The sequence below is a fragment of the Deltaproteobacteria bacterium HGW-Deltaproteobacteria-4 genome (genome assembly GCA_002841765.1).
Lineage (GTDB): Bacteria > Desulfobacterota > Desulfuromonadia > Desulfuromonadales > UBA2197 > UBA2197.
In genome coordinates, this window is sequence record PHAV01000023.1 from 1 (window position 1) to 45,781 (window position 45,781).

The window sequence follows — 45,781 nt, forward strand, 5'->3', positions numbered from 1 at the left end:
CCGGGCCGATAGAGGACTTTCACCACCAAGTCGCGATTCAGCCACCATAGCTGAATCGATGGCGCTTACACGCCACGCGCCCTGCCGGGCGCACCAAAAGAAAAGGGCCTAGCCATTTACGGCTAAGCCCTTGTTTTAACTGGAGGAGAGGGAGGGATTCGAACCCTCGGTACATTGCTGTACAACAGATTTCGAGTCTGTCACCTTCGACCACTCGGACACCTCTCCTCAAGAGGTTTTTAACAAACGGAGTCGTCGTTAGGGCGCATCCGTTCTAATCTTTTTGCGGCACGGAGTTTTTGAAAAAACTGACTCAAAAGGGTGCTGCATTCCCCGCCGAGAATTCCTTCAGTCGTTTCGACACGATGATTAAAACGTTCATCACCAGCAAAGTTATAAATCGAGCCAGCTGCCCCGACGCGCGGATCACGACAGCCGTAAACAAGACGCGGAATTCTCGCCAGAATAATTGCCCCCATACACATCACACACGGTTCAAGGGTGACATAAAGGGTGCAATCCAATAGCCGCCAAGAGCCCAGACTTATGGCAGCCTGGCGAATAGCGACCATCTCGGCGTGAGTCGTAGGATCCTGACTGATCTCCCGCAGATTGTAGCCCTGCCCGATAATCTGGCCGGCATGAACAAGAACCGCACCGATCGGCACCTCACCGAGTGACTGTGCCAACTGCGCCAGCCTGAGAGCTTCGCGCATAAACAAGTTGTCAACGGTCTCGACCACGGTCGTCATGGAGGTCTTCTTGTGCGATCCATCCGCTGAAGTCAGTGCGACAATCAAGACATGCATCAGATGGTCAGAGAAAAAGATTTTTAGCATGACCGTTTCGACAAAGACAAGATTTTTTTTATAAAAATCTTGCCTTGACGTTCATTAAACGCTCAGATACTGTAACTGTAAAACATGATTTGAAGGGTGTAAAATGGCTAAAAAAACAATCTTAATTATTGATGACTCAGCTTCCATGCGCGCCATTCTTGAAGATATGCTCACGGATGCCGGCTATAATGTCGTGGAAGCGGTCGATGGTTATGCAGGGCTTGAGCTGGTTAAAAAAACAAAGTTTGATTTAATTATTACTGATCTTTCCATGCCCGTCCTTGACGGCACGGCCTTTGTGCGTGAAGCGAAAAAGATGACCAGCTGCAAATTTGTACCGATTGTCGTTTTGACGGCAGAAGGAGACGCCGCCAAACTCGAAGAAGCAAAGAAGGCCGGAGCTTCGACTTGGCTGACCAAGCCCTTCAAAGAGAAGCAACTGCGGGCAGTACTCCAGATGGTTATCGGTTGATCCCTTGGAGCATTCGATGCCGCTAAAAACAACGGTGCAGATCTCACTGCGAGTGGCGGTCTTTGGTGACATAAATACTTTTATTCCGGTTATTGCCCCCCCCCTCATTACCCAAAAATGCCAAATCATCCCGGTCGACAACTCCCTTTCTCCTTTAGCTTTGCAGGAACTGCGTGCCGACTTTTGCATAATTGACCTTACGGAGCCGGCCCTAGCGGCCCATACCTTTATGCGCCGCCTCCCCACGGAGCTGCCGATCATTGCCGTGGTGGACGGTACGGGCCGGGAATTTGAGTTTGCGGAAATTTTCGACATACTCACACTCCCCATCGACGCCGTCCGTCTGGGGGAGGATATCGACTATCTGCGCTCCGCCGCCCGTTCGCATGCCCCGGCGTCCCTCCCCCCGACCGATTCAGAAATTGAGGAATTCTCCAATTTTTTTTCCGAAAAGTGCGGACTCCATTTCGACCGGCGCAATCGCAAGACCCTTGAACGCGGCATCCAGAGACGCATGCGTGTTGTTGCTGCGCCGTCAGTAGCCGCTTACTTCTCCTCCCTGCAGAATTTTCTCGATAGTCGGCAGGAATTTAAAAAACTGGTTGCCCTCCTGACTATTGGCGAGACTTCCTTCTTTCGCTTTGACCCCCATTTTACAGCACTTATTAAGCAAGTTATCCCCGAACTGATCAAACGCAACCAGACGTCGCGCCGCTTGCGTATCTGGTCGGCGGGCTGTTCGACAGGAGAGGAGGTTTACTCTCTGGCCATCACTCTTCTCGATCATTTTCCACAACTTGCAGACTGGGACATCAGCGTGCTCGGCACCGATATCAGCCATCAGTCTCTGGCGGTCGCACGACAAGGAAATTTCCAGGAACGCACCCTGCGCAATGTGCCCCCTGGACTTTTGGCGAAGTGGTTTAGCAAAGACACAAAGGGTTGGACTGTGGCTGAACGCCTCCGTTTACTGACTCGCTTTGGTTTCCTGAATCTGCAGAGTGAGACCTACCCGGATCCGAAGAATGGGACCACTGAATGCGATCTGATCTTCTGCCGCAACGTCATGATTTACTTTCGCCCGGAAACGGTTCGGGCGGTGGTAGGTCGCCTGCGCCGCGCCTTACGCCCCGGCGGCTACCTCTTTTTAGGACATGCGGAAACCCTGGGAACAGGGTTTCTTGACTTTGTACGCTACCAACACCACGGCGGCACCTATTACCGTGCCGGTGGCGAAGAAGAAATAGACCGTGCGGAGCAGGACAATGCTGCTCAGGATGAAAATGAAAATAAACCACAGTTTATTTTATTCGAAAAAACAGATAATTATAGACAGATATTCCCTTCTATTGCCCATAAAGTGAAAGAAACAAGTGGCATAATTACCACCGATAAAGTAAACAGTAAAACACTGTCACTAAAAAGTTCGGCCAGCATCACCCCGCCAATGGGCACCGTCAACCAGTTGCTTGATCAGGGATTCTCCCTTGCCGACCAAGGTCGTCTTGATGAAGCCTTCTCCCTGTGCCAGCAGATTTTGCATTCGGATGATCTTTCTTCCCGTGCTTACTTTCTGCGGGGACTGATTCACGACCAACAGGGACGAAGCCTGGCGGCGATCGAAGATTTTCAACGCGTTATCCTGCTCGACCTTAAAGCGGTCATGGCCCACTACCATCTTGCTCACGTCTATCGCCGGACCGGACGCAAGACCGAGGCGTTGCGATCTCTGCAGACGACCGTGCGCCTCCTGACAAAGATGGGGGGGAAAGAGACCATCGCTGACGCCAAGGACTGGACGGTTACCGGACTCCTTGAGCGCTGCGGCGCAGAACTTAAACAGCTGGAGAAGTGACACTGCGGGCAAAGGACAACCTCATGAAACCAACAACAGAAAGATACGATATCCGCGGAATTCTCGAAGAGATGCGCGATGACTACCGACGGGCAGTTGAGATCGGCGAAGAAGAATTTGTCACCATAACGCGTGACTACGTAATTTTTGCCCTTGGCAATGAGCTTTACGGCATCGAAAGCCGTTTTTCCCGGGAAGTGCTGCGTTTGCCGCGCTTTGTGCCGGTGCCTCGACTGCCCGCACACTTTCTCGGCCTCTTTAATCTGCGCGGGGAAATTCACGCCATCACCGACCTACGTCCTCTCCTTGGTCTCCCCCGGCAAGCTGTTGCACCCCGTTCTCAGGTCATTGTCGTCGAAGCGGTCGGCCTGACAACCGCCCTGTGTACCGATGGCGTCAAAGGAATTGCAGCGATTCCCCTGGACAGCATTGAACCGCTCCAGATAAATCTCCCCGGTCTCGGGAGTGAAGTCCTGAGCGGTCGAGCCCCTTACGGGAGTGGGACACTCCTCCTCCTTGACCTGGAGCGCCTCCTCGATCGACCGGAACTCGTCGTTGAAATCGTTTCCGAAGTGCTCTGACCCGCCCCCCCCATTTCGTTACACATTGATTCGCCAGCAAAGGATCGAAAAATGAATTTAAAAAACAGTATTTCGATGAAGATCGTTGCCTCATTAACCGCTGTCCTCGTTGTCGTTTGCGGCATCTTTGCGACCGTGTTGATCCGCCAGCGGACGGCAGTCCTCGAAGCCGACATGCTCCTGCGTGGTCGGACAATGGCAATCTTTGGAGCAGCAACCATGCGCCAGGTGTTGGAGCAGGCGATCAATAGCGGGCGCCTGACCGAAGCCCAGGTCTTTGACACCAACTATCGCAAGATCGTTGAGGGCCCTCTGGCCGGAGCCGCCATTCCGAAATACCATACTGAATATGACAGCTATCTCGATCAAGCGATCCTGCGGACGCAGGATACTCTGGTCGAAGAAGATGATGCCGTGGTCTTTGCCGTGCTTGTCGACAAAAACGGTTATCTGCCGGTTCACAACAGTAAGTATTCCCTCTCCTTGAGCGGCGATGACGCAAAAGACCAGGTTGGCAACCGCACCAAGCGGATCTTTGATGATCCGGTTGGACTGGCCGCAGGCAAATACACCGGCGCCGACAACAACAAGATCCTCCGTCAAATTTACAAACGCGATACCGGTGAGACGATGTGGGACATCAGCGCCCCGGTCTATGTCAACGGCAAGCATTGGGGCGGCTTCCGCATCGGCTATTCAATGACACGGATCGATGCTGCCGTCACCTCCTTGCGCAATGATATCCTCATTGGCATGGGAATGATTCTGCTCTTTTCGACCGTGACCATTGCTTTTGTCGTCACCCGCCTGGTCCGCCCCCTTAAGGAACTGACCGTCGTCGCCGACCGCATTGCCGCCGGCCACCTCAATGAAACCATCGACATCAAGAGCGACGATGAAATCGGCAAGTTGGCGAGTGCTTTCAACAAGATGACGCAGGTCATTGTCCGCAACCTGCGCAGCGAAGTCGAAAAGAGTGAACGGCTCATCGAAAGTGTCAAGGAGGCGATCCAGCAGCTTTCTTCCAGTGCCAGCGAAATAATGGCGATCTCGGCGCAGCAGGCAGCCGGGGCGAGTGGCCAGGCTTCAGCCGTACAGCAGGCAACGACCACTTCGGAAGAGATTGCCGTCACCGCCCGTCAGGTTGCCGAGAATGCCATCCTCGTCGAATCGCAGGCGCAGCAGGCGAATGCCGCCGGGCAGGTCGGGCGGAACGAAGCTGACAACGCCATGACCGGCATGGGCGAACTCAAGACCAGGATCGAATCGGTGGCGCAGGCAATGCTGCAACTCGGCGAAGATTCACAGAAGATCGGCGGCATCGTCGATATCATCGATGAAATTTCTGACCAGACCAATCTCCTTGCCCTCAATGCCGCGATCGAGGCGGCCGGTGCCGGCGAAGCAGGAAAACGTTTCTCGATCGTCGCCAATGAAGTTAAAAGGCTGGCGGAGCGAACCGCCGATGCTACCGGTCAGATCAAAAATCTCGTCAATGCCATCCAGAAAGCGACCAATGGCACGATTATGCTCACCGAAGAGGGGAGCAAGGGAGTCGACCGCGCCAGCGAACTGGTGGCGCGCGTCGCCGCTGCGCTGCAAGAGATCAGTCGCATGGTCCATGAAACGTCCGCAGCGGCGCGCGAGATCAAGTTCTCCACGCAACAACAGACGACGGCCAGCGAGCAGATGGCTGAGACGATTGCCGAAGTGCGGGATGTCGCCGCCCAGGTGGCGGTGAGCAGCAAAGAGACGACCCAGGCGATTGCCGAATTGACAGCATTGGCTGAGCGTCTTCAATCTCTGGTCGCAGAAGAGGTCTAGGTGAAGACGCGGAAATACATCGATCTCTTTGTCAAAGAGGCAAAAGAACATTTGGCAGCGCTGCGCAACGGCCTGCTGATCCTCAAGGATGAAGGATTTTCCGCCGCGCGCATTCATGATCTGTTACGCAGTGCCCACACCATCAAGGGCTCGGCGATGATGCTCGAACTTGATGATATCGGACGTATCTCCCATGTTATGGAAGATCTCTTCGGCGAAATCGAGCAAGGGAAGCGGCCCTTGACGCCAACGCTCATCGATCTTTTGGCTTATGCCACGGAAGCTCTGGACACACTGACCAAATATGCGCTCTCCGGAGAGAGCGTTGACCTTTCCCTCGATGCCCTGGTCGCCGCACTGCGCTCCGGCGCGGCACTGACCACCGCCGATATCACGCCGCTGGTTAGTGCCGCCCCCCCGGTCGAAGCCCTTCCTCTGGCAATGCTTACGGTGCGCGCCGACGTTGAGCAACTCGACCAGATCATCAACCATCTCGGTGAAGTCGCCATCACCCGCCATGCCTTTGAAGAACGGGGCAGAGAACTTCGCGGCCTCACCCGCGAACTCGAACAGTTTGTGCGCCAACTGAAGCGCGCAGAAAACGTCCGCTCTTTACGGGATATCCAGGGGCGCCTGGCCACCCTGACAACGGCCCTCGATGGCGATCTCGGCAATCTCTCTTATCTGACGCAAGAACTGCACCACAGTGCTATGGAGTTGCGCATGCTGCCCCTTTCGACAATTACCGACGATCTCGGTCACATGGCGCGGGGCCTGGCCCGCGAACAGGGCAAAGAGTTAAACCTGTCCATCAGTGGCGCCCAGGTCGAACTCGACCGGATGATGCTGGAAATCCTCAAACCGGTCCTGCTGCACATGCTGCGAAACGCCGTCGATCACGGTCTTGAATCGGCTGATGAACGCCTTCTGGCTGGCAAGAACCCGACCGGAAAAGTCGATCTTGTCGCACGCTATGAATCCGGTTACGTCTGCCTGACGCTCAGTGATGACGGGCGGGGGATCGACCCTGTGCAGGTGCGCAGCAAGGCGGTCGAACGCGGTCTCCTTAGCGCAGAACAGGCGGCCCAGACCAGTGACGAAGAAGCCGCCTACCTGATCCTGCGGCCCGGCTTCACGACGCGGGACTACATCACCGACATCTCCGGACGCGGCGTGGGGATGGATGTCGTCAAGAACAGTCTCGACAAGGTCAAGGGGGATATCATCATCAGTTCAGTGCATGGACGCGGCACCCAGATGCGCCTGCAATTACCCTTGACCATGGCGATGATCAGCGGTCTTCTCTTTGACTGCGCCGGCACCACCCTGGCCGTCCCCCTCCATTATGTCAGCGAAATCCTGCGCATCGATGCCGCCGACGTCATCAGCGAAGGGGGACGTGAGATGGTGCGGGTGCATGGCCGCAGTATCCCGATCATTTCTCTGGCCGAGGTCCTTGGCCTTGCGGACGACAAACCTGACAGCGGGGAGAAGCAGACCGTTCTGGTCATTTCCAGTCGCGAACGGCAGCTCGCCTGCCTGGTCAGTCATTCGTACGGCGTCAAGGAGATGATCGTCAAGGGGATGGGAAAGCAACTCAAGCGGGTGGAATTCTTCTCCGGGGTGACGATCATGGGGGATGGCTCTCCGGTCCTGATCCTCGCCGCCCCGGACCTCTTCAATTCCGGCCGCAGCCAGGGGAGCACAACCTTGCGGCAGGCGCACGAAGAAGGGCGCCGCCGGGCAGCGAAAGGGCGGATACTGGTCGTCGATGACTCGATCACCACGCGCACCATGGAAAAGAATATCCTGGAAGCGCACGGTTATCGCGTCACGGTCGCCTGCTCCGGGCCGGACGCTCTGCAACGCCTCACCGAAGGGGACTACGATCTTATCGTTTCGGATGTCGAGATGCCGGGGATGACCGGCTTTGAATTAACCGCAGCGGTGCGGCGCAACGATCGGACCAAGGGGACACCGGTGATTATCGTCTCATCCCTGGCGACAGACGAAGACAAACGTTTGGGGTTGAAAGCCGGAGCGCAGGCGTATATTGTCAAAGGAAATTTCGATCAGGGCTCCCTGCTTGAAACTGTTGAAACCTTGATTGGATAATCCTTTATTATGATTCGTGTTCTCCTTGCCGACGACTCCTTCCTGACTTTGAGTATCCTCAAAGATCTGCTTGCTCAAGACCCGCAAATCAGCGTGGTCGGTGAAGCTTATGACGGGCGACAGGCCGTAGAAAAAACCACCCAACTCCGACCGGACCTCCTCATCATGGACGTGATGATGCCGGTCATGGACGGACTGACCGCGGTCCAGGAGATCATGAAGGTCTCTGCCCTGCCGATTCTCATCCTTTCGTCCGACAGTGCGGCGGGCGAGCAAAGCAATGCCTTCAACGCTATTCGCCTCGGCGCCCTCGATGTCATGCGCAAACCCGAGGGACTCTCCGGCGCTGCCTGGGACACTTTTGCCAGCACTCTCCTCGCACAGATTCACACTCTCAGCCGGGTCCGGGTCATCCACCACTTCCGCTCGCCGCAAAGAAAAACCGTGACCGCCCCCTTGCCCCCGGTTTTAACCACCTGCCGCTCCATTATCGCCATCGGCGCCTCGACCGGCGGGCCGAAAGTGGTGATGAAGATTCTCAAGGAGCTCCCGGTGGACCGGGAAGCCAGCATCGTCATTGTCCAGCATATCGCCAGCGGCTTTGCCGCCGGTTTTGCCGAATGGCTGAATGCCGAGAGCGCCTATCATGTCCGCATTGCCAAAGAGGGGGACACGCTCGACCGCGGCGTCGCTCTGGTGGCACCGTGCGATCAACATATGGAGGTACACAAAGGCCGCATCGTCCTGACCAATGCACCGCAGGTCAATGGCTGCCGGCCGTCAATCGACAATCTTTTTTCCTCTTTGGCCAGAGAGAATCCAGCTTCGGTAGTTGCGGCACTATTGACCGGAATGGGAAAAGATGGTGCGGAAGGGTTATTGGCCCTCAAAAAGGGGGGGGCGTATACGATCGCTCAGGATGAAGCGACCTGCGCCGTTTACGGCATGCCCAAAATCGCGTTGGAACTGGGAGGGGTGCGGGAAGTCCAGCCCGCTGTCCAAATCGCCGCAGCGATCATACGACAGCTCTGCTAATTACGCTTGCGGCTGTCGAGGATAAAGGTGACCGGGCCATGGTTGACGAGATGGACGTCCATGTCGGCACGAAAGATGCCGGTGGCCACATTCAGGCGGCATTGGCGCAGCAGCTCGCAAAAAAAGAGATAGAGGCGATCCGCTTCTTCCGGCGACGCTGCAGCGGAAAAGCCGGGACGGCGTCCTTGGCGACAATCACCGAGCAGAGTAAATTGACTGACGACCAATATCTCCCCGCCTGTTTCCTGTACCGAAAGGTTCATCTTCCCCGACTCATCTTCAAAAATCCGTAGCCCGGCAATCTTCCCGGCCAGGTAACGGGCATCCTCCTCTGTATCTTCCTTCTCGACCCCGAGGAGAACCATCAGTCCCTGACGGATCTCGGCGACCGTACTTTCGGCCACCACCACCCGCGCCGAAGTGACTCGCTGCACCACTGACCGCATCGTTTAACCCTCTGCCGTCAAACGGCGGAGGATCGCAAGGTTCGCGACATCGCCGCTGATTTCGTCCTCCCCCTTCGGCGTTTCGAGAATCTTCGGGATATCGGCAAAACGGGGATCGGTCATGACTGCCCGGAAAGCCTCGAGACCGAGGGCACCGCTACCGATCCCTTCGTGCCGGTCAACGTGGCTGGCCAGCCCTTTACGACTGTCGTTGAGATGGAAAAGGTGTAGCTGTTCGCAGCCGAGAATCCGTTCAAAATCGCTCATCACCGCAGCGTAACCCTTGGCGTCGGCAATATCGTAGCCGGCGGCAAAAGCATGACAGGTGTCGAAGCAAATCCCAAAACGACCGGTCGGTGTCCGTTCGACAATCTCCGCCAACTCCTCAAAGCGACTGCCGAGATAGGTCCCCTGGCCGGCGGTATTTTCGAGAAGAACCGTCACCCCCTCCGGCGCCGATTGAAAAATTTCCGTAAAGGCGGCGCTGATCCGTTCAAGACCGACCTCGACGCCGGCGCCGAGATGGGCGCCGGGGTGCATAACCAGATAAGGGACACCAAGGGTGGCGCAGCGCTGCATTTCATCAGCGAATGCGGCCAGAGACTTGTCACGATTCTCACCCGGTGGGGCGGCCAGGTTAATCAGATAACTATCGTGGGCGATGACGGTCTGTATAGGGCTGCGGGCAAGGGCGGCCTTGAAGGCCTCTGCTTCTGCCGCCGTGATCGCCTTGCTCCGCCACTGACTGGCATTCTTGGTAAAGATCTGAATGGCCGTGCAGCCGAGGGCATTGCCGCGTTCGACAGCTTTATCAAAACCGCCGGCAATGGAGACATGAACGCCGAGTAGCATAGTTTACTCCTGAAGGAGCTGCAGGGCAGCACTGATTTCATGGATGGTGTCGATGCGCAGATCGACATAGGGAGGGAGTTCATCGCTGCCGCCGACCAGAATCGTTGCCATGCCCAGAGTCTTCGCCGGCGCCAGGTTCTTGGCGACATCCTCGATCATCACACAGGACTGTGGCGATGTCCCGAGTTGGGTGACGATCTCCTCATAGGGGGCAAAAAACGGTTTCGGCAGATAATTGGCAATGCGGATATCAAAAATTGCTTCAAATTCCTGACGAATTCCCAGCGCGGCGAGGACCCGTTCAGCGTGGGCGGAAGAGCCGTTGGTAAAGACCACTTTGCGCTGCGGCAGAGCGGCAAGGATAGTCGCCAGCCCGGGATCGGCCACCAGCCGGGAGGTGACATCGACATCGTGGACATAATGGAGGTACGCTTCAGGGTCAACGTCAAAATGACGGATCAACCCCTGCAAGGTGACACCATATTCCTGCCAGTAATAACGGCGCAGCGGATCGACATCATCGGCGGCGATGCCGACGACCTCCTCCATGAAACGATTGATGCGGCAGTCGATGAGGGAGAAGAGATCGTACTCCGGCGCGTAGAGAGTGTTGTCAAGATCGAAAAGGATGATCTGCGGTGCTGCCGGGACCAGGGTCATTGATTCACACAAAGCGCGGCACGAATCAGCGCAATCCGCGCGGTATATTCTTGCGGAGCCAGAAACTTTTCAATGTGCGCTTCACTCCAGATCGGTTTCGGCCAGAGGGGATCGTCACTAAAACGAGGAACGATGTGCCAATGCATGTGCGGCACCATATTGCCGAGAAGCTCGTAATTGATTTTAGTCGGGGAGAAGGCCCGATGCAAAGCAACGGCAACGCGGTTGACCTCCTCGATGATCCCCTGCCGGCTCTCGACATCAAGGTGGAAGAGTTCGGAGACATGCGCCTTGGTCAAGACGAAGCAGTAGCCGGCAAAGAACTGGTCACGGTTGAGGACGACATAACAGTAATCGAGTTCAACGATGCGAAGATCAACATCCTCCTGCCATTTCCGGCACATGAGGCAATTGTCCACCGGCCCATGGTAATACGCCGGCGCTTCGCTGCGGATGACATCATTGGCGCCACTCATTGCGGGTGGTACTCCCCGCTGAAGACTTCCACCGCCGGACCGGTCATATAAACCTCGCCAGCTTCACTCCACTCCATCTCCAGTTCGCCGCCGGAAAGAATGTTCTTGATAACGCGCCCGGTGCGGCCGGTAAGAACACCGGCAACGACGACCGCTGAAGCGCCTGTACCGCAAGCGAGGGTCTCCCCCGCTCCCCGCTCCCAGGTGCGCTGGCGGACTTCGCGGCGGGAGCGCACTTCGACAAACTCGACGTTGGTGCGCTTCGGGAAGAGGGGATGCTGTTCGATCAACGATCCGTACTTTTCGACCGGAAAATTTGCGACATCGTCGACAAAGATGACGCAGTGCGGATTCCCCATGGAGACACAGGTGATGGCAAAGGCCTGATCGAGAATGGTCAAGGGGACGTTGACCACCGGCGTAGCCGGATCGCCAGTGAGGGGGATTTCCCCCCGGGTCAGACGCGGCCGGCCCATGTTTACCCGCACCTTGTCGACCCGCCCCGCGGCGTTGGGATAAAGCTGCAAGGTCAGAACTCCGGCACCGGTCTCGACGCTGATGACCTCTTTCGACACCAGGCCATGATCATAAGCATACTTGGCAACACAGCGCACGCCGTTGCCACACATCTCCGCTTCACTGCCGTCACTGTTGAACATGCGCATCTTCACATCGGCCAGCGTCGACGGGAGGATGAGAATCAGCCCGTCCGACCCGATAGCGAAGTTGCGGTTACTAACCTCAATGGCCAGGGCCGCCGGATCGTTGATCGACTCCTGGAAACCATCGATATAGACATAATCGTTGCCGGCGCCGTGCATCTTGACGAATTTCATACTCTAAAATCCTTCCCGGTTTTGCTCGTTGAGCTGGTCGATTATACGGCAAGAAGGAATCTGTCACAAGAACAACCCGCGACAATTTCAGCGCCACGCTCTGGACAGTGACGTCTTGATGCTGTTAGGATACGAATCCTTTCAACCTTTCATGTCCCGCTACGGAGTACTCGTGATCAAAAAAATACTGCCGCGAAATGTCCTTCATTCCCTGCGCCGCCTGCGCCTGCGGGAACGGTTGACAGCACACCTTTCCGCCTTGAAACGACCGGCCCTGCGCCGCCGCCAGACACTGCACAGCTCCGCCCCCTTGAGCCGCATTCTGTCCCGCAAAGTCATCTGGGGCGCCCTCACGGTCATCGTCCTGATTGTTGCTATCCTTGCCGCCTTGCCGCTGGTAAAACCACCGCCGGTGGTGGTGGAATCCCCGACGATCACCATTCTGCCCCCATCCCGCGAACGGACCCTCACCGGTGTCGTCCGTTCCGGTGAAACCCTGTCAACGATCCTGGCGCCCTACCTCTCTTCCCAGGAGATTCACGGTTTGGCGGTCACCACCCTCACCGCCGGGCATGAGTGGAAGCTCACCCTCTTCGACGGCCAGTTGCAGCGCTTTGTCCACGACATTAACAGTGACTATCAACTGGTAGTCAGCCGTCCTCCTGCCGGCACAGCGATATCGGCGCGGGTGGAAATCCCTTACACCTATACGGAGCATACGGTCGGAGGCACCATCACTGACAGCCTCTTTGCGGCGATGACCGCCATCGGTGAAGAAGAAGGCCTCGCCATCATCCTTGCCGATATCTTTGCCAGCGACATCGATTTTATCCGCGATATTCGCCAAGGGGACACCTTCCGCGTCGTCGTCGAACGACGACTGCGTGACGGCCAACCGAACGGTTACGGCAAGATCCTCGCCGCCGAGTTCAGCAACGACGGTAAGACCTATCACGCCTTCCGCTTTCAGGACGGCAAGAAAAAACCGGCTTTCTACGACAGCAACGGCAAGAGTCTGCGCAAAGCGCTGCTGCGCGCCCCCCTCCCCTTCAGTCGGGTCAGTTCCGGCTTCACCATGCGCCGCTTCCACCCCATTGCCAAAACCTGGCGCGCCCATCCGGCCATCGATTATGCTGCACCGACCGGGACGCCGATCATGGCGGTCGGCGATGCTACCATTATCCAGATTGGCCGCAGTGCCGGCAACGGCAACTATATCAAGTTGCAGCATGCCGGCGGTCTGGCAACCATGTATCTGCACATGAGCCGCTTTGCCAAGGGGATGCGCCAGGGGAAACGGGTCAAGCAGGGGGAGGTTATCGGCTACGTCGGCAGCACCGGCCTTGCCACCGGACCGCACCTTTGCTATCGCATGACCCGCAACGGCGCCCCGGTTAATCCCGCCAAAATTCCGACAACCCCCGGGGAACCGATCAGCCGGGCAGCGATGGCATCGTTTCGTGCCCTGCAGCCCCCCCTCCTTGCCAAACTGGCGACGATCCCGACGAATATGACCAGCATTTCCGCGGAGCCGCCCCGGCCGGGGGGAGGATGACCGACAACCACCGCCTTCTTGAAATCGATCTCACAGCCGGGAGTGCCGTTGTCCTCCCCCTGTCGCCAGCGCAACAAATCGGGGCGCTTGGCGGTCGCGCCCTTGCGGTGTACCTCCTCGGCACCACCGCTGCCAGCGATAATGCCTTTGTCATTGCCCCCGGCGCCCTTTGCGGCAGCGGCGCTCCGGCTGCAAATCGCGGCTGTATGGTCTTTACCTCCCCCCTGACCGGAACGATCTCCAGCGTCAACGAGGGGGGCCCCCTCTTCCTTTCCCTGCAACGCGCCGGTTTTGCCGCAGTCGTCATTAAAGGAGAAAGTTCGACGCCGGTCCTGCTGTATATCGATGCGCAGGGTGGACGACTCGTCGAGGGTCGTTCCTGGTGGGGGAAAGACGCCGATGCCACGGCGCACGCCCTCGGGCGGGAGGGGAGTGGCGTACTGACCATCGGCCCCGCCGGAGAAAACGGTGTCCGCTTTGCCGGACTCCATGCCGGTGATGGCAATCTCTTTGGCCGCGGCGGCCCCGGTGCCGTTCTCGGGAGGAAGCGACTCAAAGCGATCATTGTCACCGGGGACGGTCCCTTTGAAGTGGCCGAACCGCAGGCGTTTACGACGGCCTGCGCCGATCTGCAACGCCTGTTGCGCGCCTCCCCCCTCCTTGCCGGTCCGGTCGGCTTCGTCCCTTTCGGCGAAGCGGCACTGATCGATCTGGCCGCACGCCGCGGCCTGCTCCCGACCCAAAATTTTTCCGCCACCTTCCCGACAGAAGCGACGGCCTTCAATGCCGCCGCCCTGACTGCCGCCGGTCCCAGCCGCGGCTTCGGCTGCGCAGGCTGCCCCATCGCCTGCAAGCGCCGGGATAAAACCGGAGCGGCCCTCCCTGACTTCTTCACCCTCGCCGCTTTCGGGGCACTCCTCCATCTCCCGGATCTCGCCGCCATCCGCACCGTGAACTCTGCGTGCAATCGTCTCGGCCTCGATCCCGTCTCCCTGGCGGGTGTACTCGCGGCCCGCAGCGAAATTCGCCAGAGTCCGCTGCAGGTCGACGAGCTTGAAGGGTTGCTGCGAGCCATCGCCAGCCGCGACGGCGAAGGGGAGCTCCTGGCTGACGGTGCCGCCCGCTATGCAGCGCAATCTGACCGCCCCGAAGTGGCAATGACGGTCCGCAACCTCGAACTCGCCCCCCTTGACCCGCGAGGTTTGTGCGGACTCGCTCTTTCTCATGCGGTCGATGTCTCCGGACAGGGGGAGAATGCTCTGACGCTCATTGCCGAACTGCTACGCAAGCCGGTGCCGGTCGACCCTCTTTCCTGGGGCGGCAAGGCGCGCCTCGTCCACACTAATGCCCAAACGGTGGCCGCCTTCGACAGCCTCGGCCTCTGCCGCCACCTCCTTTACGCCGCCGGCCTTGAAGAAGCCGCCGCGCTTTATGCCGCCTGCAGTGGCCAGCGCTGTAGCGCTGCCGACCTCGGGGCACTAGGGGCACAAACCCTCGCAAAGGAAGCATCCCGGCCGCCCCGTACCCCCTTCCCTGTCGGCATGGCGGCCCTGCCGGTGCGCCTCTTTACTCCTGTCCAGAGAGAAGGCCATCCCTCCCCTCCTCCACCGCTCGATCATGGAGAGGGGGAAGTCGAGTTACAGCGCTATCTGCGCTTGCAGAGCCCGGCGAGCCCTTTACTGCTTACGCCCCGCAATAATGACAGTGCAGCCCTTCTTCCTTCCCTGCACCATTACGCCGCCAAACTCGTCGCCGAAGGGATCGGACGCCGCGACCGCATCGCCCTCTTCGCGCAGGACGATTCTCCCTGCGCCGTCGGTGCCACCGATCTGGTCGACAAGGGGCGGTCCATCCTTCAGCACAGCAACGCCAGCGCCCTCTGCCTGCTCGAACCACCCTGGCCCTTTGCCGATTTCCTGCTGCGTCGAACCCCGCAGGCAACGGCCATCGTGCCGCGCGACAGCGAAACCCGCACCTTCCTCCATGAAATCCCCCTTTTGCGCGGCCCCTTCGATCCGGCCACCGTCACCGCCGCCCTCGGGAGTCGCAAAGGGGTGATTCTCGACGGCGGCATTATTTGCGCGGCCGGGGCCCTGACCATTGAGCAGGCTTATGTCAATGCCTCCTCCCTTTGGCATGCGCTCTTCATCAAATATCTCCTCGACGTACTGACGAACGGCTTTCTCCTCCCGGAAGAAGCCGGAGTCTTCGCCGCCTTTCGCGCTGCCAGCTGCACCGAACCGCACGCCGACGGCCTCGTCTTTCACCCCGGCCCTCTGCTTGATGCGACAACCATCGAAGAAGAGATGATCCGCGTCGGCCGCTACACCGTCGAACGCCACCTCGTCGACTCCTTCTTCGGCAACATCTCCTGCCGCCTTGGTAACGACGTCTTTATTTCGGCGACCGCTTCCAGCCTCGATGCCCTGCGCGGCGCTATCGACCCGGTCCCCTTCGACAACAGCACCACTCTTGGACTGGTGGCGTCGAGTGAACTCGCCGCGCATCAGGGGATTTACACTGCCACCGCCGCTAAGACGATATTGCATGGCCACCCCCGCTTTGCCGTTGCCCTGAGCATGCTCTGCGCCGGGGAGAAGGATTGCCCGATCAGCGATTGCTGGCGCGATTGTCCGCAGGTCCGCTGGCTCAACGGTGTGCCGATCGTCGCTGGCGAAATCGGCGCCGGCGGCCTGGCACGGCGGGTGCCGCCGGTCATCAACGCCAGTGGCCAGGCGATAGTCTACGGCCATGGCGTCTTCACCATCGGCCGCAGCAACTTTGCCGAAGCGTTCAACGCTTTGGTCAGTATTGAGCACTGGTGCCGGCAGGAATATTTCCGCCGCTTTGATTGTGGTGATATTTTCGGATAAACTGCAGTACTAACAGATCATCAGCAGAATGGAGAGCGACAAGATGGCGACACGTTTGGGCGACCTGCTACTGCAGAAAGGCTTGGTGAACACGGCGCAGCTCGATGAAGCCCTGAAATATCAGGTGATCTTCGGGGGCAAACTCGGCACCAACCTCATTGAAATGGGGATCTTGGAAGAAGACGAGATCGCTCGGGTCTTAAGTCAGCAATTCCACGTGCCGACGCCTACTGTCGAAGAGGTGATGAACGTCGAGCCACAAGTCCTCGCCCTCCTCCCCCGCGAACTGGTCGAACAGCACAGCGTCATTCCGCTCAAACTGGAAGGGCGGCGCCTGACCCTGCTCATGCCCGATCCGTCCAACTTTAATCTTATCGACGACCTTGCCTTCCGGACCGGACTGATCATCAAGCCGGTCGTTGCCGCCGAGGTCCGCCTTATTATTGCCCTTGAAAAGCATTACAACATCGGCCGCGACCGGCGCTACATACACGTCACCAAAAAGCTGGCAACAAAGCGTCCGGCCCCCCCCGCCGTCCCAGTAGAGGCAGTAACACCGCCGACCTTGACGCCGGCGGTCACTGCTGCTCCGCAAGTGATATCGCCAAAAGATGATGATCTCGACCTCGCGCTGCCGGATGTCGACTCCAGTGAAGACCTTGTTGAGATAGCACCCCTCGAAGAGATTCTCGACAGCGAAACGCTGTCTCTTTATCTTGCCGATGCCCGCGATCGCGACGATGTGCTCGACAGCATCGCATCTTATCTTTCCCATGAATATGCCCGGGTCGCCCTCTTCCTGGTGCGCGGCAATGCCGCGCACGGCTGGAAAGCGAGTGTCGACGGGCAGGACCTCCCCGAATTCAAGCTGGCACAATTCCCCCTCGATGAACCCTCCATCCTCAAGACCGTCACCGAGACCAGCTCCTTTCTCCTCGGTCCGATCCCCCGTACCCCCTTCAACTCGATGTTCCTCCAGGAGATTGGCGGCCGCGTTCCGCAAACCGCCCTTCTCGTCCCCCTGCTGATGATGGGGCGGGTGGTCGGCATTATCTATGTTGACGGCAAGGGGGAGGAGTTGGCAGAGAAACTCTTCGAACTGCAGAAGATCACCCTCAAGGCGGCCATGGCCTTTGAAATCCTGGTGTTGAAGAACAAGATCGTTAGTATGTAGGGAGATTGACGGAGCATCAAGAATGAGGCGGCCATTTCCGGCCGCCTCGGATCAAGCGAATCTCTAAAAACGTCTATCTATTTCAGGATTTTACTAAGAATCCCCTTGACTGAGTCGCCCCCCTTTGACTGAACGAAGGAGAGCACGACAGGGATGAACTTGCTGATCATGCCGGAGTCCATGTTGAGACCCTTAAATCCAGCGGCAATCGCGGCGAGATTGCCGAGATGACTGCCGCCGGCTAACGATGAAGCCAAACCGCTTAAGGCTCCGGCGATGCCGCCCGGCTTCGGTGCCGCAGCAATAAGACCCTCAATTCCGGGGACAGCGCCAGCGACCTGACTGAACTCTCCTGCATCCAGTTTTTCCTTGGCTAATGTGAAGATCAATCCCGCCCCTCCCTTGGCTTGGTCTTCTGAAACTCCGAGTTGCTGTGTCAACATCTGAAGTAGTTCCATTTGGTTTCCTCCTCGTCTTTGTGCTGCGCCCGGTTAAGACCAAAATCTAACCCGTGACATCTTCGACCTTCGCGTCAGGAGCATTCTTTTTTACCGACTCAATGCCATTTTCCAGAGCAGCTTTTGACGAGTAGTTCTCGCTTCGCCCGATTTCCTGGCCATTTGTCGCCTTCAAGATAAAAAAAGGTTCACCCTTGACGTTCGTCTTGGTCTCAAAAGCACCTTCCCTGAGCACATTTTTCCGGACCGAATCGATGCCGTTCTCGGCGCTCGCTTTCTGCATGTAAATTTCACTTGTCAAGATGATCAATCCGTTCGCCGCCTTGAGGTTAAACAGAAAGTGCCCGTCTTTTGACTTCTTTAACTCGAATTTTCCGGACATGGCAGAACCCCTTTCGATGGAAAAAATAAAAGTCGATAAAAATAAGATAGGTCAAAATTCTCATAAGTCAATCGGTCGCGACACCGAAGACGACAGCAACACCTCTCATTGTCCGTACAATGTGCAAGTTTAAAGCTACTTCTGGCTGGCGTACAACGCCTGGTCGATATCGGCGATGATGTCGCCGGCATCCTCGATGCCGACCGAGAGGCGGATGAGGTCAGGGGTGATGCCGCTCGATTTGAGCTGTTCTTCCGAGAGCTGACGATGCGTGGTACTGGCCGGGTGGAGGACGCAGCTGCGGGCGTCGCCGACGTGAACGACGAGCGCGATCAGGCGTGTCGCTTCCATGAATTTGCGGCCAGCTTCCGCCCCGCCCTTGATGCCGAAGGTGAGGACGCCGCTGCACCCCTTGGGGAGGTACTTGAGCGCCCTGTCGTGGGTGGGATGACTGGCAAGGCCGGGATAACGGGTCCAGCTCACCAGCGGATGATTTTCCAGAAATGTGGCGACGGCCAGAGCGTTATCGCTGTGACGCTGCATGCGCAGATGCAGGGTTTCGAGTCCAAGATTAAAGAGAAAAGCATTGAGGGGTGCAGGCGTCGCCCCGATATCGCGCATCAGCTGAACGCGGGCCTTGATGATGTAGGCCATCGGCCCGAAGGTCTTGACATACTCGATGCCGTGGTAACTTTCGTCCGGAACGATCATCTCCGGAAAGCGGCCGCATCCCCAGTCGAAGGTACCGCCATCGACAATGACACCACCGACGCTGGTGGCGTGACCGTCGATATACTTGGTGGCAGAGTGGATGACGATGTGGGCGCCATGCTCGAAGGGACGGCAAAGGAAGGGGGTGCCGAAAGTGTTGTCGATAATCAGCGGCGCCTGCATCTCGTTGGCGACGCTGGCGAACTTGGCAAAATCGAGGACGTTGAGGACCGGGTTGCCGATGGTCTCGGCGAAGAGGCAACGCGTCGTCGGGCGGAAGGCCTTTTTGATCTCATCCGCTGAAGCCTCAGGATCGACAAAGGTGACCTCGATCCCCATCTTCGGCAGGGTGACGGCAAAGAGGTTGTAGGTGCCACCATAAAGGGTACTCGCCGCCACCACGTGCTGACCGGATTGGCAGATATTGAGAATTGCCAGCGTGGTTGCCGCCTGGCCGGAGGAGGTGGCCATGGCGCCGACACCCCCTTCCATCTGGGCAATCTTGCGTTCGAAGGCATCGCTGGTCGGGTTGGCGAGACGAGTATAGAAGAAACCGGCCTCTTCGAGATCAAAGAGCTTGGTGACATGCTCGGCGCTGTCATATTTGAATGTGGTGCTCTGAATGATCGGCAGGATGCGCGGCTCCCCCGATTTCGGCTCGTAGCCGCCCTGCACGGCAATGGTGTCAATTTTCCAGTTCGGATTCATGTGTTCTCTCCTTTTGTTATATGGGAAGGTCAATCGATGTTCTTGACAGTTTCGCCCAGGTTCTTTCAGAAACAGCGGGGGCATATTAAAACCAATCCGGCTTCCTGTCTACTGCTTAGCAGAGCCCCCATTAGAAACCGTAACTGATGAAGAGACCCCCCATCACTTGATTTTCCGCCCCGCGCACCCGGATCAGCGGCGAATCGGCCACCGGCGGTGCGAGACGATCGAATCCGATCAGCAGCGACGCGGAAAGAGACCCGGTGAGCGGCAAGCGTGCAAAGCCGTTGAGACCGTAGGCGATCAGCCCGGCATCGGCGGAGTAAGTCTCCAGGCCACTGCGCATTGACTGCTCGGGAGTAATGCCCCAATAAGCATTGAGATAGCGTTGATCGCCGAACTTGATGTGCGGGCCGAAAGCATAGATCAGCGGCGGGCCGTTATAAGTCAGGGCCCCGCCATAGCTGACCTTCAACTCGCCGACCACCCCCTGATGACCGGTGATCCCCTGCTGCAGGTGCAGCCGCAGCTTGTAAGGCGACAAGGAATATTCGACAAATCCGCCCAGAGAGACCGTTCCGTCGACGTCACCCAGCCCCTGTAACGCATCGTTATGGCTCCCGGCAACCTGAAAAATCGACCCTCCCTCCTCTTCCTCCCGTGCAAAGGCATAAGTCACGACCGGGCCGGCGCGCCAGCCCCCATTATGGAGAAGAGCATAGCCGATGCCATCCCTGACATTGGCAAAGAAGAGCTCCTTGTAGGTCACCCGCAGATCCGGCACCAGTAACAGACTGTAATCGCGGGCGCCGGTAAAGGCCGGGGCCACCAGCAATCCACTGCCGATTGAGACCCGCCAATCCTTCGACGTTCTTTCATGAGCAGCAGTCGCGCCGGCCGCGGGCGGGATCTTCACCAATAAGAACAGAAGCAGAGACAAGGTCAACAAGCGAAACAGATTCAAATTCCACTTTCCTTCCTCAAAGACGGCCGCAACCGCGCCGCCGAAAAGACCATGCCGATACCGCAGAGAGCGCAAAAGATCCAGAGCGCCAGCTGCATACTGCGCAGAAATTGCGGCAGGGTCGCTTCCGTCACCGCGGCATCGGCCATAAAGATCGAAAAGATCACGGTAATAATCATCATGCTCGTCATCATCCCCAGGGTACGCATGCTCGCTCCGAGACTGGAAGCAACGCCAAGATAGCGGGGCTCGACACTCCCCATGATAACGCTGGTATTGGGAGAAGAGAAGAGGGCAAAACCTGTCCCGAGCAGAGCCAGCGTCGCCATGATTAAGGAGAGCGGTGTAGCGGCGTCGACGCTGGCGGCCAAGCCAAGGCCAAGGGCGCAGAGGGCCATGCCGATGGTGGCGACCTTTGATGCCGGATAACGATCCGCCAGCCGCCCGCACAACGGAGAGAGGAGCGTCTGCAGCAGCGGCTGGACAATGAGAATCAAGCCGGCCTCACGGGCGTTCATCCCCTTGACGTATTGCAGATAAAGGCTGAAAAAGAAAGTGACACCGAAGGTGGCAGCATAATTGAGGAGCGCCGCCAAGTTGGAGAGGGCAAAGACGCGATTGTCGCGCAGCAGGACCATATTGAGGAGAGGATACGTGGTGCACGACTCGATATAAAGAAAGAGGACAATGCCGAGCATCCCGGAAAGCATCAGCGCAAAAGCCCCGAGCCCATGGTTGAGGTTGGAGGCACCGGCGATCAAGAGCAAAATGGCGCCGGCGTAGACCAGTCCCCCCTTCCAGTCAAAGGGTTCGCCGCGGGCGTCGGCCCATTCGCCGCGCAACTTGATGCTGGTGATCAGCAGAGTGAGGAGGCCCAAAGGGACGCTGAGATAAAAGATCGAACGCCAGCCCCAGGTGGTGACGAGGATACCGCCAAGGAATGGGCCGCAGGAGATACCGGCATAAACGCTGGCTACGGCGATACCAAGCGCCTTGCCGCGTTCTTCCGGCGGGAAGACCGCCACAACAATGGCCATGGTCGTCGCCATGATCATCGAACCGCCGATCCCCTGCAGGAAACGGAAGACAATGAGGGATTCGATCGACCAGGACTGCGACAGCAGGCCGCAGCCGACGGTGAAGACAACAATCCCGTAAACGAAGATACGGCGCCGGCCGTGGATATCGCCCAGCCGCCCCATGGCAAGGAGGAAGATTGAAGAAGAGAGGACGTAGGTGGTCTCGACCAATCCGAGCTGCAACGCCGTCGCCGCGAAGTCGCGACCGATGGCGGGCAGGGCCACCCCCACCGCCGACATCATGAAAGGCATGAGGAAGTGGGCGACGCAGACGACGAGGAGAGTGGCGGAGCGGGAGACAGGGGGCAGCATGGTTGGCCTTTGCCGGTTGAGGCTGGGGAAGCAGGTGCGACAGCTTAGCCGATTTTGGCGATGGGGGGAAGGAGAAGCAGACCGTCGCGTCACAGACAAAAAGCCTGCACTCGCAGGCTTTTTGTCTTCTTCATATCAAAATCACAAATAAGCTCCAGACTGCTACGGCTTGACACCGTTCTTTGCGCGGATGAATCGATGCAGCTCTTCAATGGTCTCAGCCTGGTCGAGGATCTGCTGCAGTTCTTTGGCCGGGATCACAGCGAGCTTCATGGCCAAAGCGGCCTCTTCACTGCCGCCGACATGAATCGTGTTATTGACTTTCTCAGGTGGTTTTTCACCCCGGTCTCCCACCAGATGGATGAAGCAGATATAGGGGTTGAAGATTAAAGCCTCCCGGATGGTTATGCGCGCAATTTCCAGGGGAACGTTCTTGCCGAGCCAGATCACCCGGTTGATCTGGGCATTCTCTATCCGACTATTTTTCGGGAAAATTACGGCGCTGATCCCCTTTTCTTTTAAGGTCTTCACCAGATCACCGCTCTTGTCAATATCTGCAACCTCGACGACAAAGATGGCTGGCGGTTGCCCGGCGCTTGCAGGCAAATAACCGATGACAGAGATAACGCAGATGAGGGTGAGGATAAGGGGGGACAGTGTGAGCCAGCGCATGCGATGTACTCCTTTAAGGGGGGTAACGTGATTCATTAATTGGCGAACGTAATAATAGCAAAAAAGTGTTCATGCCCTGTATAAATTTTTCCCTCACTAGATGTGCCTTGGCAAGGCATTAAAAAAGGGGCGACCTTATCAGCCGCCCCCTGATGAACATTATAAAAACTTACAAGATTAGTTTGGTGTCATCTTCAGGCCGCGTTCCGGTCTGGAGAAGTTGTGGCACAAGGAACAGTCGTAGCCTTTTGCGATATGCGAATGAATTCTGGTGTAGTTGCCAGGAGTTTTTGCCCTGTGGCATTGTGCGCAAACCACTGACGTGGCGCCTTTCAACGTATATCCCATGGCCGGTAGATTCATCCGGGTGGTGTTTTCATGGCAGTCAGCGCAGGCCAGCACATTTCCGGCGTAGGTCGGAATCTGGTGGTTCAGCAGCTGCAGCTCATCAGTAACAATGGTGGTATAGGGGGTCGAGCTCGACAGACCCATATAGACAAGACCATCGCGGACGGCATCATCATAGAGACCGGTGGCGAAGAACTTGGCGGTGGAGAGGGGAACGATTTTGCCGTTAGCCAATGCCTGGGTGGCGGTCTTGTACTTGAACGGATACAGTTTGGTGCCGACCGGATCAGCGATGGAGCCGTTCGGGCGGGAGACCTTGTACGCGCCGGTCGCAGGATCAAGAACCGCATTGTCAAAGCTGTTGTTGCCCCAGGTGGTGCCATTCCAGAAGGCATATTTGGGGATCAGATCGTTAGCCTTGGTCGGCATCGGCTCGAAACGGTTGAGGGAGGCGTTCCATTCAGCGTGCTGCCAGGTACGATCGATTTCCGTAGCCTCGGTAGCGGCGGTGTCGCCGGCGTTTTTGGCATATTTCGGAAGATGGCAGGTCTGGCAGGCCACACGACCGACATGGTGGTTGGTGTCATAGCTTGTATGACCGCTGGTGATGCTGTCTTTGCCCGGGTGACAGGCGGTCGTGGAACAGCTCATCTGGACGGTGCTGTCCTGGGGACGGATATCGCTGCCGCGGCCGGCAACCCGGTGAGCAGTAAAGGTATGGCAGCCCTGACACTGAATATTACCACCGTTACCCATAGCCATATGGGTGTCATAAAGGACGTCGCTGGTAGTGCCATTGGCCAGGGCTATATCGCCGCGCTTGACGGCATCGCCGCCGCCGGCTTTGGCGTGGCAACCGAGACAGTTCTTGCGAATCGGTTTGATGTTGGCTTTCTGGGCGACGAGGTTCATGTTGAGGCCGGCAGCCGGCTCAAAGAGGCCGGTAGTGGCGTTACGAACGCGGCTGTAAGGGGCGTTGACCGTGTCATTGTGACAGATAAGGCAGTCGATGCTGGCCAGTTGAGCGGAAGAGGGGTTGCCAGTAGCGACCGGTTTGGCGCCGGTACCGGCGTGGCAGGCGCCACAAGGACCCCAGTTACCCTGAATATTGATACAGTAAGAGTTCAGTGCGCTGGAGCCATCGGTGGCGTCCATCTTGCCCTGGGTTGCGGGGCCGGTGGTGACTTCAGCAGCAGAGCCTTTCCACTGATAGTGAACGCTTTGATACATGGCCTGGGCCTGGGCACTGTGACAAGTAATACAGAGGCCATAGCCGGTCCAGGTAAGTCCGGCGTGGCCGGATGGGGGTACACTGCCAATAGTGTAGAGACCGGTTTTAACGGTTTCAGTGTTGCCGGCCGTATCCCTGGAGAAGTACTTCAAGGTGGTGGTAACGGCAATGTTGATTGGTGCGCTGTACACCGTGGAAGACGTGGTCGGAGTGGTGCCGTTGGTGGTGTAGTAGGTGGTACCAGCTTCGTTACGAGTCAGCGTTACGTTCTGGGCGGTGGTGTAGGTGCCGGCAACGGGTGATGCCGTGGTGATTGGTGCAGTCTTGTCGGCAACAGGTTTACCTGCAAACGAGACGCTGCTCAAGGTCATAGCGACCAAACAGATACTGCAAAATACGGCGAAAACCTTCCTCATCTTTTGATCCTCCATTAGATTGAAAATACCAACCCGGGTGTGGTGTGGTCAAAAACTACTGTTACAGATTCAGCTGCTTGCCTCATCCATAACTGCCATAACTCCTTGCACTTCCTGCATTCCTCCTTCCTTCAAAGTATGATACGGCTATTACGCCGCGAAGCGTTTCTAGAATTCCGAAGACTAACTGCAACTGTTGTTCCCAAATAATGCGTAAAATAAAACATCTTGACATCAGGAATAATGCATACACTGTCTCCGGGCCCATTAGTTCGCTCAAGATTATTCAAAATAATGCTTAGTAAAGTGATACAGCCACAGGGATAGAAACAATGCCGTGACAAAAACTCAAAAATGGGCGAATCCCCCCACTCAAAAATGGGCCAATCCCCCCATTTATTTTCCAGGACTGGGGGAAATGACCCTTTATCTGACTCTGTAAAATTTAGAGTTCAAGATCACCTTGGGATTCTAGAGAGCAGAATTAGCCGGAAATACAGGTGACACCTGTCAGCAGCCAATCCAGAACGTTACCGAACTCCTCCAACCCTTGAAATTTCCCTGACATGCGCTAGCATAGAATGACTGTTCGATTCAACCGGTTGTCTTTCTACAGGGAGTTCACAATGAGCCGACGGATGATGATTTTAGGATTGGCGATCGGAGTCTTGCTGGGGATGGCAGGCTGTACCAGCACAACCATTGGCGGATCTTGGAAAGACCCCGAGTATCAGGGCGGCACACTGGACAAGGTTTTGGTCATCGGGATTGCCAAACAGGAAACGATGAAACGCCTGTATGAAGACACCTTTGTTGCCTCGCTGCACCAGCATAATATTACCGCTTCTCCCGGCCATAAAATCCTGTCACCCGATGAAAGCAACGACAAGGACCTGATTGTCCAGCGCGTCAAGGAGCTGGGGTTCAAAAATGTCCTGATCTCGCGGGTGGCCGCAAAGAAAAGCGTCGAATTTTTTCACCCCTCCACCACCACGATCATGGGGGATGCCAGTCTCCGTTACCTCTACTATCGGGACTACCCCTACTACAGCCACTACAACGACTACTATGACCGCAGCTACGCGACAATCATCCAATCCACGCCGGCCTACACCACGACGACCGACCTGGTCATTCTCGAAACCAATATCTATGAAACCACCAACGGAGAAATTATCTATTCTGTTCAGACCCGCTCGCTGATCGATTACGGCAATGAGAAAACGATCAAAGAAGTCGTCAAGATCATCATCGACAATCTCAAGACCAACAAATTGATCCAGTAGGCTGGTCGGAGTTCGTCGGATCAGACAAATTGCGGCGGGAAGCGGGGACGCTGACTGACAGGAGGGAGGGTTCAAGTAAAAGCAAGAAGCTGCATTGGGAGAACGCCGGAGTTTCGCGTCTCAACTGGCGGCTTGTCTCCCTTATTCTTTCAGGGGATCAAACTCAACCAGTCCCCCATATCTCAGGGGCTCAAGCAGCTTCTTGACTTTAGGAGTTGCCGTGGAGAACGCCAGTCTTTAGGCCGCGTCTCAGCTGGTCCAAAATCAGCAACCAGTCCCCCATATCTCAGGGGCTCAAGCAATCTTCCTGTTTCAAAGACTACCCCTTAAACAGAGGCTGTCAAGGATACAAAGCTAAAAAAGTGGTGGCCCCTCAGAAGAAACGAATCAGCAGAAAAAGCCCGATCATGGCGATACCGATGGCAAGCTTGCCGGCCACGCCGATGGCCAATCCCAGGACCGTCCCAAAACCGGCCCGACCGGCCTGATCCAGACTGCGCTGCAAGGAGAGTTCGCCCGCCACTGCCCCGAGAAACGGGCCAAGAAGAATACCCGGTATGCCGAAAAATAGTCCGACTATCCCACCGATCACAGCCCCCATCATGGCACGATTCGATCCGCCGTACTTTTTAACTCCCAGGACCGAGGCGACGACTTCCACGACATAAGTCAGTGCTGCCAGGCCGGCCAGTAACAGTAAAGTCCAGATCCCGACATAATGAAAGTCCTCCGCCCAGGCAGCAAAGAACAAGCCGAGAAACAAAAGCGGTGCTCCCGGCAGGACCGGCAACAGCAGACCGGCCAAGCCACTGATCGCCAGAATGATGCCGATGATCCAGAGGATTAGCGATGCATCCGTCATTCTCCGTCCCTATTGTTTTCGCTAGGAGTGATAAGGCCAGAGGGGATTTGCCCCTCGCAGGGGATCCTGACCTGACACAAGCCACAGGGGGTTGCGCCGGTGCCGTAGGTCGCCGTGGCATAAGGGGCGGTCACCTCGCGAATATATTGGTGACAAGCCAGCTTGTCGTGACCGCCTGCCGTACTGATGGCGCCGGCCGGACAGCGCGGGGCGCAGGCGCCACAGGTGCCTTTGGCATACCAAAGGCACCAGGCGTGATGGTCATCACCATAGGGTCGGGGCGTCACCGGCAGATCGATGCGGACCACCACCGAACCGAAGCGGACCGCCTTGCCCCAACGGGTAATCAGGCCGTCGGAAAGGCCGAAGGTTCCCAGTCCGGCAACAAAGGCCGTATGGCGCTCCGACCAATTAGAAGCAAGCCCGTACAGCCGGGACCGGCGGTAGTCGAAGCCGGGGAGACGCTCCGGAGCAACGGCGGGAAATCCGGCGGCAGTCAGAGTCGCAGCCAGATGCTGCCGCAGTTCACAATTGAACTGCTCGCCATAAAAACGGGAGCGTGCCCAGCGTTCGGCCGGCAAGCTCTTTTCCTGCCGCTGGTCGATACGGGTGGACAGCGTTTGCGGCAAGACGTAGCTGATCACCCGCAACGCTGAAGGGGGTGTCTCCAAGGTGGGAAAGGCCAAGGAAAAGGCTTCTGCCGGTGTCCAGAGAAAGGGGCCGATCATCTCTTTGAGACGGGGAAAAAACGGATCATCTCCCCCGGCGATGGCAAGATGAGGTTTGTCCCAGGCCTTTTCACTGCTGTCGGGAGTGAGTCTGTTGCCGGGGGCGCTTTCCCAAAAATCGCGGATAATCGTCTCCACCCAAGCAAGGGGGACGGTTATAAGAGCTTTCATTTTTGACCTCGCAGCCTTGAGGGAGAAGTTTACGAAACAGGCAACACATTACCAGCAGATTGACTTTAACTTATTATCTGGTTGAATAACAGCAATCGGAAACAAGCACGACTCCCGCATACCCGAGTCTGTCTCCACACCTAAGGGAAGACAGACTCATTGCATTTAGGGGAGAAGGGATGGGTTCGCTGTGCTCCAGATCATCTTGCTGCTGACTTTGCTTACCGCTCTCCCGGCTTTTGGCGCCGGGCAAAACACAAACGGCGTTGTCAGTCTCGTTGCCGAGAATGATCACTTCAACAACACCGATCGGCACTATACCAACGGCATAAATCTGGGCTGGGCCCCCCCGACCGGAACCGCTCCGGAATGGACTTTGGCGATTGCGCACTGGATCCCCTTTTTCCCGGAAGGCGGTGTTGTCCGCCATGGTTACTCCTTTGGCCAAAGCACGTTTACACCGAGCGACCTCTCTCTGGATGATCCTCCGAGCGATGATCGTCCCTATGCCGGCTGGCTCTACGGCTCAATCGGCATGGAGGCGAGAACGAACCGACAGTTCGACCAACTGATATTGACGCTGGGCATGGTCGGTCCGACAGCGCTGGCGGAGTTTAGCCAGAAAACATTACACAAAGTGCGGGCGGTGAGCAAACCGCGAGGGTGGGACAGTCAACTTGGCAACGAACCCGGCATCGTTATCAGCTATCAGCGCAGTTGGCGGACCCTTGCCGCCACAACCTTTACAGGAAGCTTTGATCTGACACCCCATGCCGGCGGAACAATCGGCAATATCTTTACTTACGCCAATAGCGGCTTGACGCTGCGTTTTGGCAGGAATCTTCCTCCGGATTACGGCCCGCCGCGAATCCAGCCGGCCTTGCCCGCTTCAATGACTTTCGCAGTCACAGATGGTTTCAACTGGCACCTCTTCGCCGGGGTCGAAGGCCGCGCCGTCGCCCGCAACATCTTTCTAGACGGCAACACCTTTGCTCACAGCCGCAGTGTTGACAGGGAGATATTTGTTGGCGATCTGCAGTTTGGTGCGGTTCTGACCTGGCGAGACATTCGCCTGAGCTACACGCATGTACTGCGAACAGACGAGTTCAAAAGTCAGCTAGAACGTCATGATTTCGGAGCTGTCAGTTTAGCAGTATTGTATTAGCGCGGAAAGGGCGGGAGTTTTATGAATTTGCCGATCCGGAAAGACAGAACAAAGAAACCCAGCTTAGTTCGTCCGCCCCGCATCGGCCTGGCACTGGGCAGCGGCTCAGCGCGGGGACTGGCACACCTCGGTGTTATCCGGGCCCTGGATGAGGCCGGAATCAAGGTTGATTATATCGCCGGGACCAGTATCGGGGCCCTGATCGGAGCGGTCTATGCGTCCGGCAGCATAGATTCCGTGGAAAGTACCTTTCAGAAGTTCGACTGGAAGAAAATGATCTCTTTCTTCGACGTCGTCTTTCCCAAGTCCGGGTTGATTGACGGCGCCAAGGTAAGTGATCTGGTCCGCACCCTCGTCCCTACCGCAGTGATCGAGTCTCTCCCGATTCCCTTTTGTGCCGTGGCAACAGACATCCAGAGCGGCGAGGAGGTCGCGATTCGCCAAGGGGATCTCATCGAAGCGGTGCGCGCCAGCCTCGCTGTCCCGGGGATCTTTACCCCGGTGCGGAGCAACGGTCTGCTGCTGATGGATGGTGGTCTGGTGAACCCGGTACCGGTCAGTGTCGCCCGTGCCATGGGCGCAGATATCGTGATTGCGGTCGATCTGAACCATCAAATCGTCGCAGGAAAAAATTTGAAGCCGTTGACGGCACACACAATGCCGCCCGACACTCCTGACAACCATAGCCAGATGTCGCGCTGGATGGATGATCTTCTGCTCTCGCTGCGCAAGCTGCGAAAAAAACTGCTCAGCGAGGATGCCCCGACCGCGAAACAATTCCATAAGTGGCTTTCGACAGAGCCGCTTCCCAATATCTTTGAGCTGTTGTTAGCCTCGGTCAATATCATGGAGGCCAGCATCACGGAGTCGCGCCTGGGGATCGACAAACCGGACCTGATCATCCGCCCCCCGCTGGGAGAGTTCCGATTCCTGGAGTTCAACCGGGCAAAGGAGATCATCTCCATCGGCTACGAAAGTGCGAAAGAAAAAATACCTTTATTGAAAGATGTATCAAGCACAGCGAAGTAATCGGGTACAATTAAAAAATCAGGCCGGGCCAGGCGGCATATTTGGCCAACAAAAAAAGGAGGAACAAACATGTGCAAGATATTGATCGTTCAGTACAGCATGTACGGGCACATCAACAAAATGGCTGAAGCGGTGGCAGAAGGGGTGCGGGAAGTCGCAGGGTGCGAGGTTGTCATCAAGCGGGTCCCCGAGACCCTGACCGATGAAGTCCTGGGAATGATGGGGGCGTTGGATGCCCAAAAAAGGATGGCCCATATTCCGGTGGCAACAGTCGATGATCTGGCGGATGCCGATGCCATCATCTTCGGCACCCCCACCCGTTTCGGCAATATGTGCGGCCAGATGCGCCAGTTTCTCGATGCAACCGGCGGCCTCTGGATGAAAGGTGCACTGGTCGGCAAAGTCGGCAGCGTCTTCACCAGCACAGCCACCCAGCATGGCGGCCAGGAATCGACCATCCTCAGCTTTCACACAACACTATTGCACCAGGGCATGGTGGTCGTCGGCCTTCCCTACGCCTTTGCCGGACAAATGACGATCTCCGAGATCACCGGCGGCTCGCCTTACGGAGCGTCGACCATCGCCGGCGGTAAAGGGGAGCGGATGCCGAGCGAAAACGAACTGGCGGGTGCCCGTTACCAAGGGGCGCATGTCGCACGAATCGCCCTCAAGCTGGTCGGGTAGAGCTCATTTCATAACAACAGGGCAAAAAACAAAGGCTTAGCTCTTTACATGGCTAAGCCTTTGTTTTTTCATAAGTTCTTCGGTTATTTCCCTTGAAGGATACTTTTGATCGTTTCATCCACCGATTCGGGCGACGCCTGCCGGTCGGGGCGCGCGTTGATATCGCCGCGGTCGCGCGCCAGGTATGCGAGGAGGTCCTGTCTTGCCTCAAGAAAGATGCCCCGGATCACCTCGTTCATCCGTGCCTGTCCCCGGTCGAACTGGCACTGGCGGTCGAACGTGCCACACCCCGCGTACAGGTCGGGCGTGTTCACGTAACAGCGGGACACGGTCTTCTCCCAGACCGGCAACCGATCCTCACCCCGTAGCGCCCGGAAATGGAGGACGAAATCGTTGGGCTGGTTCCAGGCGCCGGAGACAGTCGCGTTCTCTACCGTCCCTTCGATACGGTAATCCTCGTCCACCAGTTCCGTCGGGGTGGAGAGGAACCGGACTGAACGGAACCGGCCGGAAGCCGCGAGCTCCTCGGCGAAGGACTTCGCGAAAAAAGCCGGCGTCAGCGCGTTGATATGGCCGTCGATGCCGCTCTTCGCCAGGTTGAACCGCAGCGTTTCCGGCTCTAACACCTTTCCCCGCCGGATAAAATCTTCGGTTCCGTCCGTAAAGGGGAGGACCGCCAGCTTCAGGGGCACCCTCGCCACGCCTGCCTCGGGCGGGCCCGGCTTGTAGATGAACGTCGGAGTGGCCGAGCAGCCGGCGGCCAGCAGAAGGAGTAGCGCAACGCCGAGGAGCCGTTTCATCGTTTCACTCATACCTTTTGAATTTTGCATCAATTCCCCTTGAGAATTCTTTCAATTTCCCTATCCACCGATTCTCCGGCCGGGAGCGTTTCAATCGACGCAACAGGCCGTGGGGCATACTGTCCGTTGCGGTCTCCCGTGGACGCCAGCGTCCTGACCAGGTCCGTCCTCGCCTCCGCAAAGAAGCTTTGCATCACCCCGTTAATATCCGCATGGATCCGGTCTACCATGCACTGGGGGCTCATTCCACATCCTTGCGGATGGGTAGACTTAAATTCTCTTATGAATTTCTTTTCCCAAATCAACACAGTATCCACCCTCCGCAACGCTCGCAGAGAAAGGGAAAATTCGTTCGGTCGGGCCCAAACACCAGAGTAGTTGGCCTTTTCCACCACTCCTTCGATGATAAAATCCTCGTCCTTCACCTCCGCCGGACTGTATAGAAAGGTGACCGCCTGGAAATCCCCCGAGGACGCCATATCGTCGGCAAGAGCCTTCGCCCAAAGCTCCGGCGTCAGAGCGGTGATCACGCTGCCTGCGCCAGCTTTCGCCAGGTTGTACATCAGGCGTTCCTGGTCGAGCAACTCGTTACCGCGCTTGGTGAAATCTTCGGTCCCGTCCTTGAAGGGAAGGACCGCCACCTTTACCGGAAGACTTTGTGCGCCGATCGTTGGCGCCGACGGTTTGTACAGGAATGTCGTGTTCCCCGCGCAACCCGCCAACAAAAATAGTGCCGACGCTGCCAGCAAAATTCGCTTCATCAACATTTACCTCCCTATCACTTCTTGGTCATTGACCCTTGAGAATGAATTCGATCGTCTCGTCCACCGATTCCGGAGTTTGCGCAGAAGACTCCTTGCCCCGGCTTCCCGAACGGGACGACAGCGTCTCCGAAAGATCCACTCGCGCTTCGAGGAACATTTCCCGCAACAAATTATTGTGGTGCGCATGCCGCTGGTCGATCGCGCACTGCCGATCTAAACCGCAGCCAAGTGCATAGCCGACCCCCAAGGAATTCTCTCTCGATACGACCTTGTTCCAGAAGGGCGGTTTATCTCTGCCGATTCTTGCGTTCAGGATGACGGCAAACCGGACAGGGTCGGATCCGCCAGGGATCGGCACATCCGCTTTCGTGACCGTCCCCGCGACAATAATCTCGTCGTCGTCCCCTTCCGAAATATCGGAAACAAACCGGACCGCCTGGAATTTGGCCGAGGCCGCCAATTCATCGGCGAAAGCCTTCCCCCAGCGGTTCGGAGGAAAAACAGCGACCCCGTAGTCGATGCCGGTTTTCGCGAGGTTGACGTACCCCCTCAGCGATGAATCTTGCCTTGTATTTTCCGCGGTGCCGTCTCTGAAGGGGAGGACCGCGATCTTGACCGGAAACGTCTTCGTAAACTCTTCGGACGGGTTTGGCCTGTAACTGAATGTCGAGTTGACCCCGCAGCCAGTCAAAACGAGGAACAATCCAGCCAACAGGAGACGTTTCATCTTAACTCCTTTCCTCACCTTCAATTCCCCCTGAGAATTTTTTCGATCTCCGTATCAACCGATTCAGAATCTATTTGTGGAGGTGAAACGGTGGAAGTGGCACCATCTTCATCGGCCCGGTGCCAGGATTGGGCCGACAGCGTCTGCACTAGATCCGCTCTGGCCTCTGCGAACATGTCCTGAATGACCTGATCGATTTGCTCTTGACTATCAACGCCACCATGAAATTTCCAAGCCCTCATGACTTCTTTTTCCCAGACCAGTCGATCATTGGCTCTTTGCCGGGCGTGGAAAGAGAGGGTAAATTCACTAATACGATCTACCACATGAGTGAAATTGGCTTTCACCACTGTACCCTCAATGAGAAAATCTTCGTCCGTCAGTTCCAACGAACTATAGAAAAACCGAACCGATTGAAAATTACCAGAAACTGACAGGTCATCGACAAAAGCTTTCGCCCAAAAATTTGGTGGCATAGCGTCAACAGCAGCATAACGGCTTTCAGTCTTTGCGAGATTGTATATTTTGGTATAATTATAAACATTTCCGCGCGTCGTGAAATCCTCTGTACCATCTTTAAAGGGCAGAACCGCTAATTTGACCGGGAGCTTAAGTCCGCCAGCATCAGGGGCGATCGGTTTGTAAACGACCTTCGTATTCACGCAACCGGCCATTAAGGCAATGGTAAATGCAAAAAACAGATATTTCCACCCACGCGAATAAACACTCATCGAATATCCTCCCACCATTTATTCAGCCGATCCAGCTCGGCAGGCATCGGGCTTGCCAGCCGCTCACCCTGCTGTGCTTCAAGCGTCTCGCCAGCTGCCACGATCACAACAGCCCCTTCCGGTGTCACCCCCTTTACCCGACCCTCCAGAACGACAATGGCGATCTTGTCGGCGGCGGAGAACAACACAAACCGCGCCGCCCCGAAGCGCAAGCTGATGGGCACAGTGGTGATCACGTTCTCTTGGGCAATTGGCACCGTCATCCCCGCGATGGGCGGTTTGTACGGTTCGAAATACAACCGCCCCTGAGCGAAGGTCAGTCGGCACTCTTGCCCCGAAGGGCAATCGTCGACGACCAGCTTCGAGTCCGGTCCGATCCGGATCCCGCTGCCATTCCAAAAGGTTAGCCCGACTCCTTGCCCTGTCGTTCCGATGGATTCCTTTGCGCGGATCGTTTTCGGCTCAAGACCGCCGCCCCAAAGGACCGCCTGCGTACCCGACGCAGCCTCCTTTTTAAGAGCGGTTCCGATCCCATCGAGCGCTTTTTTCTGCTCAGCCGCATAGGTGCCAAGCTCATTGCGCGCGGCGTCTCCGGGATCGAGCGAGCCCTCGAACATCGTCACTGCCTGGAGCAGCGCCCGCTTCTCTTCCGCTTCGCAGTAGAGCGACAGGACGGGCGGCCGGCACGGGTCTGCGAGCGGAACGAGCGTCCCGGCGGCGCCCATCGCTTCGGACAGGCCTTCCATCCGGAGCAGGACGTGATCGCGCCACGACAGAACGTAGAGGCTGTCGTTGTGCCACCGCAGCATCCCCCCGACGTTTCGCCGGACGACGACGAAGTCGTTGCCGCGCAGGGCATACAGGTGGTCGCCCTCCGAAAAGTAAAGCACGTTGTTCCGGTCATCGACCGCCAAGGAGGGAATGTGCGAGAAGCCGGGCAGATGCGCCAGAAGCTTGGCAGGGCGGCCCTCCCGGAGGGTGTAGATCCTGGGGCCGGCGGAAAAGAAGAGCGCCCCTCTCGCCAGGGCCATCGCGTCGATCGGGGCGTCGAGCTCGACCAAGGCTTTGTGCCCCGCGCCTTCCTTGTAGATGAAGAGTGTCGGCTTCCCGGCCGCCGTGACGCCGCTGATAAAGGTCTGCTCCCTGTCGGCAGCGAAGATGCGCTGCTGCAAGGGAATTTCGAGGAGTTGCCGCGGCTTTTCCCCCTCTACGACAAAGAGCGCGCCGCCCGAAATCAGCTGCAGTTTTTCCCCGGCAAAGGCAAGCCATGCGGGATTTTTGAGCGGCTCACCGAAAAGGAACTTCCCTGCCCCCGCATCGAACACGTTATCGCGGGTGAGGAGAAGTACCGCTCCACCCGGAGCGACGTCGAAGACGAAGGGATCGCCAAGCGATGCGGTGGTAAGCACCTTCCGGACCTCGACGTGGGGAGCGGCAGACGTTGCAGCCGACATCCCGAGGAGGATTGTCAGCGCCAGCAAGGCGAATGTGATGCCGCCGTGGCCTTTCCGTCTCCAGTTCACTTGTGGTCGCCCCACCCTTTCTTGTATTGATAATGATATTCCGGGAGATTGATCTTGCCGGTCACGTCATCGAACAGACTGTTCAGGAACTTGATGGGGACTCGGTAAGCCCGGTCCGCCAGCTCCTGGGCATCCGCCGCACTGCCGGAGCCGATCACCCGCGGTGCATCCTCGAGGATCTCCCCGATCTCTTCCGTGGTCCCCTTGACCGCGTCGAGGATCTTGATGCCGGCCTCCACGCTCTTCCCGAACGGGCCGGAAATAGCCACAAGGACCTCCTTCGCCGCTTCCTGCCCCTTGTCCTCCAGAAACTCCCGGGAGGACGGTGGCTGAAGGAACTCGGTGAGCTCCACCTTCCCGTCCGCCACGCGATACCAGGAAGCCGCTTTCTCGTACCCGGCCGTTGCCTTGTCCTGCAGCCAGGAAGCGCCCTCGCCGTCCTCCCAAACAGACACTTTCGGCAGCGGTGCGACGGGCGCGTCCAGGCGCGTCCCTTTTTCCCAAGGCTGTTCCCATCCGGCCTTGAGGTCCACGACCTTTCCTTCGAGGGGAATCCCCTGGTCGGCCTGCCGCTTCGGTTGACCCGCGGCTTTTAACGCCGCCACGACGTCGCGGCTCTTTTCGGGACTCTTCCGGGAACGCGAGTGGGCGCCGCAATAGTTGCTGACGCCCGAAAGTCGATCGGCTTCCTGCCGATACTGCACGGCTTGTCGCCTCAGCGCTTCGACCCGCCGCAGCTGGAGGTCCGTCTCCCCGAAGCTTTCTGCTCCGCCGCTTGCCGAAGACGCCGCATTCATCGCCGCGGACCGGCTGTCGCGCTTGAGGCGCTCGACCTCTGTGCGCAGCTCGCCATTCAATTCCAGGCAGGTCTGGCGCGCCTGGTTCGCTGCCAGGGAGTAGGACTGCTGGGTTCGCCGGATGAGATCGGCGCTCCCCGAATTGCTGAAGGAAGGTATGGGAGGAATCGATGGGCAGGAAATCTGCGGGATGCTGCAAGTCCCGGGATTGCCCAGGCAGGCGTCGATGGCCTGGAGCATCCGGCTGATGCCGCTCTCCATCTGGGTGAAGTATTGCGAGAATCCAGGGACGAACTTCCGGTCGGTGTTGGCGGCCGCCACCCCCTGCCGGAGCTGCGACAGGATCGTCCGTGCCTGTGCTGTTTGGGCCTTGAGGGACTGCCGGAGGGCAGAGGTGTCGGAGGCGGGCGTCAGTCGGGTTTTGTCTGCGATGTTATCCCGGCCTTTCAGGAAACGCCGGCGCTCTTCGGATTTCCGTTCGGCTTCCTTCGCTTCCCGGTCAGCAGCAGCAGCATTTTCACAGAGACGATCCGGCCGATCGTTTCCAGGATCAGCCCACGCGACAGGAGCCGGCAATGCATGAACGATCATGAGGATAACAATCCACCGTCTCATCCGGTCTGTTCTCCCTTGCATAGGCTTTGTCAGTGGTTTGTCAGTGGTTTGTCAGTGGTTTGTCATCGAGGCAACGAAAGCCCGGTGGTTCTCTTTGAACTGCTCCATGCGCCGGCTATCGCCGTCGACCTTTCGTAACAGCTCATCGGCGGCGACAAGCAGGAACTTCGCATTCGCGATGGCACTGAGCCGGTTATGGGCCTCCATAAGCCGGTTGCCCTCATTCTCGAGCTCATCGGCACGCATCTCGAGCGGACCGGCCTTCTTCTCGGCCTCCATGGACAGTTGTCCCGCCTGCCCCTGGGCCGCCATGACGCCTTTGGCATCCATTGCCTGCTGACCCTGGATGAACTTACCGGTCAAGGTAGACGTCAGAGCGGAATTGGCCGAAAGTTGACCACCGCCCATGCTCGAAATGATGCCGAACATTTCGCCAATAAGACCGGAGACGGCGGCACTCTGTTCCGCCTGGTTTCTCAGCATCTCCCCTTTTTGCGAAGAATCCGAGCGGAACCCGCCGGCCTTTTTTCTCAGGTCGCTGGCCGCCTCGTACTTCTTGTTTGCCGTCGCTTTCAGGAGTACCGCCTTGCGCGTCAGCGACTCCCCTTCTTTCTTCAGTCCGTCCGCTTCGGACGCGGACATCAAAGGCAGCGCAGCTTCGGTCCTGGGCAGGAAAAGGGGATTTTCCGCCCTGGCCAGGCTCGGGGCGCCGAGAAGACATATCGTGATAATTCCGGCCTTGATAGTCACGTATTTCATAGTTCGCCTCCGAATTTTGCAACGAGACAGCTGGCAACGTAAAATTGTAACGGCCGATACAGGCCGTCCATCTCGAGCAGAAGGCGCTTTATATCCGCCCTGTCCCGCGCGATCGTCTTCTCCGCCATCTTGAAACGCTCAAGGGCCTTTCTTGCCGACACCGAAGCCTTTTCCCGGCCGACGTCCAGTCCTCCGAGGGGACCACTGCCCAGCACCTCCTCCGAAAGCTCGGCAGACTCCAGTTCGTCGGCGACGATCGAACTCGCACTAAAAGCAGCCTTGGCCATCTCGTCCCGTTCGCCGTAAACCTTCCAGTGGGTTGCCAACTCTGTCCGCCGTTCCTCCGCCTTCGCCATCATCAGGAGCCCTTCGTCAAGAGCACCGCCGAGGCCGGGCTTGGCCTCCAGGATCACGGTGGTGCAAGCATCCGGCAAAGACCCGGAGTTCCCTCCTGTTTCGATTTCGTAAAGGGCATGTCGCAGAGAATCAACATCACCGGTCTTTTTCCTGATTGCCGCAGACAAGGTCAGGGCGCAGCCGTATTTTTTAAGCCAAGGGCTATCTTCAACCGCCCGCGCGAGCGTTCCCGGAAAATTCGAGGATCCCGCCGGTGGCAGGGAAGAATTTGTCCACCTCTGAATTTCTGTTACGCGGGGGCTTTCCGGGAATTTCTGCAGGAAAGCCTTGAAACCGAATTGGTTCCCCCAGGCCCTGACCTGGGTGTAGCTCTTTTCGGAAAAAAACTTTCGCCCTTCATCGGCAAAGCGCGACTCCGGATATCGGAACAGGAAATATTCCATGGCCACAGGAGAGGCTTCCTCGCGCGCGCCTTTAAATTCAAGCTCCTCGAGTTTGTTGCGGACGCTCCCCACTTCGACGTGACCCTTGAAATAGGTGATAAAATCGTAAAGGTCCGCGACCGATGTCTCTTTTTGAGCGGCCTTGACGGCAAGATCCACCACCATGGCGGCGGTCTGCGGATCGGGATTGGTCTTCATGGTCCGGACGCACTCGGAAACGGTGTCCGCCTTCATAATTTGGTCAATTTTCGATTTTTCGACTAACTTGCGAGCTTCACCCACATGACCGCTTGACGGGTATTGCTGAACGAAATTTTGATATCCAGACGGGGTGTTAACCTCTTTCGCGATATTCCAGGCGGTGACTTCCGGAGAGGTGGCGCAACCAGCTAGAGCTAAAACAAAAATCACTAAACAGAGTTGTTTCATTCCTTCGCTCCAAGTATCTGTCTTTATTATGAGGGAGTTCGAATAATCCAACGGTTGGGGGGGGACACTATTCACTTCCGTCGTTGCCTCCGGAAACCGCAAACATAATTAATCAAAAAGAACGTCATTTGACAACAAACAAATGAATCAGCGAGGTTTTTTTCTGTGGCAGCGACACTGGCAAATAAACCTGGCGGTTGACACTAAACCCCGGTTTTATCCCCTCACCCGGCCTTCGGCCACCCTCTCCCGCTGGTAGAGGGGAGACTATTTTACCTTCTCCATCAGGGAGAAGGTGCCCCGTAGGGGCGGATGAGGAGTGTTTTTGATTAAGAGCACAAACCAAACCGGACAACACTGAGTTACGCAGAGAAATGGCGGAACATCAATAGCCTGTAATCGTAATAAGTTAGCAGGGGTTTTTCTTAGCGGTGTAAAATCCGGAGGAGACTGGTGGACACCCCCAATCCTATTTAAACTGAGGGCATTATAAAAAAAAACAAGAAGCTGCATTGGGAGTACGCTAGTTTTAGCGTCTCAACTGGCAACCAGTCCCTTCTTCTTGTTAAGGGATTGCCTGATACCAGTCCCCCATATTTCAGGGGCTCAAGCAGCTTCTTGACTTTATGAAGTTGTTTGGGAGAGCGCCAGCTTTTTAGTCTAGCGTTTCAACTGGTCGATTTAAGATCCAGTCCCTCATATTTCAGAGGCTCAAACAGCTTCTTGATTATAAGCATACCCCTGAACCAGGGCCTGTCAATGGCGAGATTTAAAAGAAAAAAGGCTGTTAACACAATAACTTGAATGATTGAGAACCTGATACAACTTTAGTTGTAGTCACAACCCCAAGGTGGGCAATTTTTCAAAATCCGAGAGATAGTCAGATGGTCGGGGCAAACTGAGCTTTCACCGGAACCTCTAGGGAACCTCTAGGGGGTAAAACGACAAAGGACTTAGCCCAATTAAGAGCTAAGTCCTTGTTTTTATGGTGCGCCTCGAGGAATTCGAATCCCCGGCCTTCTGATCCGTAATCGTAAATTTCAGCTATTACGTCGCAAGAGTCAAAATCGGTAAAACCTCCCAACAGCCGCCATTTTCCCTTTTTCGATGGAAAACAACCGGCTAGTGGGCGTTTGACGGTACGAAATCCAAAGTGGCAGTCCTAACTTACGTTGCACAGGAACCTCTACGGAACCTCGAACGATTTTCGGAACGTTTGTCCGATTGGTCAGAAGGTCTATGAATCCTATTATTTTTACAACAACGTTGATTACACATAAATCAGCTTTATTGCTTTGTTGCAAGCTGTTCATAGCCCAGCAAGGATGAAGGGCTGAATCTTTCGAATCCCCAGCGTGGTAACTCTCTTTTTCCATCTTTAAAGCTCTTAAGCAACTCATCAAGATCGGAGGGTACATTGATTCCGAGCAGGCACTTGATTCTGTTAAAATACTGGGCAGAAACCGATCTGGCGAATATTTCAAATGGGCTGCGGTAGTGCCCTAAATACAGAAGTGTTTCTGGAAACCAACCAAAGTTATCACTATCAACTAGCTCTTCTCTTAAAAAGAGAACAAAGTCTGCTTGCATCAGGTATTTGAAGTCAATACCTGTTCCAAGATGTCTTTCCTTCAAGAGGTCGGCCCGTAATGATGCCCGCTCTAATTTGAGCCTATCATTTCGGTGTTGCAGAGATCGCATGTACTTTCGGAACACAGTATATGAAGCCATTACATTGTGCCCGTGCTCTGAATTACCGGACAGGTAGTAATGCTGGCCCATAAGTAAAGAAGCTTGTGTGAACCGTTCGTACTTCACCAAGATGGCGATGGTGTAGAGGAAGAGCTCATGAACGATGAACTTGAAGTTGTCGTAATCCCATTCATGTCGTTGGTGTGCATTTTCCGGACGGTCCATATACGGTATCAGCGACTCAAAAAATCGATGCAGTTTTTGCATGGAATCGTCGGAGGGATCATATTGCGTTATTGTCACGAGTAATTGGATGAACTCATTACGATATGGTAGAAAATCCTGAATACTCTGGACAACGGCATCATCAAATTCACCGTCAGTCTTACTAATCCTGAATCGTTCCAGGTTCTGAGCAAAAAGATCTAAGTATTCACTTAGAAGCCCGGACGCCGCAGGCTTGCTGGATTTTATGGCATCCATGGTTCGCTTGAATAGTGCGGTCGTGCCGAGAGATATTGCTGGCCCTTCTGTCGCAAAGATCGGTGCCTTGCCAAGCTCGGGTTTGACGTACAGTGGTTTGTCGAATACCCACCGGAGAAACTTTTCAAAGTTGTCCGCGTAAGTGTCAGGCTCGCTGAGATCAATATAAATGCGGGACTTGTAATATGTAGGCAGGCACGCCTTACCCGCCTCGTCTTTTTCTGTGACTATCGCGACGAACTTGACCTGTTGCTGTTGCTCATAAACTTGCCGCGAGATGATCTGAGTCTCTGTGCCGACTCCACCACTTCTGCCGTCAGCTTTATCGGCATAAACGCTGTCAGATATGATGGCAACCTTTTTAATATCAGGGTCTGTGACCATCTTTTCCATGAAGGCATAGGCGTCATGACCTTCCCGCAGATCCCATTTGTCGAAGATCACATCGATCCCAGATTCCCGCAGTTGCGTCGCAAGATCGACCACCCATTGTTCATGTGAAGGATTGGACCAGCTATAGGAAATGAAAAGTTTTGGAGCGTCCACGGATTCGTCCCCTTAAATTTATTTTATCGGCCAGCCGCCATGCTCAATTACCTTGTCGATCTCAGCCATGATGTCAATCTGCATTGGAATTTGACCCATCATCGGCGCTTTGATTTAACCGTTGAAGCGGTAATCTTTTAACAGTCAAGCAGTTACCCCCTTTCCTTGTGTTTGTAACAGCATCTAAGAATAATCTCAGATAAGACCTGCATCCTTCTCTTTACAAACCTCTTCGACTACTGCAGCTACATCGTGAAGGAAGGAGTTCCTATCTGGCGAAGGGGTTGAGTCTGGAATGGGTGCAGCTCGGTCGTAAATCCTTTCGCCGATGATGGATGCCCGAGTATAACTTGAACCTCTACCCGACTGATTGAAGGCGGATTGCCACTCAGGCATGCGTTCGGCACGTAGGCGCCTCGTTGCAAGATCCTGTACCCTGACTGAAAGAGCATTAGCAAGGGCGTCGAACACTTGCAGTTTCTGATCGTCGTCGGTCGGTTCAGTAGGTTCCCAACGCAGCGGATTCTGAAGCAAAACGTACAGCTTGTCTTGAAGCTGTCTGCGGAGATTGGCAACAGGCTTTAGGTCGGCGTACTCGTCTTCCATGCCAGGGGTTCCCAGTCTTCTGCTCAGCGCCCAGATTCTTTTCCAGTGCTCCTTACCAATTCCTGGTTTACTGCTAAGTCCAAGGATCGGCCACCATGTATCGTGGAAACTTTCGGCAGCGTCCTTAACAGCGAGTACAAGATTCATTCTGTCGTAGATCGGCTTTGCCTGGACAGGGGCTGGTTTATCGATAATTGAATCTATAGCTGACAGCACTCGTTGGAGCTGTCCGATCGTGCGTTTGTGCGATTTTTTTGTAGAATCCAAAGGTTCGTCGATCCCTCCAACGAAATAGCATGCGCCGTTCAAGCGACCACGCAAGGCTCTTTCGGCGAATGAGCCAATCTCTTCTCCGATAGCCGCTAGCACATTTTCTGCTGATGCAAGTACATGCTGCTCCTTGGCAGAAGCGTTCGGTAAATTATCCCCTTTCACTTCATCGAAATGCGTAAAGACAAGGAGAAGTTTGCACGCACTACCGGAAGAGATCATATCCTTCATAGCTGCAACTGGTGCGGCCTGCATAGGTTGCATTGCATTGTCTACCAACACAATAGCGTCTGCTGAGTCAATCCTACGGGTCAATGACGTCGAAATGGCTGCCATAGACTTCGGAGTATGGCCTAAGCCCTCGCCATCCAGTAGCACCAACTTTGGTTGCTTGCCATCGTTCCATTCTGGAACAAAATTGCCGGCGACCCTGACACCGTTGACCAGAGGCGTCAATAGGCTTCCATAGCGAGGAGCATGGTTGCTGGAAAAGCGTGTTATCGTCTTTATGAACGTCTCTCTATCCTCTGTCTGCCATGACCAACATTGTGGCCATCCTTGCTTGTTTCTGCGAACGACGCCTACCAGTTCAAGAAGCGAGAAGCGTAGCTCGATTTCATCCATGAGATTGTCGCTGACACTGTGGAAAGCGTCGTCTTCTCGGAGACGACGATCCAGTTCTTCCTCGAAGAGTTCGTCGACAACTCGCTGGTCCTTCTCGTCAATTGCCCCTACCTCTTCTTTTAATTGAGCCCCGTGTCGATCTGCAATTGCCCTGATGGCATCGACACACTCTGAAAGTACCGTGTTGGTTTTCTCAAGATCTATGGTTTTTTCTTCAAAGCTGTTGTCTTGATCATCGGTGTCATCATCATCTTCGTCCTCGTCTGGGACTATGACTTGCGGACCATTGCCGAGAATGTAGTTGAAGCGGAACCGTTGGTTCACATGCATTAAGAGTTTTCGCAAGATTTCTGTGTCGTCACCTCCACGGTAAGCTGCCAACACGGACTCCGAAATACATTCGTTCAAGTGCTCGCGGACTTCTTCTACGGGGAAGAAAGTGACGACGGCTCTGTATGGGCCACTGTCGAGCAAGACTTCTGTTTCATGGACCGTAGTTTTCGCCGTTGAGGTGGATGGAAAGCGTTCCGTCTCTGGATCGGTCCCGATCAATTGTCGCAACAGAGTGGTCTTCCCTGCTCCCGTTGTTCCGAGAAGAAGCGCACGCCTGTACTCAGAGTCTAAGGAAGACGGTAATGCAATGATGCTTTCTCTAATTGCGTTATAGTCGTTCATCTCAGGTTCCATCCCATGAAAAAAGATTTCTACGACCCGCCGGTTGAAACGCTCCTCGGCTATATTTTTTGCTGAAATGCTCCAAAATGATTCGTCACAAAGAAGCTGATTAAGCTCGTCTTTTAGCTTGTTAGCTTCCTCTGCATCTGAAGTTCCAAGCCCCTGTCTTACGCGTAGGCCTGTCCTCCCGGTGTTAGTGTCGATGCGTACAGGATGTCTAAAGATTACCGCCCAAGCATTTCGTCCTTGAGATCGGCTCAGGGTTGCAACAAACTTTTTTTCCTGCATGTTTTCCTCCGTTGTTCAGTTGTTGTTCTGTTGGCAAGAATACACGGTCTATTCTGGGTGTCAAGTATTTTTTGAACAACGTCTGAACAACGGCGAGGGGGTTATTGGAGTGTCCGAATCCTTGCTAAAAACAGTAAGGCCCCAGCCAATTAACCTTGTTGCCCTTTTTAAGTGAATCCAAACCTGAAAAGCCGAAAACCTATTGACAAAAAATAAAAAATAAATATTATAAAAAGGTTTAATTGACATAAATATATTTTTATGTTATTATGATTAAAATATACAGCTACGGGGGTTGTGGTGGGTTCGAATCCCGCTACTGTGCTAGCCATTGTTGCCCTTCCAATTTTAACTTTGGTCCGTTGGATCAGTTCAAAATTTACGGAGGTAAAAACAATGAGTAAAACGGTACGAAACTATAACGGGGTACCAAGTACAGTAATGAGTCAAAACAATACAGCAGCAAGAGTCGTCGGGTATTTTCTTGAAACAACCTGGGCAATTGGCGTTAGTATAGTGGCGGCGATGGTCATCTCACCCTCAACCCTTTAAGGAGATATTTCTCCTAATAAAAAAGCGGATAGGCATAATGCCTATCCGCTTTTCTTGTGACAACACTGAACCTGAATGCACTGGCAGCCCTCACCTTATGCGAAGTGCCAATCAAAGTTACGTGCGGGTGTGTGATCCCATTTCATTGGAATTCTAAAAAAGAATCGGGGTCAACCTTAGACCTATATAGGGGGGTAGTTTATTCGTTTAAGATTTTGCAAGGAACTTTTTACCGTATCGTAATCCTCCGAGCCATCCAGTAAACCATGAATGAGGTAACCCCTACTTTTTATTTCCTCAGTCCAAAATTCCACTAATTTAACTAATAAGTCTGCAATAGGTTCTAGTTTATCTTTTTGAAAATCTTTAAGATTTAATATTGTTGAAACCCAATCTTGATCTATAAGAAGTTCTAGGTCTTCTAGCTCTTCATTATCGTCATATTTCCAATTTCCAGCTAGGCTACCAGAATACAAGGATTTTTTTATTTTCCGCAAGAGGGATATTATTTCATCTAACCACTTTTTCAATCCAATACTTTTAGAAAGATCACTATCGATTACGTCAGAGACGTGAAGTAAAAAAACATAATACTCGTCAATCGACTCCAAAGTTAGTGCTGTCCTTTCATCAGCTATGACTACCATTCCAGCTTTTTTTCCTCTGGCGAGAAGACTTAAAGATTTACTAGGTACGCGTGATCTTAAAGTTAGTACTGGATTTTCCATGAGGACGCTCTCAGTCATATTTCTACAAATTTATGAAGTTGCAAGAATAGTTCAATTCACCAATGTGATTGATACGGATGCAAGCATAGTATGACTTGTATTAACTGGATCACAAATTCCCACACGGGGACCACTTGTGAACCTCGGGACCACGGGGCCTAACTAATAATAATCGTCCTCTCGGTGAACGAATCCAAGAGCGGAACGATTATGACTCAACTTTTTTTAGCAAAACGAGAAGGATATTTCTCATTTTATTTTTAGAAATGACGACACCGTCATCCGTAAAATCAGACTTAATTTTTTTGACTAAAAATTTATCTATATAACCATAAAGTATAAATATAGCCGCCTGAACTGAAATATGGACGAACCAATTATATCTATTTCGCGGCTTTGTTACGACAGTTGCATTCCATAGCTGATAAGTCCCGAGATCTATCAACTTTTTATTTAGTTTTTTTATGGATGCTTCGGGCCTGTAAAGGATTTTGTGTAAATGGGTTTGTCGGTTAATAAGTCGGCATCCTGTCGCCGAAGATGATCGTAAACTGATTGAGTGCCGATTTCCAG

Annotated in this window: 39 protein-coding genes and 1 tRNA gene; 13 read left to right on the forward strand and 27 right to left on the reverse strand. The window is 55.4% G+C overall.

Going from position 1 to position 45,781, the window contains the following annotated elements; genetic code table 11:
• Nucleotides 1–140: 140 nt before the first annotated feature.
• A tRNA-Ser gene (locus CVU69_12970) sits at nucleotides 141–228 on the reverse strand.
• Between the two features lie 11 nt (nucleotides 229–239).
• Entirely contained in the window at nucleotides 240–752 is a 513-nt protein-coding gene (locus tag CVU69_12975) for a tRNA adenosine(34) deaminase TadA (protein PKN11343.1), read from the reverse strand.
• A gap of 190 nt (nucleotides 753–942) precedes the next feature.
• On the opposite strand from CVU69_12975, the gene CVU69_12980 reads away from it, so the two are divergent.
• The 6 genes from CVU69_12980 to CVU69_13005 are packed head-to-tail and all read left to right on the forward strand — an operon-like array spanning nucleotide 943 to nucleotide 8,721.
• Complete coding sequence (locus CVU69_12980) at nucleotides 943–1,311, forward strand: two-component system response regulator (protein PKN11307.1); 369 nt, start codon at nucleotides 943–945, stop codon at nucleotides 1,309–1,311.
• A gap of 16 nt (nucleotides 1,312–1,327) precedes the next feature.
• Nucleotides 1,328–3,166, forward strand: a complete 1,839-nt coding sequence (locus tag CVU69_12985; GenBank protein PKN11308.1) for a hypothetical protein — start codon at nucleotides 1,328–1,330, stop codon at nucleotides 3,164–3,166.
• Between the two features lie 23 nt (nucleotides 3,167–3,189).
• A complete protein-coding gene (locus tag CVU69_12990) occupies nucleotides 3,190–3,747 on the forward strand; it encodes a hypothetical protein (GenBank protein PKN11309.1) in 558 nt (185 codons plus the stop codon).
• Between the two features lie 51 nt (nucleotides 3,748–3,798).
• Entirely contained in the window at nucleotides 3,799–5,571 is a 1,773-nt protein-coding gene (locus tag CVU69_12995) for a methyl-accepting chemotaxis protein (GenBank protein ID PKN11310.1), read from the forward strand.
• Complete coding sequence (locus CVU69_13000; protein ID PKN11311.1) at nucleotides 5,572–7,686, forward strand: hybrid sensor histidine kinase/response regulator; 2,115 nt, start codon at nucleotides 5,572–5,574, stop codon at nucleotides 7,684–7,686.
• 9 nt (nucleotides 7,687–7,695) lie between these two features.
• Entirely contained in the window at nucleotides 7,696–8,721 is a 1,026-nt protein-coding gene (locus tag CVU69_13005) for a chemotaxis response regulator protein-glutamate methylesterase (GenBank protein ID PKN11312.1), read from the forward strand.
• On the opposite strand, the gene CVU69_13010 is transcribed toward CVU69_13005, so the two are convergent.
• Genes CVU69_13010 through CVU69_13030 form a run of 5 tightly spaced genes read right to left on the reverse strand, consistent with a single transcriptional unit; the run spans nucleotide 8,718 to nucleotide 11,991 of the window.
• Nucleotides 8,718–9,167 carry a D-tyrosyl-tRNA(Tyr) deacylase gene (locus CVU69_13010; GenBank protein PKN11313.1) on the reverse strand — a complete coding sequence of 150 codons (450 nt, stop codon included), beginning with the start codon at nucleotides 9,165–9,167 and terminating at the stop codon, nucleotides 8,718–8,720. The genes CVU69_13005 and CVU69_13010 overlap by 4 nt on opposite strands.
• 3 nt (nucleotides 9,168–9,170) lie before the next feature.
• On the reverse strand, nucleotides 9,171–10,019 hold the full coding sequence (locus CVU69_13015) for a deoxyribonuclease IV (GenBank protein PKN11314.1): 849 nt from the start codon (nucleotides 10,017–10,019) through the stop codon (nucleotides 9,171–9,173).
• Nucleotides 10,020–10,022: 3 nt separating this feature from the next.
• Nucleotides 10,023–10,679 carry a pyrimidine 5'-nucleotidase gene (locus CVU69_13020; GenBank protein PKN11315.1) on the reverse strand — a complete coding sequence of 219 codons (657 nt, stop codon included), beginning with the start codon at nucleotides 10,677–10,679 and terminating at the stop codon, nucleotides 10,023–10,025.
• Nucleotides 10,676–11,155 (reverse strand): HIT family protein, encoded by a 480-nt coding sequence (locus tag CVU69_13025; protein PKN11316.1) that lies wholly within the window; start codon nucleotides 11,153–11,155, stop codon nucleotides 10,676–10,678. Before CVU69_13025 ends, CVU69_13020 begins: the two co-directional genes overlap by 4 nt.
• The gene (locus CVU69_13030; protein ID PKN11317.1) at nucleotides 11,152–11,991 is read right to left on the reverse strand and encodes a diaminopimelate epimerase; all 840 of its coding nucleotides are present in this window, start codon (nucleotides 11,989–11,991) and stop codon (nucleotides 11,152–11,154) included. Before CVU69_13030 ends, CVU69_13025 begins: the two co-directional genes overlap by 4 nt.
• Before the next feature lie 118 nt (nucleotides 11,992–12,109).
• Here CVU69_13030 and CVU69_13035 point away from each other — a divergent pair, with 118 nt between their 5' ends.
• Genes CVU69_13035 through CVU69_13045 form a run of 3 tightly spaced genes read left to right on the forward strand, consistent with a single transcriptional unit; the run spans nucleotide 12,110 to nucleotide 17,593 of the window.
• Nucleotides 12,110–13,546: a peptidase M23 gene (locus tag CVU69_13035; protein PKN11318.1), complete on the forward strand. Its 1,437-nt coding sequence runs from the start codon at nucleotides 12,110–12,112 to the stop codon at nucleotides 13,544–13,546.
• Complete coding sequence (locus CVU69_13040) at nucleotides 13,543–16,419, forward strand: hypothetical protein (protein PKN11319.1); 2,877 nt, start codon at nucleotides 13,543–13,545, stop codon at nucleotides 16,417–16,419. The genes CVU69_13035 and CVU69_13040 overlap by 4 nt, the downstream gene beginning before the upstream one ends.
• Nucleotides 16,420–16,447: 28 nt before the next feature.
• Nucleotides 16,448–17,593 carry a general secretion pathway protein GspE gene (locus CVU69_13045; protein ID PKN11320.1) on the forward strand — a complete coding sequence of 382 codons (1,146 nt, stop codon included), beginning with the start codon at nucleotides 16,448–16,450 and terminating at the stop codon, nucleotides 17,591–17,593.
• A gap of 77 nt (nucleotides 17,594–17,670) precedes the next feature.
• On the opposite strand, the gene CVU69_13050 is transcribed toward CVU69_13045, so the two are convergent.
• The 7 genes from CVU69_13050 to CVU69_13080 all read right to left on the reverse strand — a co-directional run bounded on the left by CVU69_13050 (nucleotide 17,671) and on the right by CVU69_13080 (nucleotide 24,874).
• Nucleotides 17,671–18,051 carry a hypothetical protein gene (locus CVU69_13050; GenBank protein ID PKN11321.1) on the reverse strand — a complete coding sequence of 127 codons (381 nt, stop codon included), beginning with the start codon at nucleotides 18,049–18,051 and terminating at the stop codon, nucleotides 17,671–17,673.
• A gap of 46 nt (nucleotides 18,052–18,097) precedes the next feature.
• Complete coding sequence (locus CVU69_13055) at nucleotides 18,098–18,433, reverse strand: hypothetical protein (GenBank protein ID PKN11322.1); 336 nt, start codon at nucleotides 18,431–18,433, stop codon at nucleotides 18,098–18,100.
• 135 nt (nucleotides 18,434–18,568) lie between these two features.
• A complete protein-coding gene (locus tag CVU69_13060; GenBank protein PKN11323.1) occupies nucleotides 18,569–19,852 on the reverse strand; it encodes an O-acetylhomoserine aminocarboxypropyltransferase in 1,284 nt (427 codons plus the stop codon).
• Nucleotides 19,853–19,982: 130 nt separating this feature from the next.
• Nucleotides 19,983–20,927 (reverse strand): hypothetical protein, encoded by a 945-nt coding sequence (locus tag CVU69_13065; protein PKN11344.1) that lies wholly within the window; start codon nucleotides 20,925–20,927, stop codon nucleotides 19,983–19,985.
• The gene (locus CVU69_13070) at nucleotides 20,813–22,207 is read right to left on the reverse strand and encodes an MFS transporter (GenBank protein PKN11324.1); all 1,395 of its coding nucleotides are present in this window, start codon (nucleotides 22,205–22,207) and stop codon (nucleotides 20,813–20,815) included. Before CVU69_13070 ends, CVU69_13065 begins: the two co-directional genes overlap by 115 nt.
• Before the next feature lie 162 nt (nucleotides 22,208–22,369).
• Nucleotides 22,370–22,879: a hypothetical protein gene (locus tag CVU69_13075; GenBank protein PKN11325.1), complete on the reverse strand. Its 510-nt coding sequence runs from the start codon at nucleotides 22,877–22,879 to the stop codon at nucleotides 22,370–22,372.
• A gap of 177 nt (nucleotides 22,880–23,056) precedes the next feature.
• Complete coding sequence (locus CVU69_13080; GenBank protein ID PKN11326.1) at nucleotides 23,057–24,874, reverse strand: alpha-2-macroglobulin; 1,818 nt, start codon at nucleotides 24,872–24,874, stop codon at nucleotides 23,057–23,059.
• A gap of 638 nt (nucleotides 24,875–25,512) precedes the next feature.
• Here CVU69_13080 and CVU69_13085 point away from each other — a divergent pair.
• Nucleotides 25,513–26,160 carry a hypothetical protein gene (locus CVU69_13085; protein PKN11327.1) on the forward strand — a complete coding sequence of 216 codons (648 nt, stop codon included), beginning with the start codon at nucleotides 25,513–25,515 and terminating at the stop codon, nucleotides 26,158–26,160.
• A 373-nt stretch (nucleotides 26,161–26,533) separates the two neighbouring features.
• On the opposite strand, the gene CVU69_13090 is transcribed toward CVU69_13085, so the two are convergent.
• Nucleotides 26,534–27,022 (reverse strand): DUF456 domain-containing protein, encoded by a 489-nt coding sequence (locus CVU69_13090; GenBank protein PKN11328.1) that lies wholly within the window; start codon nucleotides 27,020–27,022, stop codon nucleotides 26,534–26,536.
• Nucleotides 27,019–27,921, reverse strand: coding sequence for a 4Fe-4S ferredoxin (locus tag CVU69_13095; protein PKN11329.1), 903 nt, complete (start codon nucleotides 27,919–27,921; stop codon nucleotides 27,019–27,021). The genes CVU69_13090 and CVU69_13095 overlap by 4 nt, the downstream gene beginning before the upstream one ends.
• 199 nt (nucleotides 27,922–28,120) lie before the next feature.
• On the opposite strand from CVU69_13095, the gene CVU69_13100 reads away from it, so the two are divergent.
• The 3 genes from CVU69_13100 to CVU69_13110 all read left to right on the forward strand — a co-directional run bounded on the left by CVU69_13100 (nucleotide 28,121) and on the right by CVU69_13110 (nucleotide 30,799).
• Nucleotides 28,121–29,086, forward strand: a complete 966-nt coding sequence (locus CVU69_13100) for a DUF2219 domain-containing protein (GenBank protein ID PKN11345.1) — start codon at nucleotides 28,121–28,123, stop codon at nucleotides 29,084–29,086.
• A gap of 21 nt (nucleotides 29,087–29,107) precedes the next feature.
• Nucleotides 29,108–30,115: a patatin gene (locus CVU69_13105; protein ID PKN11330.1), complete on the forward strand. Its 1,008-nt coding sequence runs from the start codon at nucleotides 29,108–29,110 to the stop codon at nucleotides 30,113–30,115.
• A gap of 69 nt (nucleotides 30,116–30,184) precedes the next feature.
• On the forward strand, nucleotides 30,185–30,799 hold the full coding sequence (locus CVU69_13110; protein ID PKN11331.1) for an NAD(P)H:quinone oxidoreductase: 615 nt from the start codon (nucleotides 30,185–30,187) through the stop codon (nucleotides 30,797–30,799).
• Between the two features lie 83 nt (nucleotides 30,800–30,882).
• Here the strand turns inward: CVU69_13110 and CVU69_13115 are convergent, their stop codons facing one another.
• The 11 genes from CVU69_13115 to CVU69_13165 form a co-directional block, all read right to left on the reverse strand.
• On the reverse strand, nucleotides 30,883–31,629 hold the full coding sequence (locus CVU69_13115; GenBank protein PKN11332.1) for a hypothetical protein: 747 nt from the start codon (nucleotides 31,627–31,629) through the stop codon (nucleotides 30,883–30,885).
• On the reverse strand, nucleotides 31,629–32,366 hold the full coding sequence (locus CVU69_13120; GenBank protein ID PKN11333.1) for a hypothetical protein: 738 nt from the start codon (nucleotides 32,364–32,366) through the stop codon (nucleotides 31,629–31,631). The genes CVU69_13115 and CVU69_13120 overlap by 1 nt, the downstream gene beginning before the upstream one ends.
• Before the next feature lie 22 nt (nucleotides 32,367–32,388).
• Nucleotides 32,389–33,090, reverse strand: coding sequence for a hypothetical protein (locus CVU69_13125; protein ID PKN11334.1), 702 nt, complete (start codon nucleotides 33,088–33,090; stop codon nucleotides 32,389–32,391).
• Between the two features lie 20 nt (nucleotides 33,091–33,110).
• Complete coding sequence (locus CVU69_13130) at nucleotides 33,111–33,821, reverse strand: hypothetical protein (GenBank protein PKN11335.1); 711 nt, start codon at nucleotides 33,819–33,821, stop codon at nucleotides 33,111–33,113.
• Nucleotides 33,818–35,344 (reverse strand): hypothetical protein, encoded by a 1,527-nt coding sequence (locus CVU69_13135; GenBank protein ID PKN11336.1) that lies wholly within the window; start codon nucleotides 35,342–35,344, stop codon nucleotides 33,818–33,820. Before CVU69_13135 ends, CVU69_13130 begins: the two co-directional genes overlap by 4 nt.
• A complete protein-coding gene (locus CVU69_13140) occupies nucleotides 35,341–36,756 on the reverse strand; it encodes a hypothetical protein (GenBank protein PKN11337.1) in 1,416 nt (471 codons plus the stop codon). The genes CVU69_13135 and CVU69_13140 overlap by 4 nt, the downstream gene beginning before the upstream one ends.
• A gap of 51 nt (nucleotides 36,757–36,807) precedes the next feature.
• The gene (locus tag CVU69_13145; protein PKN11338.1) at nucleotides 36,808–37,515 is read right to left on the reverse strand and encodes a hypothetical protein; all 708 of its coding nucleotides are present in this window, start codon (nucleotides 37,513–37,515) and stop codon (nucleotides 36,808–36,810) included.
• Nucleotides 37,512–38,744 carry a hypothetical protein gene (locus CVU69_13150; protein PKN11339.1) on the reverse strand — a complete coding sequence of 411 codons (1,233 nt, stop codon included), beginning with the start codon at nucleotides 38,742–38,744 and terminating at the stop codon, nucleotides 37,512–37,514. The genes CVU69_13145 and CVU69_13150 overlap by 4 nt, the downstream gene beginning before the upstream one ends.
• 1,287 nt (nucleotides 38,745–40,031) lie before the next feature.
• On the reverse strand, nucleotides 40,032–41,465 hold the full coding sequence (locus tag CVU69_13155) for a hypothetical protein (GenBank protein ID PKN11340.1): 1,434 nt from the start codon (nucleotides 41,463–41,465) through the stop codon (nucleotides 40,032–40,034).
• A gap of 195 nt (nucleotides 41,466–41,660) precedes the next feature.
• Nucleotides 41,661–43,928, reverse strand: coding sequence for a hypothetical protein (locus CVU69_13160; protein ID PKN11341.1), 2,268 nt, complete (start codon nucleotides 43,926–43,928; stop codon nucleotides 41,661–41,663).
• Between the two features lie 734 nt (nucleotides 43,929–44,662).
• A complete protein-coding gene (locus tag CVU69_13165) occupies nucleotides 44,663–45,127 on the reverse strand; it encodes a hypothetical protein (protein PKN11342.1) in 465 nt (154 codons plus the stop codon).
• Nucleotides 45,128–45,781 lie beyond the last annotated feature (654 nt).

What these genes read in the sequence shown, in the direction of transcription:
- CVU69_13105 (PKN11330.1), top strand. Translation starts at nt 29,108, where the DNA reads ATGAATTTGCCGATCCGGAAAGACAGAACAAAGAAACCCAGCTTAGTT.
- CVU69_12995 (PKN11310.1), top strand. Translation starts at nt 3,799, where the DNA reads ATGAATTTAAAAAACAGTATTTCGATGAAGATCGTTGCCTCATTAACC.
- CVU69_12985 (PKN11308.1), top strand. Translation starts at nt 1,328, where the DNA reads ATGCCGCTAAAAACAACGGTGCAGATCTCACTGCGAGTGGCGGTCTTT.
- CVU69_13120 (PKN11333.1), bottom strand. Translation starts at nt 32,366, where the DNA reads ATGTTGATGAAGCGAATTTTGCTGGCAGCGTCGGCACTATTTTTGTTG.
- CVU69_12980 (PKN11307.1), top strand. Translation starts at nt 943, where the DNA reads ATGGCTAAAAAAACAATCTTAATTATTGATGACTCAGCTTCCATGCGC.
- CVU69_13055 (PKN11322.1), bottom strand. Translation starts at nt 18,433, where the DNA reads ATGTCCGGAAAATTCGAGTTAAAGAAGTCAAAAGACGGGCACTTTCTG.
- CVU69_13160 (PKN11341.1), bottom strand. Translation starts at nt 43,928, where the DNA reads ATGCAGGAAAAAAAGTTTGTTGCAACCCTGAGCCGATCTCAAGGACGA.
- CVU69_13125 (PKN11334.1), bottom strand. Translation starts at nt 33,090, where the DNA reads ATGAAACGTCTCCTGTTGGCTGGATTGTTCCTCGTTTTGACTGGCTGC.
- CVU69_13085 (PKN11327.1), top strand. Translation starts at nt 25,513, where the DNA reads ATGATGATTTTAGGATTGGCGATCGGAGTCTTGCTGGGGATGGCAGGC.
- CVU69_12990 (PKN11309.1), top strand. Translation starts at nt 3,190, where the DNA reads ATGAAACCAACAACAGAAAGATACGATATCCGCGGAATTCTCGAAGAG.
- CVU69_13140 (PKN11337.1), bottom strand. Translation starts at nt 36,756, where the DNA reads ATGAGACGGTGGATTGTTATCCTCATGATCGTTCATGCATTGCCGGCT.
- CVU69_13075 (PKN11325.1), bottom strand. Translation starts at nt 22,879, where the DNA reads ATGCGCTGGCTCACACTGTCCCCCCTTATCCTCACCCTCATCTGCGTT.
- CVU69_13095 (PKN11329.1), bottom strand. Translation starts at nt 27,921, where the DNA reads ATGAAAGCTCTTATAACCGTCCCCCTTGCTTGGGTGGAGACGATTATC.
- CVU69_13015 (PKN11314.1), bottom strand. Translation starts at nt 10,019, where the DNA reads ATGCTACTCGGCGTTCATGTCTCCATTGCCGGCGGTTTTGATAAAGCT.
- CVU69_13030 (PKN11317.1), bottom strand. Translation starts at nt 11,991, where the DNA reads ATGAAATTCGTCAAGATGCACGGCGCCGGCAACGATTATGTCTATATC.
- CVU69_13130 (PKN11335.1), bottom strand. Translation starts at nt 33,821, where the DNA reads ATGAGTGTTTATTCGCGTGGGTGGAAATATCTGTTTTTTGCATTTACC.
- CVU69_13165 (PKN11342.1), bottom strand. Translation starts at nt 45,127, where the DNA reads ATGGTAGTCATAGCTGATGAAAGGACAGCACTAACTTTGGAGTCGATT.
- CVU69_13010 (PKN11313.1), bottom strand. Translation starts at nt 9,167, where the DNA reads ATGCGGTCAGTGGTGCAGCGAGTCACTTCGGCGCGGGTGGTGGTGGCC.
- CVU69_13115 (PKN11332.1), bottom strand. Translation starts at nt 31,629, where the DNA reads ATGCAAAATTCAAAAGGTATGAGTGAAACGATGAAACGGCTCCTCGGC.
- CVU69_13035 (PKN11318.1), top strand. Translation starts at nt 12,110, where the DNA reads ATGCTGTTAGGATACGAATCCTTTCAACCTTTCATGTCCCGCTACGGA.
- CVU69_13020 (PKN11315.1), bottom strand. Translation starts at nt 10,679, where the DNA reads ATGACCCTGGTCCCGGCAGCACCGCAGATCATCCTTTTCGATCTTGAC.
- CVU69_12975 (PKN11343.1), bottom strand. Translation starts at nt 752, where the DNA reads ATGACGACCGTGGTCGAGACCGTTGACAACTTGTTTATGCGCGAAGCT.
- CVU69_13080 (PKN11326.1), bottom strand. Translation starts at nt 24,874, where the DNA reads ATGAGGAAGGTTTTCGCCGTATTTTGCAGTATCTGTTTGGTCGCTATG.
- CVU69_13090 (PKN11328.1), bottom strand. Translation starts at nt 27,022, where the DNA reads ATGACGGATGCATCGCTAATCCTCTGGATCATCGGCATCATTCTGGCG.
- CVU69_13060 (PKN11323.1), bottom strand. Translation starts at nt 19,852, where the DNA reads ATGAATCCGAACTGGAAAATTGACACCATTGCCGTGCAGGGCGGCTAC.
- CVU69_13050 (PKN11321.1), bottom strand. Translation starts at nt 18,051, where the DNA reads ATGGAACTACTTCAGATGTTGACACAGCAACTCGGAGTTTCAGAAGAC.
- CVU69_13145 (PKN11338.1), bottom strand. Translation starts at nt 37,515, where the DNA reads ATGAAATACGTGACTATCAAGGCCGGAATTATCACGATATGTCTTCTC.
- CVU69_13005 (PKN11312.1), top strand. Translation starts at nt 7,696, where the DNA reads ATGATTCGTGTTCTCCTTGCCGACGACTCCTTCCTGACTTTGAGTATC.
- CVU69_13040 (PKN11319.1), top strand. Translation starts at nt 13,543, where the DNA reads ATGACCGACAACCACCGCCTTCTTGAAATCGATCTCACAGCCGGGAGT.
- CVU69_13045 (PKN11320.1), top strand. Translation starts at nt 16,448, where the DNA reads ATGGAGAGCGACAAGATGGCGACACGTTTGGGCGACCTGCTACTGCAG.
- CVU69_13025 (PKN11316.1), bottom strand. Translation starts at nt 11,155, where the DNA reads ATGAGTGGCGCCAATGATGTCATCCGCAGCGAAGCGCCGGCGTATTAC.
- CVU69_13150 (PKN11339.1), bottom strand. Translation starts at nt 38,744, where the DNA reads ATGAAACAACTCTGTTTAGTGATTTTTGTTTTAGCTCTAGCTGGTTGC.
- CVU69_13070 (PKN11324.1), bottom strand. Translation starts at nt 22,207, where the DNA reads ATGCTGCCCCCTGTCTCCCGCTCCGCCACTCTCCTCGTCGTCTGCGTC.
- CVU69_13110 (PKN11331.1), top strand. Translation starts at nt 30,185, where the DNA reads ATGTGCAAGATATTGATCGTTCAGTACAGCATGTACGGGCACATCAAC.